The sequence below is a fragment of the Streptomyces griseoflavus genome (assembly GCF_014649995.1).
Classification (GTDB): Bacteria; Actinomycetota; Actinomycetes; order Streptomycetales; family Streptomycetaceae; genus Streptomyces; species Streptomyces griseoflavus.
The window spans coordinates 185,462-243,132 of the sequence record NZ_BMUC01000002.1 but is presented as its reverse complement, the minus strand read 5'-3'; the positions used below and the strand labels follow the sequence as shown (position 1 = coordinate 243,132).

The 57,671-nt window shown below is 68.9% G+C and carries 52 protein-coding genes and 1 tRNA gene (2 of these 53 running past the window's edge); 22 read left to right on the top strand and 31 right to left on the bottom strand.

Annotated features, from left to right (window positions below):
- Positions 1–427, top strand: partial view of a serine/threonine-protein kinase gene (locus IE172_RS06915; RefSeq protein ID WP_190096200.1) — the 3' portion only. It extends 1,238 nt beyond the left edge of the window; only the last 427 of its 1,665 coding nucleotides appear in the window; its start codon lies beyond the left edge, outside the window; it ends in the stop codon at positions 425–427.
- Positions 428–437: 10 nt separating this feature from the next.
- On the opposite strand, the gene IE172_RS06910 is transcribed toward IE172_RS06915, so the two are convergent.
- The gene (locus IE172_RS06910) at positions 438–1,862 is read right to left on the bottom strand and encodes a hypothetical protein (RefSeq protein ID WP_190096199.1); all 1,425 of its coding nucleotides are present in this window, start codon (positions 1,860–1,862) and stop codon (positions 438–440) included.
- Between the two features lie 141 nt (positions 1,863–2,003).
- On the bottom strand, positions 2,004–2,132 hold the full coding sequence (locus IE172_RS34370) for a DLW-39 family protein (RefSeq protein ID WP_003999697.1): 129 nt from the start codon (positions 2,130–2,132) through the stop codon (positions 2,004–2,006).
- A 339-nt stretch (positions 2,133–2,471) separates the two neighbouring features.
- On the opposite strand from IE172_RS34370, the gene IE172_RS06900 reads away from it, so the two are divergent.
- Positions 2,472–2,843, top strand: a complete 372-nt coding sequence (locus tag IE172_RS06900; protein ID WP_190096197.1) for a DUF6344 domain-containing protein — start codon at positions 2,472–2,474, stop codon at positions 2,841–2,843.
- A 367-nt stretch (positions 2,844–3,210) separates the two neighbouring features.
- Here the strand turns inward: IE172_RS06900 and IE172_RS06895 are convergent.
- The 9 genes from IE172_RS06895 to dnaA form a co-directional block, all read right to left on the bottom strand.
- Positions 3,211–3,287 (bottom strand) — tRNA-Ile (locus IE172_RS06895).
- A 121-nt stretch (positions 3,288–3,408) separates the two neighbouring features.
- The gene (locus IE172_RS06890; RefSeq protein WP_190096196.1) at positions 3,409–4,152 is read right to left on the bottom strand and encodes a DUF3566 domain-containing protein; all 744 of its coding nucleotides are present in this window, start codon (positions 4,150–4,152) and stop codon (positions 3,409–3,411) included.
- Between the two features lie 18 nt (positions 4,153–4,170).
- Positions 4,171–6,768, bottom strand: a complete 2,598-nt coding sequence (gene gyrA / locus IE172_RS06885; RefSeq protein ID WP_190096195.1) for a DNA gyrase subunit A — start codon at positions 6,766–6,768, stop codon at positions 4,171–4,173.
- Positions 6,769–6,810: 42 nt separating this feature from the next.
- Positions 6,811–8,871 (bottom strand): DNA topoisomerase (ATP-hydrolyzing) subunit B, encoded by a 2,061-nt coding sequence (gene gyrB, locus IE172_RS06880; RefSeq protein WP_190096194.1) that lies wholly within the window; start codon positions 8,869–8,871, stop codon positions 6,811–6,813.
- Positions 8,872–9,303: 432 nt separating this feature from the next.
- Positions 9,304–9,846, bottom strand: coding sequence for a DciA family protein (locus tag IE172_RS06875; protein WP_190096193.1), 543 nt, complete (start codon positions 9,844–9,846; stop codon positions 9,304–9,306).
- Positions 9,843–10,964, bottom strand: a complete 1,122-nt coding sequence (gene recF / locus IE172_RS06870) for a DNA replication/repair protein RecF (RefSeq protein WP_190096192.1) — start codon at positions 10,962–10,964, stop codon at positions 9,843–9,845. The genes IE172_RS06875 and recF overlap by 4 nt, the downstream gene beginning before the upstream one ends.
- Before the next feature lie 73 nt (positions 10,965–11,037).
- A complete protein-coding gene (gene gnd / locus IE172_RS06865) occupies positions 11,038–11,913 on the bottom strand; it encodes a phosphogluconate dehydrogenase (NAD(+)-dependent, decarboxylating) (RefSeq protein WP_190096191.1) in 876 nt (291 codons plus the stop codon).
- A 139-nt stretch (positions 11,914–12,052) separates the two neighbouring features.
- Positions 12,053–13,183, bottom strand: coding sequence for a DNA polymerase III subunit beta (gene dnaN / locus IE172_RS06860; protein ID WP_190096494.1), 1,131 nt, complete (start codon positions 13,181–13,183; stop codon positions 12,053–12,055).
- An 856-nt stretch (positions 13,184–14,039) separates the two neighbouring features.
- The gene (dnaA, locus tag IE172_RS06855; protein ID WP_190096190.1) at positions 14,040–16,049 is read right to left on the bottom strand and encodes a chromosomal replication initiator protein DnaA; all 2,010 of its coding nucleotides are present in this window, start codon (positions 16,047–16,049) and stop codon (positions 14,040–14,042) included.
- 375 nt (positions 16,050–16,424) lie between these two features.
- On the opposite strand from dnaA, the gene rpmH reads away from it, so the two are divergent.
- The 9 genes from rpmH (at position 16,425) to IE172_RS06810 (ending at position 23,293) form a co-directional block, all read left to right on the top strand.
- Complete coding sequence (gene rpmH, locus IE172_RS06850; protein WP_003975051.1) at positions 16,425–16,562, top strand: 50S ribosomal protein L34; 138 nt, start codon at positions 16,425–16,427, stop codon at positions 16,560–16,562.
- A 21-nt stretch (positions 16,563–16,583) separates the two neighbouring features.
- Positions 16,584–16,955: a ribonuclease P protein component gene (gene rnpA / locus IE172_RS06845; protein WP_190096189.1), complete on the top strand. Its 372-nt coding sequence runs from the start codon at positions 16,584–16,586 to the stop codon at positions 16,953–16,955.
- Positions 16,952–17,326, top strand: a complete 375-nt coding sequence (gene yidD, locus IE172_RS06840; protein WP_190096188.1) for a membrane protein insertion efficiency factor YidD — start codon at positions 16,952–16,954, stop codon at positions 17,324–17,326. The genes rnpA and yidD overlap by 4 nt, the downstream gene beginning before the upstream one ends.
- Positions 17,327–17,329: 3 nt before the next feature.
- Positions 17,330–18,595 carry a membrane protein insertase YidC gene (gene yidC / locus IE172_RS06835; RefSeq protein WP_190096187.1) on the top strand — a complete coding sequence of 422 codons (1,266 nt, stop codon included), beginning with the start codon at positions 17,330–17,332 and terminating at the stop codon, positions 18,593–18,595.
- Between the two features lie 15 nt (positions 18,596–18,610).
- Positions 18,611–19,123, top strand: coding sequence for a Jag family protein (locus IE172_RS06830; RefSeq protein WP_190096186.1), 513 nt, complete (start codon positions 18,611–18,613; stop codon positions 19,121–19,123).
- A 124-nt stretch (positions 19,124–19,247) separates the two neighbouring features.
- Positions 19,248–19,967 (top strand): 16S rRNA (guanine(527)-N(7))-methyltransferase RsmG, encoded by a 720-nt coding sequence (gene rsmG, locus IE172_RS06825; RefSeq protein WP_190096185.1) that lies wholly within the window; start codon positions 19,248–19,250, stop codon positions 19,965–19,967.
- A 336-nt stretch (positions 19,968–20,303) separates the two neighbouring features.
- Positions 20,304–21,380, top strand: coding sequence for a ParA family protein (locus IE172_RS06820; RefSeq protein WP_190096493.1), 1,077 nt, complete (start codon positions 20,304–20,306; stop codon positions 21,378–21,380).
- On the top strand, positions 21,377–22,480 hold the full coding sequence (locus tag IE172_RS06815; protein ID WP_190096184.1) for a ParB/RepB/Spo0J family partition protein: 1,104 nt from the start codon (positions 21,377–21,379) through the stop codon (positions 22,478–22,480). The genes IE172_RS06820 and IE172_RS06815 overlap by 4 nt, the downstream gene beginning before the upstream one ends.
- A gap of 195 nt (positions 22,481–22,675) precedes the next feature.
- Complete coding sequence (locus IE172_RS06810; RefSeq protein ID WP_190096183.1) at positions 22,676–23,293, top strand: GNAT family N-acetyltransferase; 618 nt, start codon at positions 22,676–22,678, stop codon at positions 23,291–23,293.
- A 108-nt stretch (positions 23,294–23,401) separates the two neighbouring features.
- Here the strand turns inward: IE172_RS06810 and trxA are convergent, their stop codons facing one another.
- The 7 genes from trxA to IE172_RS06775 form a co-directional block, all read right to left on the bottom strand.
- Positions 23,402–23,734, bottom strand: coding sequence for a thioredoxin (trxA, locus tag IE172_RS06805; protein WP_007383275.1), 333 nt, complete (start codon positions 23,732–23,734; stop codon positions 23,402–23,404).
- Between the two features lie 41 nt (positions 23,735–23,775).
- Entirely contained in the window at positions 23,776–24,744 is a 969-nt protein-coding gene (trxB, locus tag IE172_RS06800) for a thioredoxin-disulfide reductase (protein ID WP_190096182.1), read from the bottom strand.
- Between the two features lie 190 nt (positions 24,745–24,934).
- Complete coding sequence (locus IE172_RS06795; protein ID WP_190096181.1) at positions 24,935–25,852, bottom strand: RsmA family anti-sigma factor; 918 nt, start codon at positions 25,850–25,852, stop codon at positions 24,935–24,937.
- A complete protein-coding gene (gene sigM, locus IE172_RS06790) occupies positions 25,849–26,574 on the bottom strand; it encodes an RNA polymerase sigma factor SigM (RefSeq protein WP_190096180.1) in 726 nt (241 codons plus the stop codon). The genes IE172_RS06795 and sigM overlap by 4 nt, the downstream gene beginning before the upstream one ends.
- A 25-nt stretch (positions 26,575–26,599) precedes the next feature.
- Entirely contained in the window at positions 26,600–28,321 is a 1,722-nt protein-coding gene (locus IE172_RS06785) for a protein kinase family protein (RefSeq protein ID WP_190096179.1), read from the bottom strand.
- Positions 28,322–28,469: 148 nt separating this feature from the next.
- On the bottom strand, positions 28,470–30,770 hold the full coding sequence (gene murJ, locus IE172_RS06780; protein ID WP_190096178.1) for a murein biosynthesis integral membrane protein MurJ: 2,301 nt from the start codon (positions 30,768–30,770) through the stop codon (positions 28,470–28,472).
- Between the two features lie 44 nt (positions 30,771–30,814).
- Positions 30,815–33,208 (bottom strand): DUF6049 family protein, encoded by a 2,394-nt coding sequence (locus tag IE172_RS06775; protein WP_190096177.1) that lies wholly within the window; start codon positions 33,206–33,208, stop codon positions 30,815–30,817.
- A gap of 198 nt (positions 33,209–33,406) precedes the next feature.
- On the opposite strand from IE172_RS06775, the gene IE172_RS06770 reads away from it, so the two are divergent.
- The gene (locus IE172_RS06770) at positions 33,407–34,873 is read left to right on the top strand and encodes a CCA tRNA nucleotidyltransferase (RefSeq protein ID WP_190096176.1); all 1,467 of its coding nucleotides are present in this window, start codon (positions 33,407–33,409) and stop codon (positions 34,871–34,873) included.
- Positions 34,874–34,969: 96 nt separating this feature from the next.
- Here the strand turns inward: IE172_RS06770 and IE172_RS06765 are convergent, their stop codons facing one another.
- The 4 genes from IE172_RS06765 to IE172_RS06750 form a co-directional block, all read right to left on the bottom strand.
- Positions 34,970–35,473, bottom strand: coding sequence for an LppU/SCO3897 family protein (locus IE172_RS06765; RefSeq protein WP_190096175.1), 504 nt, complete (start codon positions 35,471–35,473; stop codon positions 34,970–34,972).
- A 121-nt stretch (positions 35,474–35,594) separates the two neighbouring features.
- Complete coding sequence (locus IE172_RS06760) at positions 35,595–36,857, bottom strand: MFS transporter (RefSeq protein WP_190096174.1); 1,263 nt, start codon at positions 36,855–36,857, stop codon at positions 35,595–35,597.
- A gap of 78 nt (positions 36,858–36,935) precedes the next feature.
- A complete protein-coding gene (locus IE172_RS06755; protein ID WP_190096173.1) occupies positions 36,936–38,018 on the bottom strand; it encodes an inositol-3-phosphate synthase in 1,083 nt (360 codons plus the stop codon).
- Between the two features lie 43 nt (positions 38,019–38,061).
- Positions 38,062–38,745: a PadR family transcriptional regulator gene (locus IE172_RS06750; protein WP_190096172.1), complete on the bottom strand. Its 684-nt coding sequence runs from the start codon at positions 38,743–38,745 to the stop codon at positions 38,062–38,064.
- Between the two features lie 396 nt (positions 38,746–39,141).
- On the opposite strand from IE172_RS06750, the gene IE172_RS06745 reads away from it, so the two are divergent.
- Both IE172_RS06745 and IE172_RS06740 read left to right on the top strand, forming a co-directional pair.
- On the top strand, positions 39,142–41,763 hold the full coding sequence (locus tag IE172_RS06745) for a transglycosylase domain-containing protein (RefSeq protein ID WP_190096171.1): 2,622 nt from the start codon (positions 39,142–39,144) through the stop codon (positions 41,761–41,763).
- Between the two features lie 99 nt (positions 41,764–41,862).
- On the top strand, positions 41,863–43,371 hold the full coding sequence (locus IE172_RS06740; protein WP_190096170.1) for a glycosyltransferase family 87 protein: 1,509 nt from the start codon (positions 41,863–41,865) through the stop codon (positions 43,369–43,371).
- Positions 43,372–43,468: 97 nt separating this feature from the next.
- Here the strand turns inward: IE172_RS06740 and IE172_RS06735 are convergent, their stop codons facing one another.
- The 3 genes from IE172_RS06735 to IE172_RS06725 all read right to left on the bottom strand — a co-directional run bounded on the left by IE172_RS06735 (position 43,469) and on the right by IE172_RS06725 (position 46,204).
- Positions 43,469–44,500 (bottom strand): alanine racemase, encoded by a 1,032-nt coding sequence (locus IE172_RS06735; protein WP_190096169.1) that lies wholly within the window; start codon positions 44,498–44,500, stop codon positions 43,469–43,471.
- Between the two features lie 101 nt (positions 44,501–44,601).
- A complete protein-coding gene (femX, locus tag IE172_RS06730) occupies positions 44,602–45,723 on the bottom strand; it encodes a peptidoglycan bridge formation glycyltransferase FemX (protein ID WP_190096168.1) in 1,122 nt (373 codons plus the stop codon).
- Between the two features lie 166 nt (positions 45,724–45,889).
- A complete protein-coding gene (locus tag IE172_RS06725) occupies positions 45,890–46,204 on the bottom strand; it encodes a hypothetical protein (RefSeq protein ID WP_190096167.1) in 315 nt (104 codons plus the stop codon).
- Between the two features lie 314 nt (positions 46,205–46,518).
- Between IE172_RS06725 and rpsF the strand changes: the two genes are divergently transcribed.
- From rpsF to rplI, 4 genes are all read left to right on the top strand, one after another.
- Complete coding sequence (gene rpsF / locus IE172_RS06720; RefSeq protein ID WP_019324683.1) at positions 46,519–46,809, top strand: 30S ribosomal protein S6; 291 nt, start codon at positions 46,519–46,521, stop codon at positions 46,807–46,809.
- Positions 46,810–46,887: 78 nt separating this feature from the next.
- The gene (locus IE172_RS06715; protein ID WP_189557261.1) at positions 46,888–47,484 is read left to right on the top strand and encodes a single-stranded DNA-binding protein; all 597 of its coding nucleotides are present in this window, start codon (positions 46,888–46,890) and stop codon (positions 47,482–47,484) included.
- A 42-nt stretch (positions 47,485–47,526) separates the two neighbouring features.
- Positions 47,527–47,763, top strand: a complete 237-nt coding sequence (gene rpsR / locus IE172_RS06710) for a 30S ribosomal protein S18 (RefSeq protein ID WP_003949403.1) — start codon at positions 47,527–47,529, stop codon at positions 47,761–47,763.
- 18 nt (positions 47,764–47,781) lie between these two features.
- Positions 47,782–48,228 (top strand): 50S ribosomal protein L9, encoded by a 447-nt coding sequence (rplI, locus tag IE172_RS06705; protein WP_190096166.1) that lies wholly within the window; start codon positions 47,782–47,784, stop codon positions 48,226–48,228.
- Between the two features lie 84 nt (positions 48,229–48,312).
- Here the strand turns inward: rplI and IE172_RS06700 are convergent, their stop codons facing one another.
- Positions 48,313–49,650 carry an MATE family efflux transporter gene (locus IE172_RS06700; RefSeq protein WP_190096165.1) on the bottom strand — a complete coding sequence of 446 codons (1,338 nt, stop codon included), beginning with the start codon at positions 49,648–49,650 and terminating at the stop codon, positions 48,313–48,315.
- 459 nt (positions 49,651–50,109) lie between these two features.
- Between IE172_RS06700 and dnaB the strand changes: the two genes are divergently transcribed.
- On the top strand, positions 50,110–51,588 hold the full coding sequence (gene dnaB, locus IE172_RS06695; RefSeq protein WP_190096164.1) for a replicative DNA helicase: 1,479 nt from the start codon (positions 50,110–50,112) through the stop codon (positions 51,586–51,588).
- Here the strand turns inward: dnaB and IE172_RS06690 are convergent.
- Positions 51,579–52,160 (bottom strand): dihydrofolate reductase family protein, encoded by a 582-nt coding sequence (locus tag IE172_RS06690; protein ID WP_190096163.1) that lies wholly within the window; start codon positions 52,158–52,160, stop codon positions 51,579–51,581. The genes dnaB and IE172_RS06690 overlap by 10 nt on opposite strands.
- A gap of 223 nt (positions 52,161–52,383) precedes the next feature.
- On the opposite strand from IE172_RS06690, the gene IE172_RS06685 reads away from it, so the two are divergent.
- A complete protein-coding gene (locus IE172_RS06685) occupies positions 52,384–53,769 on the top strand; it encodes a serine hydrolase domain-containing protein (protein WP_190096162.1) in 1,386 nt (461 codons plus the stop codon).
- A gap of 57 nt (positions 53,770–53,826) precedes the next feature.
- On the opposite strand, the gene IE172_RS06680 is transcribed toward IE172_RS06685, so the two are convergent.
- The gene (locus IE172_RS06680; protein ID WP_190096161.1) at positions 53,827–54,279 is read right to left on the bottom strand and encodes a GNAT family N-acetyltransferase; all 453 of its coding nucleotides are present in this window, start codon (positions 54,277–54,279) and stop codon (positions 53,827–53,829) included.
- Positions 54,280–54,288: 9 nt separating this feature from the next.
- Positions 54,289–54,753, bottom strand: coding sequence for a MarR family winged helix-turn-helix transcriptional regulator (locus IE172_RS06675; protein WP_190096160.1), 465 nt, complete (start codon positions 54,751–54,753; stop codon positions 54,289–54,291).
- Positions 54,754–54,896: 143 nt separating this feature from the next.
- Between IE172_RS06675 and IE172_RS06670 the strand changes: the two genes are divergently transcribed.
- Both IE172_RS06670 and IE172_RS06665 read left to right on the top strand, forming a co-directional pair.
- Positions 54,897–56,105 carry an MFS transporter gene (locus IE172_RS06670; protein ID WP_190096159.1) on the top strand — a complete coding sequence of 403 codons (1,209 nt, stop codon included), beginning with the start codon at positions 54,897–54,899 and terminating at the stop codon, positions 56,103–56,105.
- Positions 56,106–56,200: 95 nt separating this feature from the next.
- Positions 56,201–56,623, top strand: a complete 423-nt coding sequence (locus IE172_RS06665; protein ID WP_190096158.1) for a GlcG/HbpS family heme-binding protein — start codon at positions 56,201–56,203, stop codon at positions 56,621–56,623.
- Between the two features lie 68 nt (positions 56,624–56,691).
- Here the strand turns inward: IE172_RS06665 and IE172_RS06660 are convergent, their stop codons facing one another.
- A complete protein-coding gene (locus IE172_RS06660; protein WP_190096157.1) occupies positions 56,692–57,558 on the bottom strand; it encodes a GNAT family N-acetyltransferase in 867 nt (288 codons plus the stop codon).
- Between the two features lie 77 nt (positions 57,559–57,635).
- Positions 57,636–57,671: the end of an NUDIX domain-containing protein gene (locus IE172_RS06655; RefSeq protein ID WP_190096156.1), read on the bottom strand. Its footprint extends 447 nt past the window's final position; only the last 36 of its 483 coding nucleotides appear in the window; the start codon falls outside the window, past its right edge; the stop codon is at positions 57,636–57,638.

The window sequence follows — 57,671 nt, the reverse complement described above, 5'->3', positions numbered from 1 at the left end:
CCCCGGCATGTCCGAGACGGGCAGTTTCCCCCTGCCGCCGCCCCGGACCACGGACGCCTCTTCCTCCGTGCCCGCTCCGCCGCTCCCCGCACACGCCCCTCGGGGCCCGCACCGGGACCAGCACGGCCCACCCCACCGGGCGGCCGACGCCGCCCTCTCCGTCTCCCCCCATGATCCGACTCATCCCCTGCGCTCCCCCTTGTCCCGGCCGAGCGCCCGTCACGACGCCTCTACTGCTGAATACACCGCCCGGGCCCCGCGGGTTCCGCATCCGGGCGAAGCGATGTCCGGGCACGGCTCCGCCCAGCCCCGGTCGCACCGCCGGCGCCGCCGCCGGCCCGGCCCTCCGGCGAGGCTGGCCGTCCCCGTCCTGCTCCTGGCCCTCGCCTGCTACGCCGTGGGCTTCTGGGCGCTCACGCGGCTGTGACCCACACCGTCTACGGGACGGCCCGCCGACGGGCCGCCAGGGTCCACAGGCCGAGTCCCACCAGCAGCGCGCTTCCCGTGCCGATGCCACCCACCGCGAGCACCCGGTACAAGGCGTCACCGCCCGCGCCGCCGCCCTCGGCCGCCGCCTCCCGGTCCTCGCCGGTGACCGTGAAGACGTCCGCCGGAACGGGCTGCCCCGCGTAACCGGGCCCGTCCTGGCGCGCACCGCTCAGCCCCACCCGCAGGGTCAGGGGCACCGGCCCGTCCCCGAACTCGTCGGCGACCTCCGGTGTGAGGTGCGCGACGAGGTAATAGGAGCCGGCGAAACGCGTCGCCGCGATCCGGCGGCCGGAGGAGTGCCGGTTGGCGTGCGCGACCGGTGGCAGCGGCGCGAGGCTCCTGGACTTCTGGGCGCCTCCGTAGCCGAGGCCCAGGTCGTCGACCTGGCCGCGGGCGGGGTTGTAGAGGTCCAGGTCGAGTGCGGCGGCGACATAGCCACCGGCGTCCGGGCCCGAACTGCCCAGCTCGGCGGTGACCTGGAGCTGCTGCCCCCAGTCGACGGGCACCCGGTAGAAGAGCGTCCGGCCGGGACGTATGTCGTCCCGCCACACTCCCTCACCGACTGCCGTGGCCCGGCCGAAGCCCGCACCGCCCGCCCGCCTCTCCGGCTCCCCCGTGACGAGGGTGGGCGGGGCGGAGTTCCCGTCCTCGGGCGCGCTGGTGGCACCGGTCGTCTCAGGCGCCGGCTCCGACACCGTGGTGAGCTCCATCTCCCAGGCGTCGGGGGAGGCGTTCCTGCCGTCCGGGTCGGCCCGCTCGACGGTCAGGTAGTACGTACCGGCGTCGTCGCACGGGGAACTCCTGGGGGAGATCTCCCTCATGGCCGACGCGGTGACCGGGTGGGGGCTGCCGCCGGCGCCGAAGCTCGCCGTGTCCACGTCGCAGGAGCGGCCGTCGCTGTTCCGTACGGACACCTTGACCCCGTCGGTGACGGGGGCGTCGTGGCCGGCCGGGGGGACCGCGGTGGCGGAGGCGTAGAGGTTCGTGGTGGCGTCGAGGCGCAGCCGGTAGTAGATCTTGCCGGTCGGCGGGAGGGTGCTCCGGTAGGAGCGGCCGGGCACCAGTTCCACGGCCTCCGCGGTGCTCACCGCACCGTCGATCGTCCGCGCGTCCCCGGAGAAGGCATAGGTTCCTGGGTCCGCGGAGCTCCCCCCGTAACCGGGCGGTGCCGAGCGGGGGGCCCCGGCGAGCGCGGTGGCGTCGGCGGCGGCCCCGGGGCCGGTCTTCCCGGCGGTCTCGAGGGCCGAGGCCTGCTGCCCCGGCGGAGCGCCCCCCAGCCCGAGCACCAGCGCCAGGCCCGCGCATCCGGCGGCCAGGCGCCGGCCACGCCGGTGTCCCGCCCGTCCCCGCGCCGTACACTGCCGTCCCCTCACGCGCCACCCCTCGTCGCTGCCGGACGTCGCACCGTGTCGCCCATCCTGCCCCGAGGGCGAGGCCCCGGGACAAGGTCCCGGGACACACAAAACCCCGACCGCGAAGGCGGCCGGGGTCTGTTCAGCGTCGGAAATCGATACTCACGAACCCGTGGGCACGGAGTCAGTCGCCTCCGTCCACAGATCCTGCTCGGCGCGATCCGCCTGGATCTGGCGGTACACGAGGAGCCCGCCGATGGCGGCCAGTGCGACCAGGAGAAGCTTCTTCACCGCGCGACCTCGTCTTTCGTTGACGTAGGGGACCTCTGGCGCCCGACTATACACACCGGCCGATACCGATCGGTGACCTGCGTCGGCCATGCGAACTGCCCCGGATCCCGGTGCAGTAGGAGGGGAACACGGCCGGCTGACCGGAGGGTGCTCACCTCTCCACAGGCTGTGGTTTCGGGCTCTTACCCCCCGCCTTCTCAGCTTTTCTCCCTTCATGCGTCCATCCGAGTGGTGTTCATCTGAACATCCACGCGCCACGGGCGTCGGTCCACCACTTCGCGAGCCTCATACACATCATGAGGAAAGTACGCAAATCGCCCAACCCGAAAGTGAGGGGCCATGGCCCGGAACAAGGTCATGAAGCTGTGGAACGCCGTCGTCACCGCGTTCCTCGCACTGTGCACGGCGCTCGGACTCATCACCACGACCGCCTCGGCGGCCGTACCGCAGACCGAGAAGGCCCGCAACAGCGACAGCGCGTCCACGACGGCCGAACCGACGGTGCCCCTCTGGTCCTGGTCACTGATCAGAGCCCTGCCCCCCACGATGAAGCAGCGCATCCACGCCGAGGCCCACGGCAAGTCCCCCGGCTGCCGGCACCGTCCCGTCGACGACACCGCGGAGGAATCCGGCTCCGCGGACTGCTCCGGCGACGACACGGCGTCCTCCCGGTCCGAACCCGCCGGCGGCCGCATCCCGCTCCAGCGCTGACCGCGAACACCCCTGCCGAGCCCTCCTCGTGCCGTCGCTGCTTCCCCGAGTCCTGGCGAACTTGCGTACAGCACCCCGGCACGACGACGACTCCCCCGGCCGTGAGCACAGGAAGACCCCCGCCGACATCCGGCGGGGGTCTTCCTGTGGCTGTACACGGGACGTCCCCCGGACGCACGGCACATCGCCCCGGCGTCCCGACGGTCCCCGCAGCGCCTACGGCCACGACCGACCCCCTCGGTCCGCCTCCTCGCGAACGCGAGGCCCGCTGCCGGGAACGGTGCCCTCTCCGCATCGGCCGGTTCCGGCCGGTACCGGTCGGACATGGCGAAGACCCCCGGCCGATACCGGCCGGGGGTCTTCTCGCTGGTGGGGCTAACAGGATTTGAACCTGTGGCCTCATCCTTATCAGGGATGCGCTCTAACCAACTGAGCTATAGCCCCGCCGCGCTCTGCGGTGTATGTCCCGCGCGCTGACTCCTGAAGATTAGCGCACGACCGGGGCAGTCCCAAAATCGGTTGTCGGAGGGCCCTCGGAGGAGCCGCGGAAACCGCTGTGAGCAGCTCACTCGTCCTCGGCGAGCGTCAGCTCGACGCCGCCCACGAAACCGGCGGAGAGGTTGTAGATGAACGCGCCGAGCGTCGCGAGGGCCGTCGCCAGGACGACGTCGATGACCGCGATGATCGTCGTGAACATCAGCACGTTGGGCAGCGACAGGAACGACTGGAGGTCGAAGCCGTTCGACTCGTTGGAGCCGGTCGCCTCGGAGATGGTGCCGCCGACCGTCGAGAACACGCCCATCGCGTCCATGACCATCCACAGCACCGCGGCGGCGACGATCGTGCAGATGCCGAGCGCGATGGAGAGCAGGAAGCTGACCTTCATCACCGACCAGGGGTCGGCCTTGGCGACGCGCAGGCGCGCCTTGCGCACGCGCGGGGTAGTGCGGGCCCCGGTGCGCGGGCGTCGTACCGCGCCGGTCTGGCCGGCTGCCGTACCGGACTGGTCCGGGTAGGCCTGCGGCGGGTGGTACGGGCCCGCCTGCTGCCGCGACTGCCGTTCCCCCGGCAGCGGTGAGGCCGTCTGAGCGCCCGCGCCCTGGTCCGGCGCGGCCTGCGGGCCTCGGGTGTCCGTCACGGTTCCCCCCTGGGATCCCTGTCTGTCGGACGAGGAGCCGTCCTTCGCGGGCGACTTGATCGCTTTGAGATTGGTCGTGTGCGGATCTGTCGCCCGCGCGGCGGAGCCACGGCCACCGCCGTCCGTTCCCCTACTGGTTCCGGTCGGTCCGGCGCCCGTGGCTCCGCTCACGCTGACTCACTCCTCGTGCTACTCGGCCGAGGGCGCCTCACCCTCGTCCGTACCGGTGGTCGCGTCCCCGTCGGTGGTGTCGTCCACGGCCACGTCGCCGTCGACTTCCTCCGCCTCGCGTCCCGCCTCGGCGTTACGGGCGATGCCGACGACGGCATCGCGCTTGCCCAGATTGATCAGTTGGACGCCCATGGTGTCACGGCCGGTTTCCCTGATCTCGTTGACTCGCGTACGAATCACACCACCCGACAGCGTGATGGCGAGAATTTCGTCGGTCTCCTCGACCACCAGCGCGCCGACGAGGGATCCGCGGTCCTCGACGATCTTGGCGGCCTTGATGCCGAGGCCGCCGCGTCCCTGGACGCGGTACTCGTCGACAGCGGTCCGCTTCGCGTACCCGCCGTCCGTAGCAGTGAACACGAACGTACCGGGTCGAACAACATTCATCGAGAGCAGCTCGTCCCCCTCGCGGAAACTCATGCCCTTGACGCCCGAGGTCGCACGGCCCATGGGACGCAGCGTGTCGTCCGTGGCCGTGAACCTGATCGACTGCGCCTTCCTGCTGATCAGCAGCAGGTCGTCATCGGCCGAGACGAGTTCGGCACCGATCAGTTCGTCGTCGGTTCCGTCCTCCTGCTCCCGCAGGTTGATCGCGATCACACCGCCCGAGCGCGGCGAGTCGTAGTCCTTCAGAGACGTCTTCTTCACCAGGCCCGCCTTGGTGGCCAGGACCAGGTAGGGCACCGCCTCGTAGTCCCGGATCGCGCGGATCTGGGCGATCGTCTCGTCCGGCTGGAAGGCCAGCAGGTTCGCCACGTGCTGCCCGCGCGCGTCACGTCCGGCGTCGGGGAGCTCGTACGCCTTCACCCGGTACACACGGCCCTTGTTGGTGAAGAACAGCAGCCAGTGGTGGGTGGTGGACACGAAGAAGTGGTTGACGATGTCGTCTTCCTTGAGCTTCGCGCCGCGCACCCCCTTGCCGCCCCGCTTCTGCGCCCGGTAGTCGTCGGTCTTGGTGCGCTTGATGTAGCCCCCGCGCGTGACCGTGACGACGATGTCCTCTTCGGCGATCAGGTCCTCGATGGACATGTCGCCCTCGTAGGGGATCAGCTTCGTCTTGCGGTCGTCGCCGTACTTCTCCACGATCGCGGCGAGTTCCTGGCTGACGATCCCGCGCTGGCGGACCGGGGAGGCGAGGATCTCGTTGTACTCGTTGATCTTCGCCTGGAGTTCGTCGTGCTCCTGGACGATCTTCTGGCGCTCCAGCGCGGCCAGCCGGCGCAGCTGCATCTCGAGGATGGCGTTGGCCTGGATGTCGTCGATCTCCAGGAGGTCCATCAGGCCCCCGCGCGCGATCTCGACGGTGTCACTGCGCCGGATCAGCGCGATGACCTCGTCGATGGCGTCCAGGGCCTTCAGCAGGCCGCGCAGGATGTGTGCCCGCTCCTCGGCCTTGCGCAGCCGGAAGCGCGTACGGCGGACGATGACCTCGATCTGGTGCGTCACCCAGTGCCGGATGAACGCGTCCAGGGACAGTGTGCGCGGCACGCCGTCGACCAGGGCCAGCATGTTGGCGCCGAAGTTGGTCTGCAGGTCGGTGTGCTTGTACAGGTTGTTCAGGACGACCTTGGCGACCGCGTCCCGCTTCAGCACGATGACCAGGCGCTGACCGGTGCGCGAGGAGGTCTCGTCGCGCACGTCGGCGATGCCGCCGATCTTGCCGTCCTTCACCAGGTCGGCGATCTTCTGCGCCAGGTTGTCGGGGTTGGTCTGGTAGGGCAGCTCCGTGACCACCAGGCACTGGCGGTTCTGGATCTCCTCGACCTCGACCACCGCGCGCATGGTGATCGACCCGCGACCGGTGCGGTACGCCTCCTCGATGCCCTTGCGGCCGACCACCAGGGCGCCGGTCGGGAAGTCGGGGCCCTTGATCCGCTCGATCAGCGCGTCCAGGAGCTCCTCGTGGGAGGCCTCCGGATTCTCCAGGTACCACTGGGCGCCGGCCGCGACCTCGCGCAGGTTGTGCGGCGGGATGTTGGTCGCCATACCGACCGCGATACCGGCCGAGCCGTTGATCAGCAGGTTCGGGAAGCGGGCCGGCAGGACGGTCGGCTCCTGGGAACGGCCGTCGTAGTTGTCCGTGAAGTCGACGGTCTCCTCGTCGATGTCACGGACCATCTCCATCGACAGCGGCGCCATCTTGCACTCGGTGTAGCGCATCGCCGCCGCCGGGTCGTTGCCCGGGGAGCCGAAGTTGCCGTTGGAGTCCACCAGCGGCATCCGCATCGACCACGGCTGCGCCAGGCGGACCAGCGCGTCGTAGATCGAGGAGTCGCCGTGCGGGTGGTAGTTGCCCATGACGTCGCCGACCACGCGGGCGCACTTGTAGAAGCCGCGCTCGGGGCGGTAGCCGCCGTCGTACATGGCGTACAGCACACGCCGGTGGACGGGCTTGAGGCCGTCACGGACGTCGGGCAGCGCGCGCGAGACGATGACGGACATCGCGTAGTCGAGGTACGAGCGCTGCATCTCCGTCTCGAGCCCGACGGGCTCGACGCGCATGGCGGAGGCTTCCACGTCCCCGAGAGGCGTGACGGGAGTGTTCTCGTCGGTCATTGCTGGTGAAGATCCTTCCTGGTGCGGTCAGCTGAGACCGACTCAGATGTCGAGGAAGCGGACGTCCTTGGCGTTGCGCTGGATGAACGCGCGGCGGGCCTCGACGTCCTCGCCCATCAGGACCGAGAACAGGTCGTCGGCCTGGGCGGCGTCGTCCAGGGTGACCTGGCCGAGGACGCGGTGCTCCTGGTCCATCGTGGTGATGCGCAGTTCCTCGGCGTTCATCTCGCCGAGGCCCTTGAAGCGCTGCACGGAGTCCTCACGGATGCGCTTGCCGGCGTTGCGGCCCATCTCGATCAGCGCGTCGCGCTCACGGTCGGAGTACGCGTACTCGAAGTCGTCCCGGCCCCACTTGATCTTGTACAGCGGGGGGCGGGAGAGGAACACGTGCCCGGCCTCGACCAGCGGCCGCATGAAGCGGAACAGGAACGTCAGCAGCAGGGTGTTGATGTGCTGGCCGTCGACGTCGGCGTCCGCCATCAGGATGATCTTGTGATAGCGGAGCTTCTCGATGTCGAAGTCCTCGTGCACACCGGTGCCGAACGCGGAGATCATCGCCTGGATCTCCTGGTTCTGCAGGATCCGGTCGATGCGCGCCTTCTCGACGTTGAGGATCTTGCCGCGGATCGGGAGGATCGCCTGGTACTGCGGGTTGCGGCCGGACTTCGCCGAGCCGCCGGCGGAGTCGCCCTCCACGATGAAGATCTCGCACTTGACGGGGTCGTTCGACTGGCAGTCGGACAGCTTGCCCGGCAGGGACGCCGACTCCAGCAGGCCCTTGCGCCGGGTCAGGTCACGCGCCTTGCGGGCCGCCACGCGCGCGGTGGCCGCCGCGATGCCCTTGCGGATGATGTCCGCGGCCTCGTTGGGGTTGCGGTCGAGCCAGTCGGTCAGGTGCTCGTAGACGACCTTCTGGACGAAGGTCTTGACCTCGGTGTTGCCGAGCTTCGTCTTGGTCTGGCCCTCGAACTGGGGTTCGCTCAGCTTCACCGAGATGATCGCCGTCAGACCCTCGCGGATGTCGTCACCCGTGAGGTTGTCGTCCTTCTCGCGCAGCAGCTTCTTGTCCCGCGCGTACTTGTTGATCAGCGAGGTGAGCGCCGCGCGGAAGCCCTCCTCGTGCGTGCCGCCCTCGTGCGTGTGGATGATGTTGGCGAAGGAGTACACGCCCTCGGTGTAGCCGCCGTTCCACTGCATCGCGACCTCGAGGGACAGGCTCTTGTCCCTGTCCTCGGCCTCGAGGTCGATCACGGTGGGGTGCACCAGCTCTCCCTTGCGGGAGTTGAGGTACTTCACGAAGTCGACGATGCCGCCCTCGTAGTGGTACGAGACGCTCTTGACCTCGTGCTTCTCGTCCTCGCCCGCCTCGTCCGCGCCGGCGGTGGCCTTCGCCGACTCGCGCTCGTCGGTGAGGTTGATCTTCAGGCCCTTGTTGAGGAAGGCCATCTCCTGGAAGCGCCGGGAGAGCGTCTCGAACGAGTACTCGGTGGTCTCGAAGATGTCGGCGTCGGCCCAGAAGGCGACCGACGTACCCGTCTCCTCGGTGGCCTCGTGCCGGGCGAGCGGCGCCGTGGGGACACCCAGCTTGTAGTCCTGCGTCCAGCGGTAGCCGTCGGTCCTCACCTCCACGGCGACCTTCGTGGAGAGGGCGTTCACGACGGAGACACCCACGCCGTGCAGACCACCGGAGACCGCGTAACCGCCGCCGCCGAACTTGCCGCCCGCGTGCAGCACGGTCAGCACGACCTCGACGGCGGGCTTGCCCTCGGACGGCACGATGCCCACCGGGATGCCTCGGCCGTTGTCGACGACCCGGACGCCGCCGTCGGCGAGGATCGTCACGTCGATCGTGTCCGCGTGACCGGCCAGCGCCTCGTCGACGGAGTTGTCGACGACCTCCTGCACCAGGTGGTGCAGCCCTCGCTCACCGGTCGAACCGATGTACATACCGGGTCGCTTGCGGACCGCGTCCAGACCCTCGAGGACGGTGATGGCACTGGCGTTGTACGAGGCGGTGACCTCGCTGCCCGAGGTGTTCGCCTCGCTGTTCACGCCGGTGTCGGTGGACGGGATGTTCTCGTTGGGGTTGCCGGAATCGGCCACGAAGCGCCCTTTCTGGCACAGCACGAGCCGGGCTCGGCGGCAGGTTGCCGGAGCGGCTGCGGCATGTTGCGTTGGTAAGCCTTGATCAGCGTTGCTCAGCTTTTCCCGGGCGGTCCCCACGATCGGGGCGGGATTGTCTTCCATTCTACCGGTAGCGCTGACATCGATGGGGGTTTGCGGGCACCTGAGTCCGCATGTGCCGCCCTCAACCGGTCTCGTCCGACTCCCGATATGCGGATGGGGGCTCCAAGAGCCCCACGGCGGCACTCAGCGCTTCCGGCCGTCAACCCTTTGCTACTTAGGAGTCAGGTAGTGGTGAGCGACCGCGCGCAACCCCCGGAACGGGGCGTCACCGACAGCCCCGGCACACCACCGAGAAGCCTGATGTGATGTCGGTCACGTGTTCCGGAAGGGGCGGAAATGACCATCCGGTCACCCGTACGTGTCACCGGGACCCGTGCTCCCGGGGGCCCGCAGCGGCCCGAACCGGCGGGCGGGACCGGCGGGACCGACGACCTTGATCATGCGTACCGTGCCGTGGCCGAGATCCTCGTTCAGCCGTGCGACGAGCGTCGGCGCGAGCAGCCGCAGATTCGTCGCCCAGGCCGTCGAGTCGCAGCGCACCACCAGCACCCGCTCGTCCTCGTCGTACCGCTCCGGCTCGCAGTGCTTGGCCACGTCCTCACCGACGATCTCCGGCCAGCGCCCCATCACCCCGCCCACCGCGGCCGGCGCCTCCCAGCCGCGCTCGGTGAGCAGCCGGTTGATCGCGGCGCCCAGCGCCATCGGATCGCGCCGGTCGGCGCGCGCGCCGGAACGCAGACCGGCGCGCCGCGGCTGCTTCTTCTGCTGCGCCGCGTCCCCCCGCGCGCGGGCCGCCTCCTTGGCGGCCCGCAACGCCACGCGCGCGAGATCCACACCGGAGGGCTCGGGGGCCTTCCCGGCACCGCTGCCCGACGCCTCCTGGCCGCTCATACGCGCTCCACCGTCCCCTCCGCCACGGCGAACCGCGTACCCGCCAGCACCTGGGGCACGTCGTCGTCGACGGCCGCGGTCACCAGCACCTGCTCCCCGGCGGCGACCAGCTCGGCCAGCCGCTCGCGACGCCGCGTGTCCAACTCGGCGAATACGTCGTCGAGCACCAGCACCGGCTCGTTGCCCTCGGCGCGCAGCAGTTCGTACGAGGCCAGACGCAGCGCCAGCGCGTAGGACCAGGACTCGCCGTGCGAGGCGTACCCCTTGGCCGGCATCCGGCCCAGCTTGAGGAGCAGGTCGTCGCGGTGCGGGCCGACCAGGGTGACACCCCGCTCGATCTCCTGCTTGCGTGCCTCCGCGAGCGCCGCCGTCAGCTGCTCGAAGAGGCCCTCACGCGTGTGCGCCTCGCCGGGCGCGGACGGCTTGTACTCCAGAGCGAGGGGCCCGCCGCCGGGCGCGAGCTGCTCGTACGCCTTGTCGGCCAGCGGCTGGAGCGCGCCGATCAGATCCAGCCGCTGCGCCAGGAGCTCGGCGCCCGCCCGCGCGAGGTGCTGGTCCCACACGTCGAGCGTCGACAGGTCCAGCGTGCGCCCGCCGTGCCGGCGGGCCAGCGCGGCCGACTTCAGCAGGGTGTTGCGCTGCTTGAGCACCCGGTCGTAGTCGGAGCGGACCCCGGCCATGCGCGGCGAACGCGCGGTGATCAGCTCGTCCAGGAAACGGCGCCGCTCACCGGGATCGCCCTTGATCAGGGCGAGGTCCTCCGGCGCGAACAGCACCGTCCGGACGATCCCCAGCACGTCCCGCGGCCTGACCTGGGAGGACCTGTTGATACGGGCGCGATTGGCACGGCCCGGGTTCAGCTCCAGCTCGACCAGCTGCTGCCGCTCGCCCTGCCGGACCTGGGCCCGGATGATCGCGCGGTCGGCCCCCATGCGGACCAGCGGGGCATCGGAGGAGACCCGGTGGCTGCCCAGGGTGGCGAGATAACCGACCGCCTCGACGAGGTTCGTCTTGCCCTGCCCGTTGGGGCCGACGAAGGCCGTCACCCCCGGGTCGAGCGGGACCTCGACCCGGGAGTAGGAGCGGAAGTCGGCCAGCGACAGATGCGTGACGTGCATGGTCGTTTCGCCGACCTCCCCGCGGCGTTGCGGACCGCCGAGCGGCCCTGTGGATACCTGCGTGCCCTGTGGATTACTTCTTCTCGACCGCGTGGCCGCCGAACTGGTTCCGCAGCGCCGCGATCATCTTCATCTGCGGCGAGTCCTCCTGCCGGGAGGCGAACCGCGCGAACAGCGAGGCCGTGATCGCCGGCAGCGGCACCGCGTGGTCGATCGCCGCCTCCACCGTCCAGCGTCCCTCGCCGGAGTCCTGGGCGTAACCCCGGAGCCCGTCCAGGTGCTCGTCCTCGTCGAGCGCGTCCACCGCGAGGTCCAGCAGCCAGGAGCGGATGACGGTGCCCTCCTGCCAGGAGCGGAACACCTCCCGCACGTCCGTCACCGAGTCGACCTTCTCGAGCAGCTCCCAGCCCTCGGCGTAGGCCTGCATCATGGCGTACTCGATGCCGTTGTGGACCATCTTCGCGAAGTGGCCCGCGCCGACCCTGCCCGCGTGCACCGAACCGAAGTCGCCCTCCGGCTTGAGGGCGTCGAATATCGGCTGCACCTTGGCGACGTCGTCCTTGTCGCCCCCGTACATCAGCGCGTAGCCGTTCTCCAGACCCCAGACTCCGCCGGAGACACCGCAGTCGACGAAGCCGATGCCCCTGGCCGCCAGCTGCTCGGCGTGCTTCTCGTCGTCCGTCCAGCGGGAGTTGCCGCCGTCCACGACGACGTCGCCCGGCTCGAGCAGCCCGGCGAGCTCGTCGATGGTGGACTGGGTCGGCCCGCCGGCCGGGACCATCACCCACACCACGCGCGGGCCGCTGAGCTTACCCACAAGCTCCGGCAGGCTGTGGACATCGGCGAGGTCCGGGTTGCGGTCGTATCCGAAGACGGTGTGCCCTGCGCGGCGGATCCGCTCGCGCATGTTGCCGCCCATCTTGCCGAGGCCGACGAGACCGAGCTCCATCAGTTGAGTTCCTTAGGTATGCGACGTGGCGTGACGGCACTTACGTACCGGCGTCCGAGCCTAAACCCGGACGCCCGCGCACATCTGTGGGCATACGCGCTCACCCGCACGCCCTCACCTGCGGCTTCGGAACGGCTGCTCAGCCGCTGAGCCGCACCGGCATGATCAGGTACTTGTAGGCCTCGTCCGCCTCCGCGTCGACGGCCGGGCGGCCGCTGAGCAGCGCCGGCTTGGTGGACGTGGTGAACGACAGCTGGGCCACCGGGGAGTCGATGGCGCTCAGGCCGTCGAGCAGGAACGTCGGGTTGAAGGCGATCGAGATGTCGTCGCCCTCCAGCTGGGCGTCGACCCTTTCCACAGCCTGTGCGTCGTCACTGGAGCCGGCCTCCAGGATGAGCACGCCCTGCTCGAAGCTCAGCCGCACCGGGGTGTTGCGCTCGGCGACCAGGGCCACGCGCTTGACCGCCTCGACGAAGGGGGCCGTCTCGATCACGGCGACGCTGTTGAACTCCGTCGGGAACAGGGTGCGGTACTTCGGGAGGTCGCCCTCCAGCAGCCGCGTGGTGGTACGGCGGCCGGCGCCCTCGAAACCGATCAGGCCCTCACCCGCGCCCGAGCCCGACAGTGCCAGGATGACCTGGTCGCCGCTGGTCAGGGCCTTGGCGGTGTCCTGGAGCGTCTTGGCGGGCACCAGGGCGACCGCGGAGACGTCCGGGTTCTCCGGCTTCCACAGGAACTCGCGGACCGCGAAGCGGTAGCGGTCGGTGGAGGCGAGGGTGACGGTGTCGCCCTCGATCTCGATCCGCACACCGGTCAGGACGGGCAGCGTGTCGTCACGGCCGGCCGCGATGGCCACCTGCTGCACGGCGGAGGCGAAGACCTCGCCGGGGACCGTGCCCGTCGCGTTCGGCATCTGCGGCAGGGCCGGGTACTCCTCCACAGGCAGTGTGTGGAGGGTGAACCGGGAGGATCCGCAGACCACGGTCGCCCGTACACCGTCTGTGGAGATCTCCACCGGCCGGTTGGGGAGGGCGCGGGAGATGTCGGCCAGCAGCCGTCCGGAGACCAGGACGGTGCCCTCCTCCTCGACCTCGGCCTCCACCGACACCCGCGCGGAGACCTCGTAGTCGAAGCTCGACAGGCTGAGCTGACCCTCCTCGGCCTTCAGCAGCAGGCCGGCGAGGACAGGCGCCGGCGGACGGGCCGGAAGGCTGCGCGCCGCCCAGGCCACTGCCTCCGCGAGTACGTCGCGTTCCACCCGGATCTTCACTGTTGCCGCCTCCTGCTGTTGCCGGCGCTTCCCGCCCTGCCTGGCTTCGTCGTCTGACTCGGTGTCGTCGGCCCCCCAGCGGGGAAGGACACCGGGACCAGTCTGACGCACCGCACTGACAGTAGGTGCCCCTCGGGGTCAAGTCGTGACGAGGGGCAGCCGGGGCCGAGACAGCGAGTTGTGCACAGGACCCCCTTCGAAACGAATTCCTCGCTCTCTCTAGTTGGGAGTAGTAGTAGGGGCTGTGGATACCGTGGATAACCTCGTTTGCGCAGCTCAGAGCGGTTATTTTGTCCACGGAGCCTGTGGGCGGAGCCCGTGGACAACCAGGGGTATCTGTGGAGAACAGAAAGTTCTGCACACAGCGTGCACAGGGAGGGCCGAGTTCTCCCCAGCTCCGTCCCCAGGATCGCGGCCCTTTCCCACAGCTCCCAGCGGCAGCCTGGTGTGACGCCTTTCACTCGCCCCGGTGAGGAGGCGCGTCGCGTTGCCGAACAGTGGACAGCCATGTGGAGAAGCGCCGGATCGCTGGGGACAACCGGCTCCAGCCTGTGGGTTGCCCGTGGACAACTCCATGCACAGGGTGTGGACCTTCGCTTCGTCCACAGTCTGTGGAGATCGTTCGTCCACGAATCCACAGGGCCCTGACCTGGGTGGATGGCGTGCGGGCCGGTCTCGCTGTGGACAAGATCGGGACAACCTCGCGGTCCCCAGCATGTGGACGGGAAAAAGTCACCGAATCTGTGGAGGGAGGCCGTAACCCGGCCGGGAAATCGAACAGCCTCGGACGGGGGAGGCACGACGAAGGGCGCCCCCGGATCCCTCCGGGGGCGCCCTGGTCCTGCCGCGGGGGCCGTCAGCCGGCCTTGATGCGGTTGGTGAGCTCGGTGACCTGGTTGTAGATCGAGCGCCGCTCGGCCATCAGATTGCGGATCTTCCGGTCGGCGTGCATGACCGTGGTGTGGTCGCGGCCGCCGAACAGCGCGCCGATCTTCGGCAGCGACAGATCCGTCAGCTCCCGGCACAGGTACATGGCGATCTGCCGGGCGGTCACCAGCGCGCGGCCGCGCGAGGTGCCGCACAGGTCCTCCACCGTCAGGCCGAAGTAGTCCGCGGTCGCGCCCATGATGGCCGTCGAGGTGATCTCCGGGGCCGAGTCGTCGCCCCCGGGCATCAGATCCTTCAGGACGATCTCCGTCAGCCCCAGGTCCACCGGCTGCCGGTTGAGCGAGGCGAACGCCGTCACCCGGATCAGCGCTCCCTCCAGTTCCCGGATGTTGCGCGAGATCCGGGAGGCGATGAACTCCAGCACCTCCGGCGGGGCGTTCAGCTGCTCCTGCACGGCCTTCTTGCGCAGGATCGCGATGCGCGTCTCCAGCTCCGGCGGCTGGACGTCGGTGATCAGACCCCACTCGAAACGGTTCCGCAGCCGGTCCTCCAGCGTGACCAGCTGCTTGGGCGGCCGGTCGCTGGACAGGACGATCTGCTTGTTGGCGTTGTGGAGCGTGTTGAACGTGTGGAAGAACTCCTCCTGCGTCGACTCCTTGTCCGCGAGGAACTGGATGTCGTCGACGAGCAGGATGTCCATCTCGCGGTAGCGCTTGCGGAAGCTGTCGCCCTTGCCGTCACGGATGGAGTTGATGAACTCGTTGGTGAACTCCTCCGAGCTCACGTACCGCACCCGCGTGCCCGGGTACAGGCTGCGCGCGTAGTGCCCGATCGCGTGCAGCAGGTGCGTCTTGCCGAGGCCCGACTCCCCGTAGATGAACAGGGGGTTGTACGCCTTGGCGGGTGCCTCGGCGACGGCGACCGCGGCCGCGTGCGCGAAGCGGTTGGACGCGCCGATGACGAACGTGTCGAACAGGTACTTCGGGTTCAGCCGCGCGGTGGGCTCACCGGGACCGGTCGCCGGTGCCGGCTGGGCCGCCAGCGGGCCGGGCGCCCCCGTCGTGGGCAGGTTCGGGCCCACGGGACCACCGCGGTGGACGTGCCCCGAGCCGGGTGGCGGCTCGGGAAGCTCCCGGCGCCGGACGTCGCGCTGGTCGTAGTCGCCGCGCGGTGCGTCGTACTCGGGACGCTGCTGGTCGTAGTCGGAGCGCTGCTGCTCGTACGACGACGGCCGCTCCATCGGCTGCGGACGGTAGTCCTGGTGCGGCGCACCGCCGTAGGGGTCCTGCTGTCCGTAGCCGTCCTGCTGTCCGTAGCCGTCCTGTTGTCCGTAGGCGTCCTGTTGTCCGTAGGCGTCCTGCGACGGCGAGGCGTACGGGTCCCGTTCCGGGAAGCCGAGCCGCTGCTGCTGCCAGCCGTACTCCTCCTGCGGCGGCCGCGGCCAGGCGCCGGGCTCGGGCCGCTGGTACTCCGACGGGTAGGCGGGGCGGGCCGTGGGGAGCTGGTCGCCGGACGGGCCCTGCTGCTGTTCGGCACGGCGACGGCCGTACCCGTCGTAGCTGTCGTACGCGTCGCGTTCCGGCCGCTCGTGGTGGTCGGAACGCTCGGGACGATCGGGACGGTCCTGGCGGACGGCGGGGAGCTCGGGCTCCTCGTAGCGCGGCTGCTGCGGGCGGGGCGCGGGCGGGACCGGGGACTCGCCGACGGTGTCGTCGACCGTGATCGCGATGCGGATCGGACGACCGCACTCGCGGCTCAGGCTCTCGCTGACGACGGGTGCGAGACGGCCCTCGAGCACACCCTTGGCGAACTCGTTCGGTACCGCGAGCAGGGCCGTGTCGGCGACCAGCGCCAGTGGCTGGCAGCGTCGGATCCAGTGCTCGTCCTTGCCCTCGACCCCTTGCCCGCGGCCCTCCCCCAGCAGCTGTTCCAGAACGCGTGGCCACACTGCGGCAAGATCGGCAGGTACGTCAGCCACAGGGCACGCTCTCTCACAGGTCCCTCGATCGTGTGATGCGGAGGACGGGTCGGGATGTAAATCGGGTGGTGAAGGGTCAAGGGAACGAATCGGAGTCCAGCCACGGTAGTCAGCGCGGCCGGTATGGTTCAAGTTGTTGTCCCCAGCCTGTGGACAAGTGTCTCCCGGTGACCACTGGTTTGACCGATTGACGCAGCCGCGCGTACCGTAACGAGGTCGAGTTGTCGATGGCTGCTGCCGCCTGCCTCCGATGGGCACAGATCGCGCAAGATGATCGGTCAGCGGTGCACTCGGGCGTAACGCGAGCTACTCGTGGGCGCACGGTGACAGCCAGGACGGCACCCCGCAACCACCGATTTCTTCTGGAGCCCCCGAGTGAGCAAGCGCACCTTCCAGCCGAACAACCGTCGTCGTGCCAAGACCCACGGCTTCCGGCTGCGTATGCGGACCCGTGCCGGCCGCGCGATCCTGGCGACCCGCCGCAGCAAGGGTCGCGCCCGCCTGTCCGCCTGATCCCGGTCAGGTCATGACGTCGTGCTGCCCACCGACAACCGGCTGAGGCGGCGCGAGGACTTCGCGACCGCGGTACGACGAGGGCGCCGAGCCGGGCGCCGGCATCTCGTCGTCCACCTTCGTAGCGGTGCCACGGACCCGCATGCGCCTGGGGAGAGCGCTCCCCCGTCGCGTGCGGGTTTCGTCGTGAGCAAAGCCGTGGGAGGCGCGGTGGTGCGCAACAAGGTGAAGCGCAGGCTTCGCCATCTGATGCGCGAGCAAGTCGACCGGCTGCCCCCCGGTAGCCTGGTAGTCGTACGAGCGCTGCCCGGTGCGGGCGACGCCGACCATGCCCAACTGGCCCAAGACCTGGATGCCGCCCTGCGGCGGCTGCTGGGAGGGGGCGCGCGATGAAGTACCCGCTGCTGGCTCTGATCAAGATCTACCAGTGGACCATCAGTCCACTGCTGGGGCCGGTGTGCAAGTACTACCCGTCGTGTTCCCACTACGGCTACACGGCCATCGACCGGCACGGTGCCCTCAAGGGCACAGCACTCACGGCCTGGCGCATTCTGCGGTGCAATCCGTGGTCGCTGGGCGGTGTGGACCATGTCCCGCCGCGCAAGCGTCCGCGGTGGCACGAAATGCTGCGTAACGCCTGGCGTGCACGCAAGGGCGGGACCTCCGCCGCCGAACCGGCCACCGAAGGACGGACTTCCCCCGCAAGCCGGACGAGTCCTTCAAGCCCGGCCGCAGAGACCTCGTCCCATGCCCAAGGAGCATGATTAGTGGACACGATTGCCAGCCTCTTCAGCTTCATCACAACGCCTGTCTCCTGGGTCATCGTCCAGTTCCACAGCGTGTACGGCGCCATCTTCGGCCCTGACACCGGATGGGCCTGGGGCCTGTCCATCGTGTCCCTGGTGATCCTCATCCGGATCTGCCTGATCCCGCTCTTCGTGAAGCAGATCAAGGCGACGCGGGCGATGCAGACGCTCCAGCCGGAGATGAAGAAGATCCAGGAGCGCTACAAGAACGACCGGCAGCGCCAGTCCGAAGAGATGATGAAGCTCTACAAGGAGACGGGCACCAATCCGCTCTCCTCGTGCCTTCCCATCCTGGCCCAGTCGCCGTTCTTCTTCGCGCTCTACCACGTGCTCAACAGCATCGCGTCCAACGACACCGTCGGCGTGATCAACGAACGCCTGCTGGAGAGTGCGCAGAAGGCCCACATCTTCGGTGCCCCGCTCGCCGCGAAGTTCACGGACAGCGCGGAGAAGGTCCAGGCGCTCAACTCGTCGCTGACCGATGTCCGCGTCGTCACGGCGATCATGATCATCCTGATGTCGCTGTCGCAGTTCTACACGCAGCGACAGCTGATGACGAAGAACGTCGACACCACGGTGAAGACGCCGTTCATGCAGCAGCAGAAGATGCTGATGTACGTCTTCCCCATCATCTTCGCCGTCTTCGGCATCAACTTCCCGGTCGGCGTCCTCGTCTACTGGCTCACCACCAACGTGTGGACCATGGGCCAGCAGATGTACGTCATCCACAACAACCCCACCCCGGGATCCAAGGCCCAGGCCGCGTACCTGGAGCGCCTCCACAAGCAGGTCACCCGGCACGGCGGGACCCGTAACCGTCGTCAGCGCGTCATCATCAAGGCCATCGTCGCCAAGGGCCGGGACCGCAACGAACACGAGCGCAAGTTCATCAACGGTCTCAGCAAGGCGGGCCTCGCGGCCCAGGCCGACGGTGCGGTCGTCAAGGGCGAGAGCACGGCCGCGGGCCAGGCGGAGGACGGTACGACCACCGGGGCCACGCCCAAGCGGCAGCAGCCCAAGCGGCAGAGCAAGTCCCAGCGCCATTCCGGCCCGGCCAAGGCGGCGGGTGAGCCCACCTCGCTGACCAAGTCGGACGAGCCCCAGGACACCAAGCCCGCCTCCGCGGCGAAGAAGGGCGAGGCCAAGCCCGCCGGCAGTACCCGCAGCAAGGCCCAGTCCGGACAGCGCAAGGGTCCGCAGCGGCCCAAGTCCCCGTCCAAGAAGTAAGAAGGAGTCCATCCCGTGACGGAAGGCACCACCGCCGCCGCTGCCGAGGGCGCAGACACCCTGACCCGCCTGGAGCAGGAGGGCGAGATCGCGGCGGACTACCTGGAGGGTCTGCTCGACATCGCCGACCTCGACGGCGACATCGACATGGACGTCGAGGCCGACCGCGCCTCTGTCTCGATCATCAGCGAAGCGGGCAGCCGTGATCTGCAGAAGCTGGTGGGCCGCGACGGTGAGGTGCTGGAGGCGCTCCAGGAGCTCACGCGTCTGGCCGTGCACCGGGAGACCGGGGACCGCAGCCGGCTCATGCTCGACATCGCCGGCTTCCGTGCCAGGAAGCGGACCGAGCTGTCCGAGATCGGTGCGAAGGCGGCCGCCGAGGCCAAGAGCAGCGGCAAGGCCGTGAACCTCGACCCGATGACGCCGTTCGAGCGCAAGGTCGTGCACGACGCGGTCAAGGCAGCCGGCCTGCGCAGCGAGTCCGAGGGCGAGGAGCCGCAGCGGTTCGTCGTCGTGCTTCCCGCCTGATCGGCTCCACGTTCCACCGGCCCCGTCTGTTGCGCAGGCGGGGCCGAGTTTTTTGTCAGCTTGATAGGTCTGGTTCTGGTGTCGGCGATTCGTGTCGGCACGGTACGGAAGGACGGTCCCCCCAGTGACGGAGGCAGCGGAGCTTCCCCCTGCGCCCGAGCAGGCTCGCGAGGTGTTCGGTGATCGCTTCGCGGACGCGGTCCGGTACGCGGAGTTGCTTGCCGAAGCGGGCGTGCAGCGAGGTCTGATCGGTCCGCGTGAGGTGCCCCGCCTGTGGGAGAGGCATCTGCTGAACTGTGCGGTGCTCTCGGAGGTCGTGCCCGAGGGCGTGACCGTGTGCGACGTCGGTTCGGGAGCCGGTCTGCCGGGGATTCCCCTGGCGCTGGTCCGCGAAGATCTCAAGATCACTCTGTTGGAGCCGCTGCTCCGGCGCACCAACTTCCTCACCGAGGTCGTGGAGCTGCTCGGCCTGGACCACGTCACGGTGGTGCGTGGCCGTGCAGAAGAGGTGATGGGGAAGATTCCCCCGGTGCATGTGGTCACTGCCCGCGCTGTGGCTCCGCTCGACCGCCTCGCCACCTGGGGCATCCCCCTGCTGCGCCCGTACGGCGAGATGCTCGCGCTCAAGGGGGATGCCGCCGAGGAAGAGCTGAAGAGTGCGAGCGCGGCGTTGAGCAAGCTCGGTGCTGTGACGACCTCGATCGTGCATGTGGGCGAGGGAGTCGTGGACCCGATGTCCACTGTGGTGCGGGTCGAGGTCGGGGAGAGCCCTGGAGGCGTGCGCTTCGCAGCGAAGCGCGCCAAGGCGGCCCGTACGGGGCGGACGCGACGCCGACGCGGCTAGCGGGCGACTCAGCCCGTTGTGCTGCAGGCGGAGACCTCGCTCGTCCGAGGGCCGGGCGTACTCCACACAAGCTGCCGAACCTACCCGCGCCGGAGTGTCGCAGGGACCCTGCCCCGGTCGCTGTGCATCGTGTTTCACGTGAAACGTCGCTCACTTCTGCACGGCATCATCAGTCGGGGCCGAGCCGCGGCCGAACCTCGAGACCGTAAGCCTCTCGGCTCTCTCGGTCAGGGAGCTGCTCCCGACGAACCGGACCCCTCAAGGGGGATGGAGTTGTCCACAGAGGTGGATTTCTCCACAGAACGTCAGGCCTCACTGGTTCACGACCCCGAAGGCATGGGAGGCTCTGTTCATTGCGAGCCTGAAGTCGAGGAGAGTGAATCCTTGCGGTCCGACGCCAACATCGCGGGACCGATGACCGACCCGGTCCCCGGTCCCCGTACCGAATCGATGGGGGCGGATGTTTCACGTGAAACACCGCCTCCGATGGACGACACTCCCATCGGTCGCGCTGCCCAACTGGCAGTGGAGGCTTTGGGCCGTGCCGGTGAGGGTCTGCCACGGCCCGAGCAGACCCGTGTCATCGTGGTCGCCAACCAGAAGGGTGGCGTCGGCAAGACGACGACCACCGTCAACCTTGCCGCGTCGCTCGCTCTGCACGGCGCCCGTGTTCTGGTGATCGACCTCGACCCGCAGGGCAATGCGTCCACGGCCCTGGGCATCGACCATCACGCAGAGGTTCCCTCCATCTACGACGTACTGGTGGAGAGCAAGCCGCTGGCGGAAGTCGTCCAGCCGGTCCCCGATGTCGAGGGTCTGTTCTGCGCTCCCGCCACCATCGATCTCGCCGGTGCAGAGATTGAACTGGTGTCGCTGGTGGCCCGAGAGAGCCGGCTACAGCGAGCCATCCAGGCCTATGAGCAGCCGCTGGATTACATCCTCATCGACTGCCCGCCCTCGCTCGGCCTTCTCACGGTCAATGCCCTGGTGGCCGGCCAGGAAGTCCTGATCCCGATCCAGTGCGAGTACTACGCACTGGAGGGCCTGGGTCAGCTGCTCCGCAACGTCGATCTGGTACGGGGGCACCTCAACCCCACCCTGCATGTCTCGACGATCCTGCTCACCATGTACGACGGTCGTACGCGGCTCGCGTCGCAGGTCGCGGACGAGGTGCGCACCCACTTCGGCGACGAGGTCCTGCGGACGAGTATTCCCCGCTCGGTCCGTATCTCGGAGGCGCCGAGCTACGGGCAGACGGTGCTGACTTACGATCCAGGATCGAGTGGTGCCCTCTCCTATTTCGAGGCGGCACGAGAGATCGCGCTAAGAGGGGTCGGCGTCAGGTATGACGCATCGCAGGCACACATCGGCGCACAGCAGAATGATCCGACCATGGTGGAGGGCGTCCAGTGAGTGATCGACGGAGGGGGTTGGGCCGTGGTCTCGGTGCGCTGATTCCCGCTGCCCCGACAGAGAAGACCGTGCCCCCGGCGGCGTTGGGGGGCGGCACCGCCTCCACCTCCCCTGCCTCGGTTCCGGTGCTGCCGAACGAGCGTGGCATCGCCGCCGCGAAGGTGACGACACTGTCGGCTGTGTCACGTGAAACGGAAGAGGCCTCGGAAAGGGGCGCTGCGGGGATCCCCGCAGCGCCTATGGGTGCCCACTTCGCAGAGATCCCTCTCGACGCCATCACGCCGAACCCCCGGCAGCCACGAGAGGTCTTCGACGAGGACGCCCTGTCCGAGCTGATCACCTCCATCAAGGAGGTGGGCCTCCTTCAACCGGTCGTCGTACGGCAGGTCGGGCCGGGACGCTATGAGCTCATCATGGGCGAGCGCCGGTGGCGTGCCTGCCATGAGGCGGGCTTGGAGGCCATCCCGGCGATCGTGCGGGCCACGGACGACGAGAAGCTCCTCCTGGACGCGCTGCTGGAGAACCTGCACCGTGCCCAGCTGAATCCACTGGAAGAGGCGGCCGCCTACGACCAGTTGCTGAAGGACTTCAAGTGCACGCACGACCAGCTGGCGGACCGTATCGGCCGGTCCCGCCCGCAGGTGTCCAACACGCTGCGTCTGTTGAAGCTCTCACCCACCGTTCAGCGCAGGGTCGCGGCCGGTGTGCTGTCCGCCGGACACGCCCGCGCGCTGCTCTCGGTGGAGGACTCCGAGGAGCAGGACCGGCTGGCTCACCGGATCGTGGCCGAGGGCCTGTCGGTCCGGGCCGTCGAGGAGATCGTGACGCTGATGGGGTCTCGGCCCCAGAAGGCCCAGCGTTCCAAGGGGCCGCGCGCCGGTGCCTTGGTGTCGCCCGCGCTGACGGACCTGGCGACGCGCCTGTCGGATCGCTTCGACACACGGGTGAAGGTCGACCTGGGGCAGAAGAAGGGCAAGATCACCGTCGAGTTCGCCTCCATGGAAGACCTGGAGCGGATCCTCGGCAGCATTGCCCCGGGTGAGGGGCCCGTACTGCAGAAGAGTCTGGTGGACGACGACTCCACGGAGACAGATTCCTGAGCCGCCGGCTGCGCGGCGATGCCGAGCGGCTGGAACGGGACGGACCATGTCCGGTGTGTACCGGAACACGGTCCGTCCTTTGCTTTCTGGCGGTATCGATGGAATCGCTTCCTGGATACGATGCGTTCGGAGGGATCGGAGCGCTCTGACAGCCGCCCGTGAGGCAGTGGGCCAAGGAAGCGAGGAACAGCCTTTATGGGCCGTCGGCTCGTACCGCTCACGCTGGACAACCTTCAGGATCTGCCGCAGCGCTGCCGCTCGTGCGTCTTCTGGGAGAGAGACCCCGTCAGTGGCGAAGCAGCGGTGAAGGCGGGCACGTCCGCACTCGAGAAGGAATCGTGGATCTCCTCGGTTCTCCTGGACTGGGGATCCTGCGGCCGTGTCGTTTACGTCGACGATGTCCCGGTGGGCTTCGTCCTCTACGCTCCGCCCGCCTATGTGCCTCGGTCCACGGCGTTTCCCACGAGCCCCGTGGCTTCCGACGCGGTGCAGTTGATGACCGCGTTCATCATGCCCGGCTACCAGGGGCAGGGGCTGGGACGGGTGATGGTGCAGACGGTGGCGAAGGATCTGCTCCGCCGGGGCTTCAGAGCGATCGAGGCGTTCGGTGATGCCCGTTGGAAAGAACCCGCCTGCGTCGTGCCCGCCGACCATCTGCTGGCTGTGGGATTCAAGACGGTCCGCCCCCACCCGGCATACCCCCGCATGCGGCTGGAACTGAGGACGGCGCTTTCGTGGAAGGAAGACGTGGAGATGGCGCTGGACCGACTGCTCGGAGCCGTGCAGAAGGAGCCTGCGCTTCGCCCCCTCTGATCGGAGTCCCGGTCACTCACGACACGGCATGCGAAAGGGCCGACCCGGAGGGGCCGGCCCTTTCATGTTTCACGTGAAACATGTACCGCCGGTGAGGCGATCCGTTGACTACTCGGCGATGAAGTCCTCGAGGTCGCGCACGATTGCGGCCTTGGGCTTCGCGCCGACGATGGTCTTGGCGACCTCGCCACCCTGGTAGACGTTCAGGGTCGGGATGGACATGACGCCGTACTTGGCAGCGGTACCCGGGTTCTCGTCGATGTTCAGCTTGACGATCTCGATCTTGTCGCCGTACTCGGCGGCGATCGCCTCGAGAGACGGAGCGATCTGACGGCACGGACCGCACCAGGCGGCCCAGAAGTCCACCAGGACGGGCTTGTCGCTCTTGAGGACGTCCTGCTCGAAGGAGTCGTCGGTCACGTTCTTCAGGGTGCCGGCCACAGCGGGCTCCTTAACTGGTTGATGCGTGGGGCGGGTGGGGGTCAGACAGCGGTCTTCTCGGGCTCGGCGTTCTCCTCGTCGGAGAGAGCGGCGAGGAAGCGCTCGGCGTCGAGAGCGGCGGAGCAGCCGGTACCGGCCGCGGTGATCGCCTGGCGGTAGGTGTGGTCGACCACGTCTCCTGCGGCGAAGACACCCGTGACGTTCGTGCGCGTCGAGGGTGCCTCGACCTTCAGGTAGCCCTCCTCGTCCAGCTCCAGCTGGCCCTTGAAGAGCTCGGTGCGCGGGTCGTGGCCGATCGCGATGAACAGGCCGGTCACCGCCAGGTCGGACAGCTCGCCCGTCTTGACGTTGCGCAGCTTCAGACCCGACAGCTTCTGATCGCCCTGGACCTCGGCGACCTCACTGTCCCAGACGAAGGAGATCTTCGGGTCGGCGAAGGCGCGCTCCTGCATCGCCTTGGAGGCGCGCAGGGTGTCCCGACGGTGGACAACGGTCACGGACTTGGCGAAACGCGACAGGAAGGTGGCTTCCTCCATCGCGGTGTCACCGCCGCCGATCACGGCGATGTCCTGGTCCCTGAAGAAGAAGCCGTCACATGTGGCACACCAGGAGACGCCCCGGCCGGAGAGAGCGTCCTCGTTGGGCAGACCGAGCTTGCGGTGCTGCGAGCCGGTGGTGACGATGACGGCCTTCGCCTTGTGCACGGTGCCGGCGGTGTCCGTGACGGTCTTGATCTCTCCGGTCAGATCGACGGAGACCACGTCGTCCGGGATGAGCTCGGCGCCGAAGCGCTCCGCCTGGCCCCGCATGTTGTCCATGAGCTCGGGGCCCATGATGCCGTCCTGGAAACCCGGGAAGTTCTCCACGTCGGTGGTGTTCATCAGCGCACCGCCGGCGGTGACGGCGCCCTCGAACACCAAGGGCTTCAGCGACGCACGGGCGGTGTAGAGCGCCGCCGTATAGCCGGCGGGCCCCGAGCCGATGATGATCACGTTACGGACGTCACTCACGGCTTGTTTCCTCGTCTCTGGTCTGCGTCGTTCGACCGGGGGAGTTTCTGTCGGGACTCTCACCCCACCCAACGGATCCTAAGGGGCGCGCATTCCCGTCGTGCCCGCGCACACGGATACGGCCTCCGACGGCAGGAAGGAGCGCACACCGTACGGGTTACCGCGCAGAGCGGAGATGACGCGTGGATCGTCAGCGCGCGTAGGAGTGCTTCAGCAGAACGTCAGCCGGGGCGGCCGAGGACGGAGTCTCCACGCAGGCCCTGTCGACGACGTACGCGATGACACGAGTTTCGTCCGAGGCATCGGGAAGCACCACGAGAAGTGCTTCCTTCCCCTCGTACGTGCCCTGCTCGGAGGCGAGAGCGGTGTCGTCGCGCCCGATGCCTTCGCGGACGCACTGCGGCACCACGGGCTCCTTGAGCACCCGGGGGCTCGCGGCGCCGCCGGACTGCGACTCCAGTCCGAAGGTCTGGGGGGAGCGGGAGCCCTTGACCTGGCCTTGGCTCTCCGCGAGAAGATCGGAGACCTGCTTTTCGAGCTTCCCCTCGGAGAAGGTGTCCGAGGCGGTCGTCCGATGCCCCGCCTGAGACCCTGTGTCGTTGTCCAGGGACGACAGAACCACAGAGCCGAGGCCCAGAGCGGCGACCGTGAGGACGGTCCCCAGGACGGCGACCCGCCGGCGTCCGCCGCGCAGCCGGCCCTTGCGCCCGGGGCCGGTCGTGGAGGAACGGGGGCGCCTGGTGGGCCGGTCCACAGACGTCGATGTTTCACGTGAAACATGCGCCGGCTCGTCGTCCTTCACGGTGGGGGCAGGACGAAGCGGTTCCTCGCCTGCATCGGCTTCCGGCGCGATGGCCTGCAACAGGGCCTCCGCGGCAAGCGCCGCGTCGATACGTCCCGCCACCTCGGCGGGCATGCGGGTCGGCCCGTCCACCGTTCCGAGCAGACTCCGGATCTCTTCGAGCGAGCAGTGGACGTCCGCGCAGAGAGCGCACGTCTGCAGATGCCGGCGTACCTCGGCGCTCCGGGCCGACGGGAGGATTCCCTCCGTGAGGTCGGAGATCTCCGTGACGTCCGGGTGCTCCGCCATGTCCTTCGTTGATGTCACGCTCGCCCACCTCCGCCCTTCGCTGCAGCCGGGTCGTTCGTTCCCGCGTCCTGCGGGTCCGGCCGTCGTGGTCCCGCTGCAGGTGGGACGGCCGTCCCCTGAGTCCGGTTCCGTGCCTCGGACTGCTTCTTGCGTTCACCGCCGCCGTCGGGCCGCAGGTGACTGAGCAGGGGCAGGAGTCTGGCTCGTCCACGGGCGCACCGGCTCTTCACCGTCCCGGTGGGCACGTCGAGGACCTGGGCGGCCTCGGCGACCGGATAGCCCTGCATGTCCACGAGGACGAGTGCGGCCCGCTGATCGGGAGGCAGCGTGCCCATCGCTTCGATGAGCTGGCGGTGCAGATCGTTGCGTTCCGCTGGTGCGGAGGCGGACTCGTGCGGCTCCAGAAGCTGCTCCAGGCGCTCCGCGTCGTCGACCGGGGCGGTCTTCCGGGAGGCCGCCTTGCGGGCACGGTCCAGGCAGGCATTCACGGTGATCCGGTGCAACCAGGTCGTGACGGCGGACTGGCCGCGGAAGGTGTGGGCCGCCCGGTACGCGGAGACAAGGGCGTCCTGGACGGCGTCAGCGGCTTCCTCGCGGTCGCCCAGCGTGCGCAGGGCCACGGCCCAGAGCCGGTCCCGATGCCGACGGACGAGCTCACCGAAGGCGTCCGGGTCGCCGTCCACATGCAGGGAGAGGAGCTCCTGGTCGTTCGCGTCGTCGTACGCGGTGCCGTCGGCCATCCGACCCTCCCCCTTCGCCGAGTCGTCAGCCGATGAACTTCAGGTCGGTGATGCCTTGCTTGTAGCCAGCGCTGCTGTAGGTGTCACCGGGCGCGTACGGCATGGCGGTGATCCAGACCAGCACGTACCGGGTCTTCTGCGGCTTGTCGGCCTTCACCGTGGCTTCGTTCCCGTTCGTCTTCACCGTGCCCAGCTCCCGCATGGAGCCGATGGGAGTCGACGAACTCATCGAGTCCGTCGCGTACAGCGTGACGGTGGTGTGGGCGCCGGCATAGCGCAGGCCTATCGACGACGACTTGACCGTCTGCTCGGATCCGAGGTCGTAGACGATCCCCACGCCGGGCTTGAAGGCGGGGTTCATGTCCGGCCCCTCGACGAAGCTGTTGGTGCGCCAGTAGGTCGAGCTGTCGCCGTCGTAGGTCTTCGCCACGTCCCCCGGCGCCTGGGCCTGGCCCTTGGCGATGTACTCCTGGGCGGCCTGGACGGTGAGCGGCTTGGGGGGCGCGGGCTTGGTGTCGTTCTTGTCGTCCTCTTCCGTCGTCTGGGTCTTGTTCGTGTCCTCCGTCTTGCCGCCCTGCTCCATCAGCGCGTCGGCGAGCTGCCAACTGCCCAGGCCGAGCGCGGCGATCAGCAGTGCCGAGACGGCCCACTTCAGGGCCTTGCCGGTACGACTCTGCAGCGGGGGAGGCGGAACCGGCACCGGCTGGGTGCCGCCGGGGCGCGGCGCGGTGCGTCCGTAGGTGCCCTGCTGGTACGTGGTGCGCTGGTAGTCGGGCGGCGTGGTGAAGGCGGGCTCCGGCGGACGGATGCGGGGCATCTCGCCGATCGCCTTGACCAGTTCCTCCGGTGTCGTGCACGGAGCCTCGTGGCGGGATGCGGTGGCGCCGTCGTTGGCGAGCGCGCGCATGGCCAGCTCGGACAGGCCGCGGTGCACACCGGCCCGCACCTGGTCCGGCGGGATCAGTCCGATGTCCTTGGGCAGTCCGGACATGCCGTAGGCGTCGCTCTCGTACGGCCAGCGTTGGGTGAGCGCCGCGTACAGCAGGGCGCCGATCGACTCGGTGTCGGTGCGCTGCGGAGTGTCGGAGCTGACGCCGCGCAGGGCGGCGTTGACGGCGAGACCGCGGATGCGCCACTGGCCGGTCGAGGTGCGCAGGACCGCGTTGGGGTTCAGACGCAGATGGGCGAGGCCCTCGCGGTGTGCCGCGGCCATGGCGGCCGAGACCTGACTGACCATCTGATAGGCGTCGTACACCTCCAGCGGTCCTGCCGCCAGGAGCGTGGTCAGTTCGGTGGCGTCGGGGAGCCACTCGTGGACGACGTAGACGACGTCGTTCTCCTCGACGGCGTCCAGTACCTGGACGAAGCGCGGGTCGCCCAGCAGGGCGGAGGATCGGGCGGCGGCCAGCACGGACCGCGCACGCGCGTGCTGGGCGGGCAGGATGTGCACACCGACGGCGCGGCGGAGCATCTCGTCCACGGCACGCCAACTGCTGAACCCGTCCAGACGGGTGACGCACTCCTCGAGGCGGTAGCGTCTGGCCAGCTTGTGGCCGCTGTGCAGTTCGGGCGGCGAGGTCTTCCCGGCACCGTCGGTTCCGGTGCTCTCCTGTGCCTCGTCGCTGTCCGTGTCCTGCTCCCGGTTCTTGGCCACCCCGTCGGCCGTGGACTGGTCCGCCTGTGCGGTCAGCGGCTGCTCGCCGCTGTTGTCTGCCACGTCGACGGCAGCTGTGCTCCGTTCTGCCACCGTCGTTCCCTGCCTCCCCATCCATTGCGCGTCGGCCGGCGTCCGTCGCGCCGTACGACGCCGAGACCAATTGTGCCCACAGTCCGCCGCTATGCACGACACACGGGGGCTGTTGATGGTTGTGCGCCCCGTGCGTCTACCCCCGGCCTCAGCGTCCCAGGCGTCCGCGCACCATACCGACCAGAGAGTTGACTTCGTCGATGCGCATCCGCCGGGCCGCCACGAAGAAGGTGCCGAACAGAACGGCACCGCCGCCCAGCAGCGCGGCGAACGAGCCGGCGACCCCCTGGCCCAGCGCCTGACTGATCCCGTAGCAGGCCGCGCCGCTGAGCAGCGCCGCGGGGACCGAGGCGATGCACAGCCGGGCGTAGGTGCGCAGCACCCGGGCGCCGTCCAGGTCCCCGCCCAGCCGCTTGCGGAGCCGGCGCCAGGCCACGCCGACCCCGATCACGTAGGCCAGACCGTACGACGCCGCCATGCCGACCACGGCCCAGCGGGCCGGGAGCACGACGAAGCACAGGCCCGCGGCGATCGCGTTGCCCGCCGCCACGATGACCGTGTTGTAGAAGGGGGTCCGGGTGTCCTCGTACGCGTAGAAGGCCCGGAGCACGACGTACTGCACGGAATAGGGGATCAGGCCGAGGCCGAAGGCCATCAGCATGTAGCCCATGTTGGTGGCCGCTCCCGTGCCCGAGGAGCCGAACATCAGCGTGCACATCGGAATGCCGAGCGACAGGAAACCGAAGGCGACCGGCACGATCGCGACGGCCGTCGTGCGCAGGCCCTGGGAGATGTCGTCCCGAACGGCACCGGCGTCGTCGTCGGCCGCCGAACGGGAGATGCGGGGCAGGAGCGCGGCCATCAGGGAGACGGTGATGATGGCCTGGGGCAGGCCCCAGATCAGCTGGGCGTTGGAGTAGGCGCTGAAGCCCGTACCGGCGATGTTCGTGTCCTTGACCGACGCGGTGGCCAGCTGGGTGACCACCAGCGCGCCCGCCTGGTTGGCGAGGACGAACAGGATGGTCCACTTGGCGAGTTTCGCCGCCTTGCCGAGCCCGTGCCCCCTCCAGTCGAAGCGCAGACGGAGACGGAAGCCGGTCTCCCGCAGGTACGGGATCATGGCCAGGGCCTGGACCACGAGTCCGAGCAGAACGCCGACGCCGAGGAGGCGCAGTCCCTCCGGCGGGATGTTCGTGACCTTCATCTGCGAGTCGGCGGCGGTGCCGTAGACCCAGATGAACGCGCCGAGGGTGACGATGATGACGATGTTGTTCAGGACCGGGGTCCACATCATCGCGCCGAACCGGCCGCGTGCGTTGAGGATCTGACCCATCACCACGTGAACGCCCATGAAGAAGATCGAGGGCAGGAAGAAGCGGGTGAAGGTGACGGCGACATCGTTGGCCGCGGGGTCGGTGGCGACCGGGACGGACAGGGCACGCACCAGGAGCGGGGCCGCCAGCCACGCCAGGGCGGTGAGCGCGGCCAGGGCCACCATCACCAGCGTCAGCAGGCGGTTGGCGTACGCCTCGCCGCCGTCCTCGTCCTCCTTCATCGCCCGCACGAGCTGGGGCACGAAGACGGAGTTGAGGCCGCCGCCGACGGTGAGGATGTAGATCATCGTGGGCAGCTGGTACGCGATCTGGAAGGACTCGCCCAGGAGCGCGAGGCCGAGCGCCGAGACGATCATCGCGGACCGGATGAAGCCCGTGAGGCGGGACACCATCGTGCCCGCCGCCATCACGGCGCTCGACTTCAGCAGTCCCCCGGCCCGGCCGCCCTTCTTCGGGGCGGGAGCGGAAGCGGGTTCCGGTACCGGAGGCTCGGCGGCGGGTGGCGGAGTGGCTCCCGCATAGTGACCGGGCGTCGGTGACGCCGGGCCCGGCACCGGTGCGGCCGCGTACCGCTGTGGTCCGCCGACCGGTGCGTGCCCGGGGTGCCCCCCGGGCCGCTGCTGGTCCGCGAAGGCACCACCCTGCTGCTGGTCGCGGAAGAGGTGAGCGAAGGCATCCGTCTCGTGACGCTGGTCCCCGGCCTGGCCGACCAGGTCGTCCACGCCCACGAACTGTGTGGTGCGCGGGTCGTCGCCGTAGGGCAGGTGCTGCGTCGGACCGTCCGGCTCCGGCGCGGGGGGCCGGGCCCACACGCGCGGATCGGGGGCGTACGGAGACTGCGGCGGCTGCCCGTACAGCGGCTGCTGAGGGGGGTGACTGCCCGGAGGCGGCGGCGGGTGCGCGGCGCGGTCGTAGAGGGCCTCGGCGACCGGGTCCTGCGCGGCGATGTCCTGCGCCCGGTAGGGGTCCTGGTCATAGGCGTCCCGAAGGTACGGGTCCGCAGGTGGTGGCGGCACCTGGCCGTGCCCGGGCGGCGGACCCTCGCCGGGGTCCGACTCGGGGTGGCCCGAGTTGCCCGCGGCATGGCCGCGGTCACCGTCGTACGGCGCGTTCATGGTTACCCCACCTCATCGTCCCGGGCCCACCGGCCACGACATCCTCAACGGTCCACTCTCTCACCCGTGCCCGACGGGCCTGCGCTTTCCGGTTCGGTGTCCGGTGCCGGGTCACTCGGCTGCTCGGAGTCGTCCTCCCGGGAGCCCGTCGCGGACTCCTGGGGGAGACGCTCCCCCGGTGCTTCGGGGTTCTGCGGCCCGTGGACGTCCTCGTCCGCCTCGGGCTCCCGTGTCTGCTCCCCCGCGGCCTCGCGGGCCACGGCTCGCTTGCGCTGGGTGTACATCCGGAAGCCGGCGAGGACGAGCAACAGTACGCCGCCGCCGATGACCAGCATCACCGTGGCGGTGATCTCGGTGACCTTCACGTCGAACGTGACGGGGTCGCCGTATGTCCGGCCGTCCTGCGTGTACAGCTGGGCGATCACCGTCGCCCTGCCGTTGGCGTTGGCGGACGTGGTGAACTTCACCGACTGGCTGTGGCCCCCGGAGACGGTGACGGGCTGCTCCTCGTAGGCGGCGCCGTCGATCTCCAGGCGGGTCGGGTTGGTCGAGGTGAGCCGCAGTACCAGGTGCTCCACTCCCTGGACCAGGTTGTTCTGGACCGTCACGGGGATCGTGGCGCTGCGGCCGGAGAGCTTCGTCTCCGACTTGTCGATCAGCCTCACCCGGCCGATGAGCCCGTCCAGATACGACTCGACACCGCTCCGGTGGATCGCCGCTTCGGCCTGCCGGCCCCGCCAGGACACGGACATGCCCCGGTTCAGGGCGCGTCCGAACGGGGTCACCACGCGGGACTGGTCGGACAGGATCACCTTGAACTTGTCGAGCTTGGCCTGCGTCCTGACGATCTGCTCGAACGCTGCCTTCGGCAGTTCCTGCTTGCGCAGCGAGGAAGGGTAGGAGGAAGCCGGGGGGACCTTGGTGGTGGCGGCCGGGTCCGGCTTGGCCGCGGCCGCGTCCGTGAGGCTCTGGGACTCGGACCAGGTGCTGTCCTGAAGGATCCCGATGGCCTCGGCCATCGTCTGGGCCTGACTCGCCGACGGTGTGCGCTGCGGCGCCACCACGACACTGCGCTGCCGGTCCGTCTGCAGATCGAGGGTCAGGCTCTGAGCCAGGAACCGCTGCACGGAGAGCGCCGACGTCGAGGCCTTGGTCATGTCGCCCTGGAAGGCCGTGGAGAGCCGTGCGTCCGCGACGACGGCCGTGGTGCCGCCGCCGATGGGGCGCGGCGCGGAAGTCGTGTACGTCAGACCGGTCTCCTCGAAGGTGTCGCTGCGGGCGATCACCTTGTCGGCCCCGGCGGACGTGGCGACCCGGACGACGGAGGGGTCGATGGCGCCGTTGACGGGCCAGGCGAAGTCCGTGGTGGGTGTCACGTGGAGAATCGACTCCACGGTGCGGGCGGCGACGTCGGTGGCGTCCTTGAGGTGGCTCAGTGAGCCGGTGACCGATGTGCCGTTGTGGGCGAGGGACGCCAGGTCGGGGTCGCCGAACGGCAGAGCCACGACCTCCTTGTCCGCCACCGCCCGCTGGACGTCGGTGAGCCACCGTTTGGCGACGTCCTGGTGAGTCCCGACGCCGTTCTCGTCACCATCGCCCGGGATCTCGTAACGGTCGGTCATCGCCACGACGGACGCCAACAGGTCCGGATCGATCACCCAGGTGACGTCGAGGTCCTTGCCCAGCGCCACCATCCGGTCCAGCCTGCCGCCCGGCGAGATCTCCTTGGCGAGTTCGTCGTCGTGGAAGACCGGCGTCTGCTGCTCGTCCGAACCCGTTTCCGCCGTCATGTGGACCGTCGAGATCAGGGGCCACATGAACGCCGTCTTCGTCTTCGGGCCGGCCGCCTCGGGCTTCCAGGGCAGGAACGTCCGCTGAAGGCCGAGGGTCTGCTCCCACGGCTGCGCGGAGGTCTCCCCGGCCAGGGATACGGCCAGCTGGTAGACGCCGTCCCGGCCGAGGTCCAGCTCGTTCACCGGCACGGAGAGGGTGAAGCGCTGCGAGACCCCCGGAGTGAGCTCGGAGAACTTCTCGGAGTACTTGTCGTCGATCTCCGGGCCCACGGTGCTCCGGACGTCGTCGCTGTTCTTGGCGACGGATTCGATGCCCGAGCGGGTGTCCAGCAGCGGTCCCACACGCAGGCCGACGTGAGCGTCGGTGACGGGCTGCTTGCCCTTGTTGGTCACCGTCCCCGACACGGTCACGGTGTCGCCCTCGGTGGGAGCACCCGGTGTGAGGGAGTCCACCGAGACGGCGACCGAGCCCGCCCCCGAAGGGGCCTGCGGAGCGTCCTGTGCCGCCGCTACGGCGGGGGACGAGGCCGGCCACTGGAGAAGCCCCGCCAGCAGGGGCGCTCCGGCGAGCAGGGCTCCGGTGCGCCGCAACCAGCGGCGGGCAGGTGAGGGACTGGTCCCCTGGAAGTCTGCCGCCTCGGCCACGCGCTCGCCCGTCCCTCGTCGTCGTCAGTGGTCGTCGCTATGTGCGTCCACGCATGGTAACGATGCGCGCTGAGGGGAAGTGCCGCGGACCGGCCCGCAAGATCGGGGGCGCGGGCCTTGTCCGAGTATCGACGGGGGTGTCCGCGCGCCCATAATGAGGAAGCTTCCGGTCGTCCGGGCCACGTACCCTCTTCTGTTGTGCCGAACGCCAACGAAGACATCAGTGCCCTGAGCCAGGTGCAGGACCGCGCCGTGAGTGAACTGCTCCGGGTCGCCCCTGTCGCCGACGATCTCGCCCGCCGTTTCCAGGAGGCCGGGTTCTCACTCGCCCTGGTCGGCGGTTCGGTGCGGGACGCGCTGCTCGGCCGCCTCGGCAACGACCTGGACTTCACGACGGACGCCCGTCCGCAGGACGTACTGAAGATCGTGCGCCCCTGGGCGGACGCCGTCTGGGACGTCGGAATCGCCTTCGGTACGGTCGGCGCGCAGAAGGACGCCCGTGTCGGGGACACCGGCCGGCGATTCCAGATCGAGGTGACCACCTACCGTTCAGAGGCGTACGACCGCACTTCGCGCAAGCCGGAGGTGTCGTACGGCGACTCCATCGAGGAAGATTTGGTGCGCCGGGACTTCACGGTGAACGCGATGGCCGTCGCGCTCCCGGAGAAGCGGTTCATCGACCCGCACGGCGGGCTCACCGATCTGGCCGAGCGGGTGCTGCGCACCCCGGGCACGCCCGAGGAGTCCTTCTCCGACGACCCGCTGCGCATGATGCGGGCCGCCCGCTTCGCCGCTCAGCTCGAGTTCGAGGTGGCGCCCGAGGTGGTCGCGGCGATGAAGGAGATGGCCGGACGCATCGGGATCGTCTCCGCGGAGCGGGTGCGGGACGAGCTGAACAAGCTGATCCTGTCCGCGCACCCCCGGAAGGGGCTGTCACTGCTGGTGGACACGGGGCTCGCCGAGTACGTGCTGCCCGAGCTGCCGGCCCTGCACCTGGAGAGGGACGAGCACCACCGGCACAAGGACGTCTACGAGCACACGCTGATCGTCCTGGAACAGGCCATGGCGCTGGAGGAGGAGGGGCCCGATCTGACCCTGCGCCTCGCGGCCCTCCTGCACGACATCGGCAAGCCCCGTACCCGTCGCTTCGAGAGCGACGGTCGCGTCTCGTTCCACCACCACGAAGTGGTCGGGGCCAAGATGACCAAGAAGCGCATGACGGCGCTCAAGTACTCCAACGAGCTGGTGAAGGACGTCTCGCGGCTCGTCGAGCTTCATCTGCGGTTCCACGGCTACGGCACGGGAGAGTGGACCGACTCCGCTGTGCGCCGCTATGTCCGCGACGCGGGACCGCTTCTCAGTCGGCTGCACAAGCTGACCCGCTCGGACTGCACCACGCGCAACCGGCGCAAGGCCGCCGCGCTCTCCCGTGCCTACGACGGCCTGGAGGAGCGGATCGCGCAGCTTCAGGAGCAGGAGGAGCTGGACGCCATCCGCCCGGACCTCGACGGCAACCAGATCATGGAGATCCTCGGGGTCGAGCCGGGGCCGGCGGTCGGGCAGGCGTACAAGCATCTGCTGGAGCTCCGGCTGGAGAACGGCCCGATGGAGCATGATGCCGCGGTCGGGGCGCTCAAGGAGTGGTGGGCCGCACAGCAGGGCTGAGAACGAAGAGCGGGGTCATGTTTCACGTGAAACATGACCCCGCTCCCATGACGGAGGGCGGTGTTTCACGTGAAACACCGCCCTCCGCCCTTCGTCCTACTTGTCCTTCAGGCAGAGGAGGAAGCTCTTGCTGCCGTTCGTCTCCGTGTAGGAGTACTGGAAGTCCTTGGACTCCGCCTCGCACTTGGTCTGCGCCGTGAGGCCGGAGAAGTTGCCCTCGACCTTCGCGAGCACCTTGTACTGGGCCTTTGCGTCACCGCAGTCGACGACTTCGAGATCCGGGTTGTTGTCGTCGGTGCTGCCCCGGTGCATGCAGTCGCCGACCGCGGCGGTGTCTGCGTCGTCCTGGCTGGTGATGTAGGTGCCGATGGCCACACCGGCGATGATCAGGACGATGACGATGTTCTTGATCGTCTTGAAGCTGAGCTTCCGGCCCTGCTGCGGCGGCGGCACGGGAGCGCCCGGCGGGGGGAAACCGGGCTGGCCGCCCTGCTGCGGGAAACCGCCCTGGGGCGGGTCGGGTGCCTGGCCCTGTGCGAACGGGTTGCCCTGAGGCTGGCCCTGCGCGAACGGGTTGCCCTGAGGCGGCGGAGTGGTCACTGGGGTCCCCCTGGAACATAGGTGCGTGACGCAAAAGATGCGTTGATAAGACGCACGTAAGCTACCGGCCCACACTGACAACTCGGCAGGCTGATACGGCAATGTGGCACTGATGTGACACTTAGTCGCGCTCAAAACGGGCCATAGCGCCAGCTACTGCTCCGTAGATAACAGCGATCGTTACCACCAGCGGGACGGATCGGCCGTCCGGGGGCAGCATCAGGGCGGCTACACCGGCGGCGCCGACGAAGGCCACGTTGAACAGGACGTCGTACAGGGAGAAGATCCGGCCGCGGTACTCGTCCTCGACGGTGGACTGGACGACGGTGTCGGTGGCGATCTTCGCGCCCTGAGTGGTCAGCCCCAGCACGAACGCCCCCGCGAGAAGGGGGCCGGCGGCGAACGGCAACCCCAGCGCTGGTACCAGCACCGCCGCCGACGCGGCACACACCGTGATCCAGCGGCCGGGACCCAGCCGCCCGGCGGCCCAGGGCGTCATGACGGCCGCCACGAAGAAGCCGGCGCCCGAGACCCCCAACACCAGGCCCAGCAGGGCGAGTCCCTCCTCGGTGGTCGACGTCAGCGCGTACCGGCACAGCATGAGCAGCAGGACGAGCATGGCGCCGTAGCAGAACCGCATGAGTGACATCGCCGCGAGGGCCCACGCGGCCTCCCTGCGCGGGGGCGCGGCGAGATGAAGCACGCCCTCCCTGAGGCCGCGGGCGGTGCCGGTGAGAGCCGTGATCAGCCGCGGGTGCGCCCATGCCCGGCCGGGACCGAGCAGTTCCTTGGCCATGCGCAGCGAAGCGAGGGCCGCGCACAGGTACAGCGCGGCGCCCACGAGCACCACCACCGCGTCGGAGTCGGCGACGACGATGCGGACGACGAAGGCCAGGCCGCCGCCCGCGGTCGCGGCCAGCGTGCCGGCGGTCGGGGAGAGGGAGTTGGCGACGACCAGCCGGTCGGCGTCCACGACGCGCGGCAGCGCGGCGGACAGTCCCGCGAGGACGAACCGGTTGACTCCGGTGACGCACAGGGCGGAGACGAAGAGGAGCCAGTCGGGCACCCCGCCGAGGATGAGGAAGGCCGTCACCGATGCCATCAGGGCGCGCAGCAGGTTTCCGTACAGAAGCACCTGGCGGCGGCGCCAGCGGTCCAGGAGGACTCCGGCGAAGGGACCCACCACGGAGTACGGGAGGAGCAGGACGGCCATCGCCGACGCGATCGACGCGGCGGACGTCTGCCTCTCCGGCGAGAAGACCACATAGGCGGCGAGCGCGACCTGGAAGACGCCGTCGGCGCCCTGGGACAGCAGCCGCACGGTGAGCAGGCGCCTGAAGCCCTGGAAACGCAGCAGAACGCGCAGGTCACGGACGACGGCCATGGGGCACAGCCTCACATATGAAGAGGGTCTCCGGGACATGCGACCCGGAGACCCTCAACTGCCCACAGCGGGGAGGTCCTAGCGCTCGGCCTCGCCCTTGATGAACTTCTCGACGTTCTCGCGGGCCTGGTCGTCGAAGTACTGCACCGGCGGCGACTTCATGAAGTATGAGGACGCCGACAGGATCGGGCCGCCCACGCCCCGGTCCTTGGCGATCTTCGCGGCGCGCAGGGCGTCGATGATGACACCGGCGGAGTTCGGGGAGTCCCAGACCTCGAGCTTGTACTCCAGGTTCAGCGGGACATCGCCGAAGGCGCGGCCCTCGAGGCGGACGTAGGCCCACTTCCGGTCGTCCAGCCAGGCCACGTAGTCGGACGGGCCGATGTGGACGTTCTTCTCGCCGAGTTCCCGGTCGGGGATCTGCGAGGTGACGGCCTGCGTCTTGGAGATCTTCTTGGACTCGAGGCGGTCGCGCTCGAGCATGTTCTTGAAGTCCATGTTGCCGCCGACGTTCAGCTGCATCGTGCGGTCCAGGACGACGCCCCGGTCCTCGAACAGCTTCGCCATCACGCGGTGCGTGATGGTGGCGCCGACCTGGGACTTGATGTCGTCACCGACGATCGGGACGCCCGCCTCGGTGAACTTGTCCGCCCACTCCTTGGTCCCGGCGATGAAGACGGGAAGGGCGTTGACGAAGGCGACCTTGGCGTCGATGGCGCACTGGGCGTAGAACTTCGCCGCGTCCTCGGAGCCGACGGGCAGGTAGCAGACGAGGACGTCGACCTGCTTGTCCTTGAGGATCTGCACGACGTCGGCCGGCTCCTCGGGGGACTCCTCGATGGTCTCGCGGTAGTACTTACCGAGACCGTCGAGGGTGTGGCCGCGCTGCACCGTCACGCCGGTGTTGGGGACGTCGCAGATCTTGATGGTGTTGTTCTCGGAGGCGCCGATGGCGTCCGCGAGGTCGAGACCGACCTTTTTGGCGTCCACGTCGAACGCGGCGACGAACTCGACGTCGCCGACGTGGTAGTCGCCGAACTGGACGTGCATCAGGCCCGGCACCTTGGACGCCGGGTCGGCGTCCTTGTAGTACTCGACTCCCTGCACCAGCGATGCGGCGCAGTTGCCCACGCCGACGATGGCTACGCGAACCGAACCCATTCCGGTTGCTCCCTGTGTGTACGAGTGAGGCCCTGAACGGGTCTCACGTGGCGGTGTCGGCGGGCGGATCCGGCAGGGGGTCGTCCCCCGGCCGGGGCAGGCCGCCCGTCGCTCCATGTGTGGTGTCCTGCTGAGCGGGCCCCCCGGCGGCGGAACCCTTCAGGTCCCGTCCTGCCCGCTCGCTCTCGATGAGCTCGTTCAGCCAGCGCACTTCGCGCTCCACGGACTCCATTCCGTGGCGCTGGAGCTCGAGCGTGTAGTCGTCGAGGCGCTCCCGGGTCCGTGACAGGGAGGCGCGCATCTTCTCGAGGCGTTCCTCCAGCCGGCTGCGGCGGCCTTCGAGCACGCGCATCCGTACATCGCGCGACGTCTGCCCGAAGAAGGCGAACCGCGCGGCGAAGGTCTCGTCCTCGTACGCGTCCGGTCCCGTCTGGGAGAGCAACTGTTCGAAGTGCTCCTTACCCTCCGCCGTCAATCGGTAGACGATCTTGGCGCGGCGCCCCGCGAGCGGAGCGGCGAGGGCGTCCTCGGTGGTGTGCCCCGGCTCCTCGATCAACCAGCCGTTGGCGACCAGCGTCTTGAGGCAGGGGTAGAGCGTCCCGTAGCTGAACGCACGGAACACACCCAGTGATGTATTGAGTCGTTTGCGCAGCTCGTAGCCGTGCATGGGAGATTCGCGGAGCAGGCCGAGTACGGCGAACTCGAGGATGCCGGAACGCCGGCTCATCGTCGCCTCCCCTCTCCCGCGGTCGTGCCCTGACGGCCTCGTGGGCGGTTCGTCACCGCCCATATGCCGAGCTGATGTATCGACTCGATACATCTAGACGATAGAACGGCCTCCCGCGTGCGACAAGGGGGAGAAAGGTGAACGGGATCACATCACCGATTCGTTGCGAGCAAGTTGCCTGATTTGAGGTGAACTTCTGTGCTCGGCGGGTTTCGGTGGTGCGTAGTCTGTGCGCCATGCATACCGCCGGGAACCGAGTGACGTCCGGGGGCGTCTTGGTCCCCGGTGCGGTACGGGTGAATGCGCACAGCGCCACATCCGTACTTCGGGGGGACCGGAAACCAGCCGCCGTTTCCAGGCGCGCAAGGGTGCGCCTGCCCGAGGAGTAGTCGTTCGATGAGCGAGCACCGTCGCAAACCGCCGCAGCCGCAGGGAGGCGGACGTGCCGCGGCCCGACGCGGCCAGTCCGGCTCGTCCTCCGGCCGCCGCGCGGCACCGCGAGGCGCCACCGGATCTCCGTCCGATTCCTATGGGTCGGGTTCCCGTGGCTCGGGGGGAGAGGACCGCACGCACGGCAGCCGCGTCGAGGCACGACGCGCGGCACAGCGTGGCGGGGCCCGGCGAGCAGGCCCCGCCGGATCCGGTCGCGGGAGAGGCCGTGCGGCCCCTCCCGCCAAGAAGCGGATGATCGACTATCCGCGCCACGACAAGGACGGCTGGCGCCGCTGGACGCCTTCCTGGAGGCTCGTGTCCGGCCTGTGCATCGCGTTCCTCGGAAGCCTGGTGGCCGTCGCGGGCATCGGGTACGCGATGGTGAGCGTGCCGGACGAGGGCCACGCCGCGGCGACGTCCGAGAACAACGTCTACTACTGGGCCGACGGCACCCAGATGGTCGCCACGGGCAGCGGCCAGAACCGGCAGAACGTCACGATCGACCGCATCCCCGAGGCGATGCAGTGGGCGGTGATCTCGGCCGAGAACAAGACCTTCTACGACGACTCCGGTGTGGACCCGATGGGTATCGCCCGCGCCCTGGGCAACATGGTGCGGGGCGGTGACACACAGGGTGGTTCGACGATCACCCAGCAGTTCGTCAAGAACACCTACCTGAGCCAGGAGCAGACGGTCTCCCGGAAGTTCAAGGAGATGTTCATCTCGATCAAGGTGGGCACCAAGCTCTCCAAGAGCGAGATCCTCCAGGGGTACCTGAACACCTCGTACTACGGTCGCGGCGCCTACGGCATCCAGGCAGCCGCCCAGACCTACTACGGCAAGGACGCCGTCGAACTCACCCCGAGCCAGTGCGCCTTCCTCGCCGCGCTGCTCAAGGGCCCGACGTACTACGACCCCGCGGGCAACCAGAACCTCGACCCGTCCGCCACCGCCGAGGCCAACCGCAAGCGTTCCGAGGAGCGCTGGGGCTGGATCCTCGAGCAGATGCACGGCGACAACCGCCTCACGGACGCCGAGTACCAGGAGGCGGTCAAGGAATACCCCGTGCCCCAGGACCGCAAGGCGATCAAGGGCATGACCGGCCAGATCAGCTACCTCGTCGACACCGCGAAGCGGTACGTCCTGAAGAACTCCGACATCACGGAGGCACAGTTCGACCAGGGCGGTTACCAGATCACGACCACGTTCGAGAGGGAGAAGGTCGAGGCGCTGGCCAAGGCCGTCAAGAAGGTCGAGAAGGAGAACATCGACCCGAAGCGCGAACTGGACCAGCACGTCCAGTTCGGTGCGGCGGCCGTGAAGCCCAACGACGGTGCGATCGTCGCCCTCTACGGTGGTGCCGGCTTCGAGAACGGCCACTTCAACAACAACGCGGACACCTCCGGCATCCCCGTCGGTTCGACGTGGAAGCCGTACGTGATGGCCGCGGCGATGCAGCACGGTACCTACAAGACCGACGGTGAGGGGGTCTCGCCGCAGAGCAAGTACAACGGCGACGACAACCTGGAGGTCCGGAACAACGACGGCTCGCTCGTCCTCAAGAAGGACAACACGCCTTTCCGGCAGAAGAACGAAAGCCCCTACCCGTGGGGCTACATCACCTTGCGCAAGGCCATGGAGCAGTCCGTCAACACCCCGTTCGTGCAGCTCGGCATGGATGTGGGGATGAAGAACGTGGCGGACGTCGCCGAGAGGTCCGGCATCCTCAAGGACAGCTTCGCCGGGCTGAACGCGTCGTTCGCGCTCGGTACCTCGACCCCCAGCGCGATCCGGATGGCCGATTCCTACGCGACCTTCGCGGCGTCGGGGAAGCAGGCCGATCCGTACTCGGTGACCGCCGTCAAGCACAAGGGGACGGAGCTGCCCGGCTTCGAGAAGCCGCGGATCAAGCAGGCCATGCCCGAGAACGTGGCGAACAACATCACCGACATGCTCGAGAACGTGATCGAGAACGGCACCGCACAGCACGCCAAGGAGCTGGGCCGGGCGGCAGCCGGCAAGACCGGTACGACCGACGAGAACAAGTCGGCGTGGTTCGTCGGCTACACCAAGCAGCTCTCGACCTCCGTCACGATGTTCCGTGAGGACCCCAAGAGCCACAAGCTCCTCTCCATGAACGGCACGGCGGGCAAGGACTCCATCCACGGTGGTGACATCCCCACGGAGGTGTGGACCGAGTTCATGAAGTCCGCGCTGAAGGGCGAACCCGACCCCGGCTTCCCCGCCGCGGAGAAGATCGGCGAGATCGCGGACGGGCTCGGCGCGCCGACTCCGACCCCGACGGCCACGGAGACCGAGGAGGCGACTCCTTCGGCGCCTCCGTCCCCCACGAAGACCGAGACCACCGCTCCGCCGCAGCCCACGCAGACCGAGACGTGCGGCCCCTTCGACTTCCGTTGCAAGGACGACGACGAGGAGACGGGCGGAACCGGCCCGGGTGGCGGGGACAACGGCGGTACGGACGGAGGGGCCTCCTCCTCACCCGATCCCACGGAGAGCGGTGAGCCCGGGAACAGCAGAGGAGGCGGCAACGGAGGCGGTCTCTTCGGAGGCCCGGCCGGTTAGTTCCGTTATCGCCCGGCTTGGGTGTTTCACGTGAAACACGGGCCGCCGTACCCACCGGGTACGGCGGCCCTCGGCGTATCCCCCTCCGGGTACGGCAGGATGTGCGACATGCCCAGTGGAGAATCGACGCACGCGAGCGTCCAGGAGCCGGAGCCCGTGCGGCCGACCGAGGAGGACCGGGTCGCCGCGGCAGGCAGCGAGCTGATCGGCGGGCCGCTGGGGCGGCGTGTCCTGCCCGGCAGGTCCTGGTGGACCCCGGTGCGGGTGATCGCGCTCGTGGCGATCGGTATGTTCGCCCTCGGCATGGTGCAGAAAGCGCCCTGCTACAACGGCGGCTGGTTCTTCGGCGCCAGTTCCCAGTACACGCATGCCTGCTACTCGGACATCCCCCACCTCTACCAGGGGCGCGGCTTCGCCGACGGACTGGTGCCGTACTTCGACCGGCTGCCTGGGGACATGCAGTACCTCGAGTACCCGGTGCTGACCGGCGTGTTCATGGAGGTCGCGGCCTGGCTCACCCCCGGCAGCGGCAGTATCCAGGACCAGGAGCAGTGGTACTGGATGGTCAACGCCGGGATGCTCATGGCCTGTGCGGCCGTCATCGCCGTCTGCGTGACCCGCACCCACGCCCGGCGCCCCTGGGACGGCCTCCTGGTCGCACTGGCTCCTGCCGTCGCGCTGACCGCGACCATCAACTGGGACCTGCTGGCGGTCGCTCTGACGGCCGCCGCGATGCTGATGTGGTCCCGAGGGCGTTCCCTGGCGTTCGGTCTCCTCCTGGGGCTCGCCACGGCCGCCAAGCTCTATCCCGTGCTGCTGCTCGGGCCGCTGCTGGTGCTGTGCTGGCGGGCGGGCCGGTGGCGGCAGTACGGCACGGCCCTCGCCGGAGCCGCGGTCGCCTGGATCGTCGTGAACGGGCCCGTGATGCTCTTCGCCTTCGAGGGCTGGTCGAAGTTCTACACCTTCAGCCAGGAACGGGGTGTCGACTTCGGCTCCTTCTGGTTGATCCTGGCGCAGAACTCGGACGATCCGCTGAGCACGGACACGGTCAACACGCTGGCCACGCTGCTGATGCTGCTGTGCTGCGCAGGCGTCGCCGCCCTCGCGCTGATGGCGCCCCGCCGGCCACGCTTCGCCCAGCTGGCCTTCCTCATCGTCGCGGCGTTCATCCTCACCAACAAGGTGTACTCGCCGCAGTACGTCCTGTGGCTGGTGCCGCTGGCGGCCCTCGCCCGGCCGAAGTGGCGTGACTTCCTCGTCTGGCAGGCCTGTGAGGTGGCGTACTTCCTGGGCATCTGGATGTACCTCGCCTATACGACCAGCGGCGACGCCCACAAGGGCCTGCCCACCGACGGCTACCACTGGGCCATCGGGATCCACCTGCTGGGGACGCTCTACCTGTGCGTCATGGTCGTGCGCGACATCCTGATGCCGGAGAAGGATCCGGTGCGCCGGTCCGGTGACGACGACCCCTCGGGCGGTGTGCTCGACGGCGCCGAGGACGTCTTCGTGCTCGGTCCCGCGGACCGCCCCGCACGGCACGCGGCCCACTTCGAAGGGCCCCGGGTGGAGTGGGGCAGGACGGAAGCCACCGGCGGTTCGCTCTGAGCGAACAGCACGCCGGGTGGCGTCCCTTCAGAGGCCGACGTCCCACCAGGAGCGCGAAAGGCCGGGCACGGTGGATCCGTGCCCGGCCTTCATGCTGTCAGCGGTCGACGAGCCGGTCGAACTGCGTGGTGGTGTGCCGGAGATGGGCCACCAACTCCTCACCGACGGTCGGCTCGGGCGCGTCGGACGGCACGAACAGGATCGACACCTGCATGTGCGGGGGCTCGGCGAACCAACGCTGTTTGCCGCCCCAGACGAACGGCGACAGGTTCCGGTTGACCGTGGCGAGGCCGGCCCGGGCGACGCCCTTGGCGCGCGGCATGACGCCGTGCAGGGCCTTGGGAGCCTCCAGGCCCACCCCGTGCGACGTACCGCCCGCCACGACCACCAGGTAGCCGTCGGAGGCGGCCTTCTGCTGCCGGTAGCCGAACCGGTCCCCCTTGGCGACGCGCGTGACGTCCAGGACCGCGCCCCGGTACTCGGTCGCCTCGTGGTCGCCCAGCCACAGCCGGGTACCGATCCGGGCACGGAAGCGGGTCTGCGGGAACTGCTGCTGCAACCGGGCGAGTTCGTCGGCCTTGAGGTGGCTCACGAACATCGTGTGCAGGGGGAGGCGGGCCGCCCGCAGGCGGTCCATCCAGCCGATGACCTCCTCGACGGCGTCCGAGCCGTCCGTGCGGTCCAGCGGCAGGTGGATGGCGAAGCCCTCCAGGCGCACGTTCTCTATCGCGGAGTGCAGCTGGGGCAGGTCCTGCTCGCTGATGCCGTGCCGCTTCATCGAGGACATCACCTCGATGACGACCCGGGCACCGACCAGGCCGTACACGCCGTCGACCGACGACACCGAGCGGATGACCCGGTCCGGCAGCGGTACCGGCTCCTCGCCCCGTCGGTACGGCGTCAGCACCAGCAGGTCACCGCCGAACCAGTCCTTGATGCGGGCCGCCTCGTACGTCGTGCCGACGGCGAGGACGTCCGAGCCCAGCCGGGTGGCCTCCTCGGCGAGGCGCTCGTGGCCGAAGCCGTAGCCGTTGCCCTTGCAGACCGGGACCAGTCCCGGGAACTGCTCCTGCACGTGCTTGTGATGCGCCCGCCAGCGCGCGGTGTCGACGTAGAGCGTGAGCGCCATGGCCGGACCTGGAACCTTTCTCGTGGCTGCGGTGTATCAAAGGTATGGGAGCCGACGCAGCCCTCGGGGCCACGAAGACGAAGACCGTGACGAAGAACCGGTCAGCGGCGCGACATGTAGATGTCGAGCGCCTTGTGGAGCAGCTTGTTCAGGGGGAAGTCCCATTCGCCGAGGTACTCGGCCGCCTGGCCGCCGGTGCCCACCTTGAACTGGATCAGTCCGAAGAGGTGGTCGGTCTCGTCCAGCGAGTCGGAGATGCCGCGCAGGTCGTAGACGGTGGCGCCGAGCGCGTAGGCGTCGCGCAGCATCCGCCACTGCATCGCGTTCGAGGGCCGGACCTCACGGCCGATGTTGTCGGAGGCACCGTAGGAGTACCAGACGTGCCCGCCGACGATCAGCATCGTCGCCGCGGAGAGGTTCACGCCGTTGTGGCGGGCGAAGTACAGCCGCATGCGGTTGGGGTCCTCGGTGTTGAGGGCCGTCCACATGCGCTGGAAGTACGACAGCGGGCGGGGCCGGAAGTGGTCGCGCACCGCCGTGATCTCGTACAGCCGCTGCCACTCGGGCAGGTCGTCATAACCCCCCTGGACGACCTCGACGCCGGCCTTCTCCGCCTTCTTGATGTTGCGGCGCCACAGCTGGTTGAAGTTCTTGTGGACCTCTTCCAGGGAGCGGTTGGCCAGCGGTACCTGGTAGACGTAGCGGGGCTGGACGTCACCGAATCCGGCACCGCCGTCCTCGCCCTGCTGCCAGCCCATGCGGCGCAGCTTGTCGGCGACCTCGAAGGCACGCGGCTCGATGAAGTCGGCCTCCAGGTCGCGCAGGCGCTTCACATCCTGGTCCTGGATGCCCTTCTTGATGGTCGGGGCCTCCCAGCGCCGGATGATCACCGGCGGTCCCATCTTGACCGAGAACGCGCCCTGCTGCTTCAGGTGCGCGAGCATCGGCTCCATCCACTCCTGGAGATTCGGCGCGAACCAGTTGATGACCGGGCCCTCGGGCAGATAGGCCAGATAGCGCTTGATCTTGGGCAGCTGACGGTAGAGGACCAGGCCGGCGCCGACCATCTCACCGGTCCGGTCGTCGAACCAGCCGAGGTTCTCGGAGCGCCACTCCGCCTTGACATCGGCCCAGGCCGGGACCTGCATGTGACTCGCCGACGGCAGGCTCTGGATGTACGCCAGATGCTGCTCTCGGCTGATGGTCCTCAGGGTCAGGCTCATTCGGGGCGCTCCTCGGGCTGGTGTGTCCCCATGGGTTCAGGGGCTCCGGCTCTCGCGCGAAGCCTACTGCGCCTCGGGGGCGCCCCGGTTGGGCGCACGGGACCTTCGCCCCGGCCCGTGGCCGGCCGGGGCGTTCGACGGTGTTCAGGAGGGGTGGTGCCCGGTGTCAGTCGACGACGCCGCCGAAGAGGCCACCGTGTGCCATGCCCAGGAAGAACCCGACCGCCGAGGCGCCGAGGCCCAGGACGAGACCGAAGCGCCCTCGCGTCGTCACCGAGATCCACTGGCCGTACGCGCCGGTGAGGATGCCCACCAGGCCGGTCCAGGAACTGACCAGGTGCAGATGGTGGAACATCGCCGTGATGAAGGACGTGATTCCCAGCACCAGGGTCACCGCGAGCAGGGTGTCCTGGAGGGGGTGGGGCTTGCCGTCGGTGGCGAAAAGACCTCCGGCGGTGTTGGGTCGCAATGCCTGTGCCATGGGGCACCTCCTGCGAAAGGCGGCGGATCGTAGCGCCGTACACACCCGATGTGTCCAGATTGACGGTCCTCACGCCAGGATTTCAACCGGAAGGCGCTGTGCGGGTACTCTGTAGCGTCTGCACCGGTGTCTGTCCGCACAGATCCAGAAGGAGGCAGGGAAGGGCCACGCTCCTCCCGGCCGGTCTGGAATCCGCCGCCCGGCTCGATTGTCAGTGGCGGCTGTTCTACTGACGGGCATCGTTGCGCAACGCATCACGACCCTCCTGCCACGGAACGACCGTGGCCGCTGAGTCCAAAGGAGGTGGGTTCCACATGCGTCACTACGAGGTGATGGTCATCCTCGACCCCGATCTCGAGGAGCGTTCTGTCTCCCCGCTGATCGAGAACTTCCTTTCTGTCGTCCGTGACGGCGGCGGAAAGGTCGAGAAGGTCGACACCTGGGGCCGTCGTCGTCTCTCGTACGAGATCAAGAAGAAGCCCGAGGGCATCTACTCGGTCATCGACCTGCAGGCCGAGCCTGCGGTCGTCAAGGAGCTCGACCGCCAGATGAACCTGAACGAGTCGGTCCTCCGGACCAAGGTCCTCCGTCCCGAGACCCACTGAGCCCTTCCGCTCAGCTGATCCCGGGATCCGAGTAGCAGCACAAGCAGCCAAGCAGCAAACCCGCCGAGAGGTTCCCCCATGGCAGGCGAGACCGTCATCACGGTCGTCGGCAATCTTGTCGACGACCCCGAGCTGCGCTTCACCCCGTCCGGTGCGGCCGTCGCGAAGTTCCGTGTCGCGTCGACCCCCCGCACCTTCGACCGTCAGACGAACGAGTGGAAGGACGGCGAGAGCCTGTTCCTCACCTGCTCGGTCTGGCGTCAGGCGGCGGAGAACGTCGCCGAGTCGCTCCAGCGAGGCATGCGCGTCATCGTGCAGGGCCGGCTGAAGCAGCGGTCCTACGAGGACCGTGAGGGCGTCAAGCGCACGGTCTACGAGCTGGACGTCGAGGAAGTCGGCGCCAGCCTGCGCAACGCCACGGCCAAGGTCACCAAGACCACCGGCCGAGGTGGCCAGGGTGGGTACGGCGGTGGCCAGGGCGGCGGTGGCGGCCAGGGTGGCGGCGGCTGGGGCGGCGGCCCCGGTGGCGGCCAGCAGGGCGGCGGCGCTCCGGCCGACGACCCGTGGGCGACCGGCGCTCCCGCCGGTGGCCAGCAGGGCGGTGGCGGCGGCTGGGGCGGTGGCTCCGGCGGCGGCCAGCAGGGCGGCGGCTACTCGGACGAGCCCCCCTTCTAGGCGGGCCGTACCCACACTTCTTGATCACACAGGAGAAACATCATGGCGAAGCCGCCTGTGCGCAAGCCTAAGAAGAAGGTCTGCGCATTCTGCAAGGACAAGGTCACGTACGTGGACTACAAGGACACGAACATGCTGCGGAAGTTCATTTCCGACCGCGGCAAGATCCGTGCCCGCCGCGTGACCGGCAACTGCACGCAGCACCAGCGTGACGTCGCCACGGCTGTCAAGAACAGCCGTGAGATGGCGCTGCTGCCCTACACCTCCACCGCGCGATAAGGGAAGGGTGACCGACTCATGAAGATCATCCTCACCCACGAGGTCTCCGGCCTCGGTGCCGCGGGCGACGTCGTCGACGTCAAGGACGGCTACGCTCGCAACTACCTGGTTCCGCGGAAGCTCGCGATCCGCTGGACCAAGGGTGGCGAGAAGGACGTCGAGCAGATCCGTCGTGCTCGCAAGATCCACGAGATCCAGACCATCGAGCAGGCCAACCAGGTGAAGGCCCAGCTCGAGGGTGTTAAGGTCCGCCTGGCCGTGCGCTCCGGCGACGCCGGTCGTCTCTTCGGTTCCGTCACGCCGGCCGACGTCGCTTCCGCGATCAAGGCTGCCGGTGGTCCCGAGGTCGACAAGCGCCGCATCGAGCTGGGTACGCCGATCAAGACGCTGGGCGCCCACGAGACGTCCGTGCGTCTGCACCCCGAGGTTGACGCCAAGGTCAACATCGAGGTCGTCGCCGGCTGAGTGCCGAGCACGCTGACGCAGTGAGCCCATGGGGGCCGCACCCTTCGGGGTGCGGCCCCCATGGCTGTGTTTCACGTGAAACGGTCAGCGGGACGCGCCCGTGACGACCCAGCGGCCCGAACGGGTACGGAACCACAGCGTCAGCATGCGCACGGTCATCATGAGGGTCATCGTGGCCCACAGAGCGGTGAGTCCACCCCCGAGTGCGGGGACCAGAAGCGCCGCCGGAGTGAACACGGCGAGCGTCACCACCATGGCCCAGGCCAGATACGGCCCGTCGCCCGCTCCCATGAGTACCCCGTCCAGGACGAAGACGATGCCGCAGATCGGCTGGGCCAGAGCCACCAGGACCAGGGCGGGCAGCGCCGCGTCCTTGACCGTGGCGTCACTGGTGAACAGGGGCAGCAACGCCGGACGGGCGATTATCACCAGTGCGCCGAGTACGAAACCGGCGGCGATGCCCCACTGGACCATACGGCGGCACACCTCACGGGCGCCCTGGGTGTCGCCGGCCCCCAGGTAGCGGCCGATGATGGCCTGCCCGGCGATGGCGATGGCGTCCAGGGCGAAGGCGAGCAGACTCCACAGGGAGAGGATGATCTGGTGAGCCGCGATGTCGGAGTCGCCCAGACGGGCGGCGACTGCTGTCGCGATCATCAGGATCGCCCGGAGGGAGAGGGTGCGCACCAGCAGGGGGACGCCTGCTTGGGCGGAGGCCCGGATCCCCGCTGCGTCGGGACGCAGCGAGGCCCCGTGCCGCCGGGCTCCGCGCAGCACCACGGCCAGGTAGACCGCGGCCATGCCGCACTGCGCGATGACCGTGCCCCAGGCGGATCCCGCGATACCGAGTCCGGCGCCGTAGACGAGTACGACATTGAGGACGCCATTGGCGACAAAGCCGCCGACGGCGACGTAGAGGGGGGTCTTGGTGTCTTGAAGCCCGCGCAGGACACCGGTCGCGGCGAGGACGATGAGCATCGCCGGTATGCCGAGGGTGGAGATCCGCAGATACGTGATCGCGTAGGGCGTCGCTGTTTCGGAGGCGCCGAAGAGGTCGATGATGGCGGGCGCCGTGGGCAGGACGACAGCCACGACGGCAGCGCCGAGCAGCAGGGCCAGCCAGATGCCGTCCATGCCCTGGCGGATGGCCGAAGGCAGGTCGCCGGCTCCGACACGCCGGGCGACGGCGGCCGTGGTGGCGTAGGCCAAGAAGACGAAGACGCTGACGGCGGTCATGAGGAGGGCCGAGGCGACGCCGAGACCGGCGAGCTGTGCCGTGCCGAGATGGCCGACGATGGCGCTGTCGGCCATGACGAACAAGGGCTCGGCGACAAGGGCGCCGAAGGCCGGGACGGCCAGCATGACGATCTCACGGTCGTGCTGTCGGCGTGCGGCTTTCGGGCGCGCGGGGGCCTGTGTCATGTGCACCAATCTAATCGTCCACAGGTAAGAGATGCAAAGCTTTGATGACCCTTACTTCGTGGCTCAGGGTGTGGGCTTGTGTACACCCCATGCGCTGATCTTGATCCGAGGGGGAAAGTTTTTCTTCTCCCCAGCCAGTGGATGGCAAACAGGCAGGTCACGGGCTTCTGCGGAGGGAAGTGCCGGGCTTGTTCACAGGGCTGTCCACCGGCTCGTGCACAGGTTTCGAGGAGTTCTCCACAGCATTGGGCCGGTCGTCCACATGGCCTGTGGATAACCAGATTGGCTGACGGTGCCGACGGGCCTACGGTTATCCGGCGCCCGCTCCGTCCGCCGGTTTCACAAACGCCACAAAACCGGCGCGCGTCAACCGGAGTTGGGCCTCTTATTTGTCAGTGTCGTGCCGTAGAACTGAGGGGCACGGCGAGGTCCGCTCGGCGGACGGGAGGAGGTGGCTCGGTGAGCATTTCCGAGCCCTTGGACGACCCGTGGGCCGACAGCGGTCCCAGTGATCGTCTGCCCGCCTCCCGCCGTCGTGACGACCGCGGCAGCGGCCGCAATGAACAGCACGACCGGGGCAGGGACACCGGTGAATGGGACGGTGGCGGCTCCGCGTTCGAGAGAGTGCCGCCTCAGGACCTCGTGGCCGAGCAGTCCGTCCTCGGCGGCATGCTGCTGTCCAAGGACGCCATCGCCGACGTGGTCGAGATCCTCAAGGGCCACGACTTCTACAAGCCGGCCCACGAGACCGTCTACACGGCCATCCTGGACGTGTACGCCAAGGGCGAGCCGGCCGACCCCATCACCATCGCCGCGGAACTGACCAAGCGCGGTGAGATCAACAAGGTCGGCGGGGCGTCGTACCTGCACACCCTCGTCCAGACCGTCCCCACGGCGGCGAACGCGGCGTACTACGCCGAGATCGTGCACGAGCGCGCCGTACTGCGCCGGCTGGTCGAGGCGGGGACGCGCATCACCCAGATGGGATACGCGGCCGACGACGACGTGGACGAGATCGTCAACCGTGCCCAGGCGGAGATCTACGCCGTCACCGAGCAGCGCACCAGCGAGGACTACCTGCCGCTCGGCGACATCATGGAGGGTGCCCTCGACGAGATCGAGGCGATCGGTTCGCGCAGCGGTGAGATGACCGGGGTGCCCACCGGGTTCACGGACTTCGACTCGCTCACCAACGGCCTGCACCCGGGGCAGATGATCGTCATCGCCGCGCGTCCGGCGATGGGCAAGTCGACCCTCGCCCTGGACTTCGCCCGGGCCGCGTCCATCAAGAACAACCTGCCCAGTGTCATCTTCTCGCTGGAGATGGGACGTAACGAGATCGCGATGCGCCTGCTCTCCGCCGAGGCACGCGTCGCGCTGCACCACATGCGTTCCGGCACGATGACCGACGAGGACTGGACGCGCCTGGCGCGCCGCATGCCGGACGTCTCCGCGGCGCCGCTCTACATCGACGACTCGCCGAACCTGTCGATGATGGAGATCCGCGCCAAGTGCCGTCGCCTGAAGCAGCGCAACGATCTGAAGCTCGTCGTCATCGACTACCTCCAGCTGATGCAGGCCGGCGGGTCCAAGCGGTCCGAGAGCCGTCAGCAGGAGGTCTCGGACATGTCCCGAAACCTCAAGCTGCTCGCGAAGGAGCTGGAGATCCCGGTGATCGCGCTCTCCCAGCTCAACCGTGGTCCGGAGCAGCGCACCGACAAGAAGCCGATGGTCTCCGACCTGCGTGAGTCCGGATCCATCGAGCAGGACGCCGACATGGTCATCCTGCTGCACCGTGAGGACGCCTACGAGAAGGAGTCCCCGCGCGCCGGCGAGGCGGACCTGATCGTGGCCAAGCACCGAAACGGTCCGACGGCGACGATCACGGTCGCCTTCCAGGGCCACTACTCACGGTTCGTGGACATGGCTCAGACCTGACCGGCTCCCTGGAGGGTCTCGTACCGGGTCATGACCACGCCGCCGGGAAACGTCCGCGTCTCCACCCGGTTCAGGTTCACCCAGCTGTCCAGCGCGGTGAAGAACGGCGTGCCGCCGCCCACCAGGACCGGATGGGTGGCGATGACATACTCGTCGATCAGCCCCGCGCGCATGGCCGCCCCGGCGAGCGTCGCGCCGCCGATGTTCATCGGGCCGCCGTCCTCGGCCTTGAGCCGGGTGATCTCGGCGATCGCGTCGCCGATGACCAGGCGGGCGTTCCAGTCGACCTTGTCGATCGTCGAGGAGAACACCACCTTCGGTGTGTCCCGCCAGTTCCGTGCGAACTCGGCCTGCGCCGGGGTGGTGTCGGGCTGCTGGTCGCCGGTCGGCCAGTAGGAGCTCATCGTCTCCCACAGCTTGCGCCCGTACAGCGACAGGTCACTCGCCAGCTCGTGGTCGAGCCACCACTGGAACAACTCGTCGCTCGGTGGCCCGCTCCAGCCGATGTCGTCGCCGGCCGCGGCGATGTAGCCGTCCAGGGTCAGGTTCATGCCGTAGATCAGTTTCCGCATGGCCCAGCCTTCCGTCCGTGGGTGTCCGGCGTACAGACCGGCGCGGCACGGGAAACTCATCGTGCGCGATGTGGGCGCGACGGTAGTCCTCGTGCTCGGGGTTCAGCGTGGTGTGCTCGGTGGCCGGCACGGGCAAGCCGCCTGATCCCGGCCTCGCCCTCGCCGGGCGGCGAGACCCCCGCGGTCACCGCCTCCCGCTCGCCGACCGTGCTGGACTGGGGGCATGACGATCCCTGAAGAAGAACTGCTGCCCGGAACACGGCGTGCTCTGCTGCACCGGATCGCCGTGGCCCAGAGCGAAGGACGGACACCGTCGCTGGTCGCGGCCGTGGTGCGGGGCGGGAAGACGGTGTGGACCGGGGCGCGGACTGCGGTGGAGGGGCACGCCCCGGACCAGGACGTGCAGTACCGGATCGGTTCGATCACCAAGACGTTCACCGCCGTTCTCGTGCTGCGGCTGCGCGACGAGGGCGCGCTGGATCTCTCCGACCCGTTGGAGAAGCACCTGCCGGACACGGGTGTGGGCGAGGTGACCATCGCCGAACTGCTGTGCCACAGTGGAGGGCTGGCCGCTGAAACGCCGGGCCCCTGGTGGGAGCGGACCCCCGGTGCCCTGCGAGTGGGTCTCGACGAGGTGCTGGGTGCGCGGCCACTGGTGCATCCCAAGGGCCGGCGCTTCCACTATTCGAACCCCGGATACGCGTTGCTCGGCGCCCTGGTCGAGAAGCTCCGTGGCGCCCCGTGGGAGGACGTCCTCCGACGGGAAGTCCTCGAACCCCTGCGCCTGGAGCGTACGAGCATGCGGCCGCAAGCACCGCACGCGGGAGGCTGGGCGGTGCACCCGTGGGCGGATGTGATGATGCCCGAGCCCTTGGAGGACCTCGGGCTGATGGCGCCCGCCGGGCAACTGTGGTCCACCGCAGGAGACTTGGCGCGCTTCGCGGCCTTCCTGGTCCGGGGGGACGAGAAGGTGCTGAGCGCGGAGTCGCTGCGGGAGATGAGGACGCCGGCAGCACCGGCCGAGGCGACGGACGTGGCCGACGGCTACGCGTACTGTCTGGGCCTGGAGCTCCGTCACCAGAACGGGCGGGCCCTCGTCGGACACACGGGATCGCTTCCGGGATTCCTTGCCTGCCTCACGACGAGCATGGCGGACGACGTGAGCGCGGTCGTGCTCACCAACTGCACGTCCGGTCCCGCGCCGTTCACGGTCGCCGCCGATCTGGTCGGGATCGTCGCCCGGGCGGAACCGCTTATCCCCGCCCCGTGGCAGCCACTTCGGGAGGTGGACCCTGCCGCGCTGGAACTGGCGGGTCAGTGGTACTGGGGGACGAACGCCTTCGCTTTGCGGCTCGCCGCCCGCGGTTTCGTCTCGCTGGAGCCACTGTCCGGGAAGGGGCGGCGTTCACGCTTCCGTGAGAACGGGGACGGGACGTGGACAGGGCTGGAGGGTTACTACGCCGGCGAGCTCCTGAAGCCCGTACGGCGGGCGGACGGAGCGGTGAGCCATCTTGACCTCGGCTCGTTCGTGTTCACGCGCCAGCCGTACGAGGAGGGAGCCCTGGTGCCGGGCGGCGTGGACCCCGAGGGGTGGCGGGGTATCGGCTGACACTCCGTACCCGGGAGCCGTGTTTCACGTGGAACACGGCTCCCGTGCTCCGGCGCGTCACAGCGGCAGCTTGAAACCCACGTGGGAAGCGGTGAAACCGAGCCGCTCGTAGAAGCGATGGGCATCGGTGCGGGTGTTGTCCGACGTCAACTGGACCAGGTGGCATCCCTCGTGGCGGGACGTGTCGATCGCCCACTCGATGAGCCGGGTGCCCAGACCGCTGCCGCGCTCGTCCGCGTGGACGCGGACCCCTTCGATGATCGACCTCGTGGAGCCGCGGCGGGAGAGTCCAGGAACGATCGTGAGCTGCAGTGTGCCGACGACGTGTCCCTCGCGGACCGCGACGACCAGGTGCTGGTTCGGATCGGTGCTGAGCCGGTCCAGGGCGGTCGCATAAGGGCCGAGGTCGTCCGGTGACTCGCGCTGCGCTCCCAGGGGGTCGTCCGCGAGCATGCTGACGATCGCGGGCAGGTCGTCGGCGACCGCGGCTCGTATCTCAAGATCTCCCATGCCCGCACTCTAGGCGGACACGGGGACCTTCAGAATTTCCACCGCCCGGACCAGCGGGGCCAGTTCTGGGTTCGCCGCGGCCTGGTCGAGGGCCTCGCGCAGGGCGGTGTCATTGGTCGGCCGGGCCTTTTCCAGCAGTTCCAGCCCGGCCTCGGTGACATTGGTGTAGATGCCCCGCCGGTCGGTGGGGCACAGATAGCGCTCCAGTAGCCCGCGGTTCTCGAGCCGGGTGACCAGGCGAGTGGTGGCGCTCTGACTGAGCACGACGGCGTCCGCGACCTGCTTCATCTGCAGATGGCCGCCCTCGTCGTCGTGCTGGCGGCTCAGCACGTCGAGCAGGGAGTACTCCCGCACGCTCAGGTCGTGCCGGGCCTGAAGGGCGCGCTCGATGTGGGCCTCGATCCTCCCGTGCAGCAGGGAGAGTGCGCACCACCCCTGAGCGAGGGCGGTGAGCGCGGGGTCCTTGGCTGTCATGGGCGTTTCCCTCCGTCCAGGAGCTCCTGCACACCAGGGTAGAGCACTTCCGCAATAGCCGTCGCTTGCAAATAATCGGCGTGTGCAACTATTGTCAGAGCTCGTAACGCGCTCACGCAATTGTCTCGGAAGGTCTGTCCCCCATGCCTCTCGCGCTTGTGGCCCTCGCGATCGGGGCCTTCGGCATCGGAACCACGGAGTTCGTGATCATGGGCTTGCTGCCCGAGGTCGCGGCCGACTTCGGTGTCTCCATCCCCACCGCCGGCTATCTGGTCACCGGCTACGCGCTAGGCGTCATGCTCGGTGCCCCGGTGATGACCGCGCTCGGCACCAGAATCTCCCGCAAGCGGATGCTGATGCTGCTGATGGGACTGTTCGTCATCGGCAACCTCCTCTCGGCGCTGGCCACCTCCTTCGGCCTCATGCTGACCGGACGGGTGGTCGCCTCCCTGGCGCACGGCGCCTTCTTCGGCATCGGCTCGGTCGTCGCGGCCGATCTGGTCGCCCCGGACAAGCGGGCCGGGGCCATCGCCTCGATGTTCACCGGACTGACCGTCGCCAATGTCGTCGGCGTCCCGCTGGGCACGCTCGTCGGTCAGTCCGCCGGCTGGCGCGTCACCTTCGGCATCGTCGCCGCCCTCGGTGTCGTCGGTCTGACCGGTGTCGCCAAGCTCGTTCCCGACATGCCCAAGCCCGAGGGGGTGCTGCTGCGCCATGAGCTGGCGGCACTGAGGAACGTCCAGGTGCTGCTCGCCATGGCGATGACGGTCCTCGGATTCGGCGGCGTCTTCGCCGCCATCACCTACATCGCGCCGATGATGACGCAGGTCACCGGCTTCGCCCAGGGCTCCGTCACCTGGCTGCTCGTCCTCTTCGGCCTCGGGATGGTCGGCGGCAACATCGTCGGCGGCCGGTACGCCGACCGTGCCCTGATGCCCATGCTGTACGTGTCCCTGGGCGCCCTCGCCGTCGTCCTCGCGCTCTTCACCCTGACCGCGCACGACAAGTTCGCCGCCGCCGTCACCATCACCCTCGTCGGCGCCCTGGGCTTCGCCACGGTGCCGCCTCTGCAGAAGAGGGTCCTGGACCAGGCGCACGGTGCCCCCACCCTGGCCTCGGCCCTCAACATCGGCGCCTTCAACCTCGGCAACGCGCTGTCCGCCTGGCTCGGCGGCCTCGTGATCGCGGCCGGACTCGGCTACACCGCACCCAACTGGGTCGGCGCGGTCCTTGCCGCGGCCGCCCTGCTGCTCGCCTTCGTCTCGGCCGCACTCGAGCGCCGCGAACGAGGGTCCGGCACCGTGCCCGGCGATCCCGTACCCACCGAGCGACCGACCGCGATCGCGCATTGACCCCTGGCACCGGCAAGCGGGGTGGCAGAGCCGCTCTCGCAGTTCCGGTTGCCTCCGGCACGACCGACATCACCCGCACCGCAAGGAGAATTCCCATGAGCACCACCACGGCTGTCGCCCCGCTGACCACCGCGGACGCCGAAGCCCTCGTCACGGCCGCCCGCGAGGCCGCCGAGGCGGCCGGTGTCGCCGTCAGCGTCACCGTGCTCGACGCCGGCGGGCATCTGCTCGCCTTCCGCCGCGACGACCGCGCGGTGCTGATCTCCGGTGAGACCAGCACCCGCAAGGCGTACACCGCTCTCCAGCTGAACGCACCCACCGCCGATCTGGTGGACGCCGTGCAGCCCGGGGGCCTCTTCCACACCCTGCCCACCGCGCTCGACCGGCCGCTGCTGTTCATCGCCGGTGGTGTGCCGGTCCGGCGCGAGGGACGGCTGATCGGGGCGATCGGTCTCGGCGGCGGTGCCCCGGAGCAGGATCACGACTTCGCCACGGCCGCGGTGGAGGTCCTCGTCTAGCGGAGGAGGCCATGCACACAGCGACGCCGGCCCCGGGCATCGGGCCGGCGTCGTCGTGTCCGCGAGTGTCAGCCCGCGGCGACCGTCACCGGGGCGAAGCGCCGGCTCCCGTCGCCGGGCAGCTCCGTGATCCCGTACGCCATGACGGCGTTGAACGCCACGGACTCCAGCCCGTGCTCCTTCGCCCAGTCCAGCAGCTTGCCGTGCCGTACGTCGATGTCGGTGCGCAGGGGCCGCTCGGTGTGCGCGGCGAGGGACGCGATGAGGGCTTTGGCCGTCTCGGTGTCACGGGCGATCAGCGGTCCCACCACATGGGTGTCCATGTTGGGCCAGGCAGAGGCGTAACCGGTCAGCCGCCCGTCCGCCTCGGCGACGCGCAGCCGGTCGGCGAAGGCCGGCAGCCGGGTGACGATGTGGGTCCGGTCCGCTCCGAACACCTCCTCGTCGAGCCGGAGGATGGCCGGGAGGTCCTCCGCAGTGGCGGCACGGGTGGTGACCTCCGGCAGGACACCCGGGGGAACGAAGTGGCCCCGCAGCATCTCGGCACGGCCGATGGTCTTGAACCCGAGCTCCTCGTAGAGCGGCCGGCCGGACTCGGTGGCGTGCAGGGTGAGAGGAGTGGTGCCCGTCACCGCGACGATGTGGCGCATCAACCGGCGTCCCACGCCCCGGCGTGCGTGCCGCCCGGCGACCAGCACCATGCCGACGGCCGCGAGAGAGGGCCGCCCGTGCGGTCCGTACTCGGTGACGACGCAGGCGGCCACCAGACCACCGGCGGGGTCCTCGATGCCGTAGCCCTTCCCGGCCGTGAGGAGGAGACCCCACTTGTGCTCCTCCCGTGGCCACCCCCGGTCCTCGGACAAGTCGGCGCAGGCGGTGAGGTCGCGGAGCGTCAGACGGCGGATGGGCAGGGAGTCAAGGGAAGGTGTCGACACGCAGGTCAGGCTGTCCGACGGGAGGCGCCGGCGTCCACCCGATTGGGCAGACTCGTGCGGGCTTTCGGCCAAGCGGGTCAGCCCAGATCGGGTGCGTGCATGGCGCGCACCCC

Excerpts from the sequence above, each read along its gene's own strand:
- IE172_RS06900 (WP_190096197.1), top strand. The coding sequence starts at position 2,472 with ATGGCCCGGAACAAGGTCATGAAGCTGTGGAACGCCGTCGTCACCGCG.
- gyrA (WP_190096195.1), bottom strand. The coding sequence starts at position 6,768 with ATGACCGACGAGAACACTCCCGTCACGCCTCTCGGGGACGTGGAAGCC.
- IE172_RS06875 (WP_190096193.1), bottom strand. The coding sequence starts at position 9,846 with ATGAGCGGCCAGGAGGCGTCGGGCAGCGGTGCCGGGAAGGCCCCCGAG.
- recF (WP_190096192.1), bottom strand. The coding sequence starts at position 10,964 with ATGCACGTCACGCATCTGTCGCTGGCCGACTTCCGCTCCTACTCCCGG.
- gnd (WP_190096191.1), bottom strand. The coding sequence starts at position 11,913 with ATGGAGCTCGGTCTCGTCGGCCTCGGCAAGATGGGCGGCAACATGCGC.
- yidD (WP_190096188.1), top strand. The coding sequence starts at position 16,952 with ATGAAGTACCCGCTGCTGGCTCTGATCAAGATCTACCAGTGGACCATC.
- IE172_RS06820 (WP_190096493.1), top strand. The coding sequence starts at position 20,304 with ATGGGAGGCTCTGTTCATTGCGAGCCTGAAGTCGAGGAGAGTGAATCC.
- IE172_RS06810 (WP_190096183.1), top strand. The coding sequence starts at position 22,676 with ATGGGCCGTCGGCTCGTACCGCTCACGCTGGACAACCTTCAGGATCTG.
- sigM (WP_190096180.1), bottom strand. The coding sequence starts at position 26,574 with ATGGCCGACGGCACCGCGTACGACGACGCGAACGACCAGGAGCTCCTC.
- murJ (WP_190096178.1), bottom strand. The coding sequence starts at position 30,770 with ATGAACGCGCCGTACGACGGTGACCGCGGCCATGCCGCGGGCAACTCG.
- IE172_RS06760 (WP_190096174.1), bottom strand. The coding sequence starts at position 36,857 with ATGGCCGTCGTCCGTGACCTGCGCGTTCTGCTGCGTTTCCAGGGCTTC.
- IE172_RS06755 (WP_190096173.1), bottom strand. The coding sequence starts at position 38,018 with ATGGGTTCGGTTCGCGTAGCCATCGTCGGCGTGGGCAACTGCGCCGCA.
- IE172_RS06750 (WP_190096172.1), bottom strand. The coding sequence starts at position 38,745 with ATGAGCCGGCGTTCCGGCATCCTCGAGTTCGCCGTACTCGGCCTGCTC.
- IE172_RS06745 (WP_190096171.1), top strand. The coding sequence starts at position 39,142 with ATGAGCGAGCACCGTCGCAAACCGCCGCAGCCGCAGGGAGGCGGACGT.
- IE172_RS06740 (WP_190096170.1), top strand. The coding sequence starts at position 41,863 with ATGTGCGACATGCCCAGTGGAGAATCGACGCACGCGAGCGTCCAGGAG.
- IE172_RS06735 (WP_190096169.1), bottom strand. The coding sequence starts at position 44,500 with ATGGCGCTCACGCTCTACGTCGACACCGCGCGCTGGCGGGCGCATCAC.
- femX (WP_190096168.1), bottom strand. The coding sequence starts at position 45,723 with ATGAGCCTGACCCTGAGGACCATCAGCCGAGAGCAGCATCTGGCGTAC.
- IE172_RS06725 (WP_190096167.1), bottom strand. The coding sequence starts at position 46,204 with ATGGCACAGGCATTGCGACCCAACACCGCCGGAGGTCTTTTCGCCACC.
- rpsF (WP_019324683.1), top strand. The coding sequence starts at position 46,519 with ATGCGTCACTACGAGGTGATGGTCATCCTCGACCCCGATCTCGAGGAG.
- IE172_RS06715 (WP_189557261.1), top strand. The coding sequence starts at position 46,888 with ATGGCAGGCGAGACCGTCATCACGGTCGTCGGCAATCTTGTCGACGAC.
- rpsR (WP_003949403.1), top strand. The coding sequence starts at position 47,527 with ATGGCGAAGCCGCCTGTGCGCAAGCCTAAGAAGAAGGTCTGCGCATTC.
- rplI (WP_190096166.1), top strand. The coding sequence starts at position 47,782 with ATGAAGATCATCCTCACCCACGAGGTCTCCGGCCTCGGTGCCGCGGGC.
- IE172_RS06700 (WP_190096165.1), bottom strand. The coding sequence starts at position 49,650 with ATGACACAGGCCCCCGCGCGCCCGAAAGCCGCACGCCGACAGCACGAC.
- IE172_RS06690 (WP_190096163.1), bottom strand. The coding sequence starts at position 52,160 with ATGCGGAAACTGATCTACGGCATGAACCTGACCCTGGACGGCTACATC.
- IE172_RS06685 (WP_190096162.1), top strand. The coding sequence starts at position 52,384 with ATGACGATCCCTGAAGAAGAACTGCTGCCCGGAACACGGCGTGCTCTG.
- IE172_RS06680 (WP_190096161.1), bottom strand. The coding sequence starts at position 54,279 with ATGGGAGATCTTGAGATACGAGCCGCGGTCGCCGACGACCTGCCCGCG.
- IE172_RS06675 (WP_190096160.1), bottom strand. The coding sequence starts at position 54,753 with ATGACAGCCAAGGACCCCGCGCTCACCGCCCTCGCTCAGGGGTGGTGC.
- IE172_RS06670 (WP_190096159.1), top strand. The coding sequence starts at position 54,897 with ATGCCTCTCGCGCTTGTGGCCCTCGCGATCGGGGCCTTCGGCATCGGA.
- IE172_RS06665 (WP_190096158.1), top strand. The coding sequence starts at position 56,201 with ATGAGCACCACCACGGCTGTCGCCCCGCTGACCACCGCGGACGCCGAA.